Raw genomic sequence first — 56,228 nt, forward strand, 5'->3', positions numbered from 1 at the left:
CTTCGTTCATCCAACTCGCTGGTGTCTTCTGCGGCTTGACGCCCCGTCCGACGTTTCAAACTCTAGCCGATCCCCGCTCCGAAAAGCGAATCGACTGCAATCCAATAAAACGAACACACCGAATAAGAACCAAGCCGCGACAAGACGCGACCCAGCCCGAACCAGGAAATGGTGTTTCAAAAGGATTGGCCGCCCCGGGACCGTCCGCGCCGATGCGTGTCCGGTGCTCCCTGCCGAGCGACTAGAGAACACTACCCCTGGTCGGCGTCGCGGGCAAGCCGCTGCCGGCGACGGTCCGGGTGCAGAGTGCGCGGCCGGCTTTCACGTACTCGCCGTTGGGGTGGTCGTTGCCGGTCACCCAGTGGCGGGCGGTGGCCTCGTCGCGGCCGCCGTCGCGGTGGCGGCGGAGCAGGCGCTCCTCGCGGAGGGCGTCGTCGGTGTCCACGTACCAGAGTTCACGCAGCAGGCGGCGGGCCTCCGGCCACGGGGCGTCGGTGGAGGCGAGGTAGTTGCCCTCGGTGATGACGAGGCGGGTGTGCGGGCGGACGACGTGGCGGGCGGCGACCGGTTCGTCGAGGGTACGGTCGAAGTCGGGGGCGTAGATGTCCTGGAAGCGGTCGGCGGCGATGCGGCGCAGCAGGGCGACGTAGCCGTGGGCGTCGAAGGTGGCGGGGGCGCCCTTGCGGTGGGTCAGGGCGAGGCGGTCCAGTTGGGCGGCGGACAGGTGGAAGCCGTCGAGCGGGACGTACGCGGCGCTGCCGGGGCCCTCGGCGCGTTCGATCTCGGCGACCAGGTGCCGGGCCAGGGTGGACTTGCCGGCGGCGGGCGGGCCGGCAAGTCCGAGGATCGTGCGGGCGTTGCTGCCCGGGCCCCGGAGGAAGCCGAGGGCGAGGGCGGTGAGGCGGTCCTCGTTCATGGCCGCACCCTACTCACCTCCGGCACGGGCCTCACCGCTCGGCGAGGGCGGGCACCTCCAGGGTGAGGGTGCCGGCGTCGGCGTCGAGGACGGCGGGGACGCCGAGCGGGACGGTCAGGGTGGAGGGGCAGTGGCCGAAGCCGAGTTCCCAGATGACGGGTATGCCGAGCGGGCCGAGGCGGTCGAGCATGACGTCCCGGACGCGGTCGAGCCGTCCGCAGCCGTCCCAGGAGCCGAGCGCGATGCCGGCGACCCCGTCGAACGCACCGGAGCGCAGGAACTGGGTGAGGAGCCGATCGAGCTGGTACGGCTGCTCGTGGACGTCCTCCAGGATCAGGATGCCGCCGGCGTAGGAGGGCCGGGCGGCGGGCGTGCCGCGCTCGGCCGCGAGGACGTGGAGGCAGCCGCCCGCGGTGACGCCCCGGGCGCGGCCGGGGACGAGGGTGGTGGCGGTCAGTGAGGTGAGCACGGTGGTGGCCGTGGGCTCGAAGAGGGTGCGGCGCAGGTGCTCGGCGGTCGGTCCGTCGGTGATGAAGGAGCCGGCCGCGCTCATCGGCCCGTAGAGGGTGGCGATGCCGAGCCGCTGGGCGAAGGCCTCCTGGAGGGAGGAGACGTCGCTGAAGCCGATGAACGGCTTGGGCGGGACGGCGCGCATGGCGTCCCAGTCGAGCAGGTCGACCATGCGGTGGACGCCGTAGCCGCCACGGGCGCAGATGACGGCGTCGACGGTGGGGTCGAGCCAGGCGGACTGGAGGTCGGCGGCGCGGTCGGCGTCGGTGCCGGCGAGGTAGCCGAGGGTGGGGTGGGCGTCGAGGACGTGCGGGGCGACGGTGACCCGCAGGCCCCAGGAGCGGAGGACCGCGCAGCCGTCGGTGAGCCGCTGGGAGTCGATCGGGCCGCTGGGGGCGACGACGGCGATGTGGTCGCCGGGGCGCAGGTGTGGCGGGCGGGTCAGACCCTGGCCGGGCGTGGTCGGGTGCTGGTCCATGGGCCGGGACGCCTTTCGGGGGAGGCCGGGTACGGGCGGCCTCGGCGTGGTCGAGGCCGCCCGGTGACGATATGCCCCCGTGTCGACGGGCCGATGTCCGCGAGCCGACGTCTTCGGGCCGAAGGTGCCCCGAAGGTGCGCCGGAGGTGCGGGGCGGTTCTTCAGATCGCCCCCATCACCTTCCTGACCTCGTCGAGGGTGGCGTCGGCGACGGCGTTGGCGCGTTCGGCCCCGTCGCGCAGGACCTGGCGCAGGTGGCCTCGGTCGGCGGCGAGTTCGGCGCGGCGGGCGCGCAGGGGGCGGAGGTACTCGTTGACGGAGTCGGTGACGGTGCGCTTGAGCGCGGCGGCCCCGCCGTCACCGATTTCCTCGGCGATCTCCTCGGGTGCGCGGTCCTGGCAGAGCGCGGCGAGCAGGATGAGGCCGGAGACCTCGGGCCGGTTGGCCGGGTCGTAGTCGATCCGACGGTCGGCATCGGTCCTGGCGCCGCGGATGATCCGGGCGGTCTCGTCCTCGGTCGCGCCGAGGGGGACGGAGTTGCCCCGGCTCTTGCTCATCTTGCCGCCGTCGGTGCCGAGCAGCAGCGGGGCGTCGGAGAGCAGTGCGCGGGGAGTGGGGAAGACGGCGCCGCCGTCGGCGTGCGGGTAGCGCTCGTTGAAGCGGCGGGCGATGGTGCGGGCGACTTCGAGGTGGGGCAGCTGGTCCTGGCCGACCGGCACGAGGTTCGCCTTGCAGAAGAGGATGTCGGCGGCCTGGTGGGCGGGGTAGGTGAACATCAGCCCGTTGACGGCGGACTGGCGGGAGTGCGCGATCTCGTCCTTGACGGTGGGGTTGCGGTTCAGTTCGGCGACGCTGACCAGGCTGAGGAAGGGCAGCAGCAGTTGGTTGAGGGCGGGGACGGCGCTGTGCGCGAAGATCGTGGCGCGGTCGGGGTCGAGGCCGGCCGCGAGGTAGTCGAGAACGAGGTTCTCGGTGTGCTCGGCGAGCCGGTCGGCGATGTCCCGGTCGGTGATGACCTGGTAGTCGGCGATCACGACGAACATCTCGACGCCCTGGTTCTGGAGCTGGACGCGGTTGTACAGGGTGCCGAAGTAGTGGCCGAGGTGCAGCGGTCCGGTGGGGCGGTCCCCGGTGAGGACGCGGTGGCCGGCCGGATCGGCGGTGAAGGTGGCGGTGGTCGCCACGGACGGGGTCGTCGCGGTCGTCTCGGTGGTCATCGGGTTTCTCCTCGGTACGGCGGTGGTGGCGGCCGTCCGGGGCGGGGGCCCGTTCCGTGGGAAACGCGAAAGGGCCGTCCATTCCGGACGGCCCTGGTCAAGCGGGTGGGGTGGCCGTCCCTCAGGACGGCCACCAGCACTGGCCCGCGTAGAGCTTCATGCGGTCGAGGATAGCGTCGGTGCCCGGCGGCGTGGTCGGCTTTCGGCGCTCCGGTCCTCCCGGTCCTCCCGGTCCTCTCAGTCCTCGACGACCAGCGCGGGGGTGTCCTTGCGCAACGTCTCGCCGCGGAAGAACTCCGGCCGGGCCAGCCCGTAGCAGGTCATCAGGACGGCGCCGAGCAGCAGGATGCCGACGCCGATGACGAACACCGAGCCGATGCCGAAGACGGCGCCGCTGCCGTAGTCCGGGTTCCAGGCGTCGGTGAGGGTCTGCAGGAAGACCCCGCTCAGCAGCACGCCGCCGAGCAGCGGGGCGATGCCCTTGAGGAACAGGTCGCGGGGGCCGGTGCGCAGCGAGCGGCGGAAGTACCAGACGCAGGCGAACGCGGTCAGCGCGTAGTAGAAGCAGATCATCAGGCCGAGCGCCAGGATGGTGTCCTGGACGACGTTCTCGCTGATCAGGCTCATGCCGACGTAGAAGACGGCGGTGGCGATGCCGGCCGCGACGGTGGCGTACCCGGGGGTGCGGAAGCGCGGGTGGACGGCGCCGAAGCGCGGCGGCACGGCACGGTAGGCGCTCATCGCGAGCAGGGTGCGGGCCACCGGGATAAAGGTGGTCTGGAGGCTGGCGGCGGCGCTGGCGACGACGGCCAGGAAGAGCAGGACGCTCCACGGCGAGCCGAGGACCGGGCGGGCGAGCGCGGCGAAGACGTTGTCGGAGGTCTCCGGGTTGCTGAGGCCGAAGCCGGTGGAGCCGACGCCCGCGAACATCTGGGCGGAGATCGCGACCAGCAGGTACGAGCCGACCAGGGTGACCATGGAGACCATCGCGGCGCGGCCGGGGGTCTTGGCGCTGCCGAGGGTCTCCTCGTTCATGGTGAGACAGGTGTCCCAGCCCCAGTACATGAAGATCGACAGTGACAGGCCGGCGGTGAAGGCGCTGAAGGAGCTGACCTGGAGCGGGTTGAGCCAGGAGAACGAGAAACCGATCGAGTCGGGCAGGTCGCCGGCGGCGGCCTTGCCGACGGCGATGGCCGAGAAGAGCACCAGCACGGCGAGTTGGAGGCCGACCAGGCTGTACTGGAACCACTTGGTGGCGGTCATCCCCCGGTAGCTCATCGCGGTGGCGCCGGCGATCAGCAGGACGACGGTGAGCAGGTGGACGGCCTGGTTCTGGTCGAGTTCGGCGACCCAGCTCCTGCCGGTCATCTCGCCGAGCATCAGGTAGAGGAACTCGGTCGCGACCCCGGCCAGGTTGGACAGCACGATGATGGTCGCGACGGTCAGGCCCCAGCCGGCCATCCAGCCGACCCGGGGGCCGAAGGCCTTGACCGTCCAGGTGAAGGACGTGCCGCAGTCCGGGAAGTCCTTGTTCAGCTCCTTGTAGGCGAACGCGACGAGCAGCATCGGCAGGAAGCCGGCCAGGAACACGGCGGGCATCTGGACGCCGACCGCGGTGACGGTCGGCCCGAGTGTCGCGGTCAGGCAGTAGACCGGGGCGACCGTGGAAACGCCCAGGACCACACTGCCCAGCAGGCCCACCGAGTTGCCCCGTAGACCCTTGTCCCCCGCTCCCCCAGCTGTCCCCTGGTCGGGGACTCCACCACTGATGCCACTGACCGGGGCACCCTGCGGAGCGCCGGGCGCCATTGCCCGGCCGCTGCTTCCGTGCTCTGAGAGCTGCTGATCAAACACCAGCGCACCCTAGGCGCGAGCATGGAAGGTTGAGTAGACCAACCCTTGGTGATCTAAACCACTTGCTTCGATTCGTTCTCGGTGAAGGCCGTCAAGGTGCAGCATTAACGGCGCGTTAAGCGGTGTACCTTGGTTTCAAAGGATTAGGGTCAAGAGAATTTCTCCCTTATGTCAAGGTTTGAGATGGTTCACCCCCGGCCCGGACGGGTCGCCACGTCCCCCCTCGGACGCTTCGGATAGGTTTGCCTCACCTAACCTCGATTCGAAGGAGCGTCGCGTGGCCCCCCACCCCGACGACCTGGTTCTCGTCCCCCGCACCCCCTCCCGCCGCAGGTTCCTCTCCGCCGGGATCGCCGGCGGGGCGGTCCTCGGCCTCGGCGGACTGCTCACCGCCTGCGGCAGCTCCGGCGGCTCGGGCGGCAACGGCGGCTCCGGCGGCGCGACCCCCGGCACCGGCGGCGCATCGCCCGACCAGAAGTCGGTCAAGCAGGGCGGCGACGACTACGCCACCGTGATCGAGAAGATGAAGGGCTTCGGCACCGACGCCGCCCCCGGCGTCTACCCGCGCACCGTCAAGCACGCCATGGGCGAGACCGTCATCCCCGCCAAGCCCACCCGGGTCGTGGTCCTGGACACCGGCGAACTCGACAACGTCGTCGCACTCGGCATCCAGCCGGTCGGCATCGTCTACACCGACGGCTCCAAGTCCCTGCCGTCCTACCTCAAGGACAAGGCCGGCAACCCGGCCAACGTCGGCACCATCAACAGCCTCAACCTGGAGGCCATCGCCGCGCTCAAGCCCGACCTGATCCTCGGCAGCCAGCTGCGCGCCCAGGACCAGTACGCGCAGCTTTCCAAGATCGCGCCGACCGTCTTCTCGCTGCGCCCCGGCTACCCCTGGAAGCAGAACTTCCAGCTCAACGCCAGCCCGTTCGGCCTGGAGGCCGAGGCCAAGACCCAGCTCGACGCGTACCAGGCGGCCGCCACCGCGATCGGCGCCAAGCTCGGCGACAAGCGGCCCACCATCACGCCGCTGCGCTTCATGCCCGGCCGGACCCGGCTGTACGCCGAGCTGTCCTTCATCGGCACCATCCTCACCGACGTCCCGCTGCCGCAGCCCAAGATCGAACAGGTCAAGGAACTCGCGGTGGAGGTCAGCCCGGAGCAGATCGACAAGGCCGACGCCGACTGGATCTTCTACGGCGTGTACGGCAGCCCCAGCTCCACCAACCAGGACGCGGTGCTCGGCGGCGCGCTCTGGAAGACCCTCGGCGCGGTCAAGTCCGGTCAGGCCCGGCCGGTTTCGGATGAGACCTGGTTCCTCGGGCTCGGTGTCATGGCCGCCAACGCGGTGCTCGCCGACCTCAAGGGCTTCGTCGCGCCCGGCACTTGAGTCGACACGGGGCGTAGGGGCGGGCAGTGGTCTCGCGCACACCCCCGGAACTGACTCTTGGAGCTGGTCGCGCGGTGCGGGAGGATCATCCGGACCGTCCGCCGAAGGGCCCGTGCCGATGACCTCGCTCCACTCCGCCGCAACCGACCCGTCCCTGCCCGGCCCGCCCGGGGGCAGCGCCGGATCCGCGCCCCCGCACGCTGCGCGCTGCTCCATCGCGACGGCCGCCGAGACCGGCCCGGCCGGCGCTCCGGGCGCCGCCCCGTCCGGCACGGCCGGTGGGCCGCGCCAGGCGGGCGGCTCACGCCACGACTCGGTTCCGCAGCCGCGCGGACGGGAGGACGGCGCGGGGAACGGCGGACCCGCAGCGGGGGGCGAGGCGGCTGCGGACGATCCGACCACCTCACGGCTGCGGGCGGCGCTCGCCGACCGGCTGCGGGCCGCCCGCGCCCAAGGCCGCTCGGTCGCCGACCTGGCGGCCGCGTGCCGGCGACCGGCCACGGAGGTCCGGGCGCTGCTCGGCGAGAGCGCCGAGGACGGCGAGGACGAGGACGGGGACGGGGACAGCGGGGTCCGTGAGGGCGGCGCGGGCGTTCAGCACCGTGAAGACGTTCCGGGCGGCGAGGCCGAGGCCGTGGGCGGGCGGGCCGGGACCGGGGCAGGCCGGTTCGGTCGACCGGCCGTCGCGCCCGAGGGCGACCGGGCCGTGCCCGTGCTGCGCGCGGCGCGCGAGGAACTCCGGGCCGCCGGATCCCGGCGCCCCGCGCCCTCGCGCCGACTGCGCCGGATGCACCCGCAGGCCGACGCGACCGGGCAGGGGGCGGCCGCACGGGAGACGGCCGCGACCTCCGCTGCTCTCCCGGCCGAGGTCCGGGCGGCAGCCGCACCCGGTTCGGGTGCACCCATCGGAGGCACCGGGGCTGTGACAGCGCCATCGGCCGCCGGCCCCGAGGCGGCGCGGGCCGAGACACCGCTCGGCATCCTGATCGGCGGCAGCCCGAACCAGCCCGAGGCCGTCGGCCGCCCGGAGGAGCGGGCGCCGATCCGGGTGACGGCGGAACCGGTCCGGATCGGCCGCGGCACCAGCCTGATCGTGCTGCCCTCCTGGCGCCCCGCCATCGCCGTCTCGGTGCCGACCGAGCAACTGCTGTCCGCCACCGGGCTCGCCTTCGAGCAGCTGACCGACGCGCAGCTGACCGTGCTGATGAACCCCTGCGCGCTGCACGACCGGGAGCTGGACCTGCACGGCTGGGAATCCGGCCCGGGCGGGCGGGCACGACGCGGCGGGCGCCCGTAGGGGCGTGTGGTCGTAGCAGCGCGCGGGCAGGGCCCGTCGGCAACGGTCGCAGCAGCGCGCGTTCAGGGGCCGCCGGCAACGACCAGGGGACGGCAGCCGGGAGATCGCGGTCGGCCGCGCGTCGGGGAGCGGTCAGCGGGCGGCCGTCAGCGGCTGGCCGGGGCGTTCGGGATGAAGCCGAGGTCGACGGGTACCGGGGGGCGCCCGTCGACGGCCCAGCCCTCGCGGACGGCGGTCAGCAACTCCGGCAGCCGGGGCGGCCAGAGCGCGTCGGCGTTCTCGTCCGCCAGGTCGGCCGGGGTCCACCAGCGCCAGTCGAGGATCCGGTCCTCGGCATGCACCGCGCTGACATCACCGACCGGACCGCGGTGCGGTCCGCCCGTGAGGTAGATGTGCTCGTGCTGACGGACCGGGGTGCCGTGCCAGGTGAAGTCGTGTTCCCAGGTGCAGAGCAGCGGGCCCGGTTCGAGGTCGCTCCAGCCCGTCTCCTCCCAGAGTTCGCGCCGGGCGCCGGTCCACGGGGTCTCGCCGGGCTCCAGCCCGCCGCCCGGCATGGTCCAGTGGACGCCGACCTCGTCGTTGTCCGAACGGAGCAGGAAGACCGAGCCGTCCTCGTCCAGGACCACCGTGCGAGCCGCCTGCCGGGGGACACGCCTACGGAGTCTCAGCAGATTTCGCATCGGATCACTCTCCCAGCACCCGGCCGGGCCGTCGAGCGGGTTTGACGCGCCGAAAGCCGCCGACGCCGCCCCGCCCGGGCCTTACCCTGACGGCCATGCCCGTACCCGCGATCCTCTTCCCCGCCGACCCGCTCAACCCGCGCCGGCCCGACCCGCACTTCGCCTGGGAGGCCAGGCTGCTGCGGGAGTTGGGCGGCGAGCACCACCTGGTCGACCACGACGCGCTGCTCACCGGGCACGCCGAGCAGGCGGTCCGACGGGTGCCGCAGGACCGGGGTCCGCTCTGGTACCGGGGCTGGATGCTTCCGTCCGCCCGCTACGCCGGCTTCGCCGCCGCGCTCGCCGCGCGCGGCTGCGCCCTGCTGACCAGCCCGGCCGGCTACGCGACGGCACACGAACTGCCGGGCTGGTACGGCGTGTTCGAGGGGGCGACCCCGCCCAGCACGTGGATCCCCGCCGCCGCTGCCGCGGTGCCCGGGCCGGAAGAGCTGGCGGCCGCCGCGGCCCGGCTCGGCGGGAGCGGGCCGGCGATCGTCAAGGACTACGTGAAGTCGCGCAAGCACGAGTGGCACGAGGCCTGCTACGTACCCGAGTTGGCCGATCTGGCGAGCGTCGGACGCGTGGTGGCGCGGTTCGTCGAGCTCCAGGGCGAGTTCCTGACCGGCGGGGTGGTGCTGCGGCGGTACGAGGAGTTCGAGCCGCTGGCCGACGGGCCGGGCGGCAGCTCGGGTGACGACTCGGGCGAAGGATCGGGCAGAGGGCCGGATGGAGGGTCGGGCCGTGGGAGCGGGCGGGCCGTGGAGGCGCGGGTGTGGTGGCTGGACGGCGAACCCGTCCTGGTAGGACCGCACCCCGACGCGCCTCACCACGATGTCGAACCCGACCTCACCGGCGTCCACCCCCTGGTCCGGATGCTCGGCTGCCGCTTCGTCACCACCGACCTCGCCAGCCGGGCCGACGGCTCCGGCTGGCGCGTGGTCGAGGTCGGCGACGGACAGGTCAGCGACCTGCCGCGCGGGATCGACGCCACCGGCCTGCTGGCCTCGCTGATCGCCGCCTGACGATCAGCCTGACAGGCCGCCGGCGACGGTCCGCCAGACTGATCGCGGGCAGTCGGCTACCCGGCGGCGACGGCCTCGACCGCCGGGTGGCCGTCCGCGATGAACGCCTGCCAGAGCCGGGCGTACGTGCCGCCCCGGGCGAGCAGCTCGGTGTGCGTGCCGTCCTCGACCACCCGGCCGTGGTCCAGCACGACGACCCGGTCTGCGCGCTCGGCGGTGGTCAGCCGGTGGGCGATGACCAGCGTGGTGCGGCCGCCGCTGAGGCGGTCCGCGGCCTGGTTGACCGCCGCCTCGGTGGCCAGGTCGAGCGCCGCGGTCGCCTCGTCGAGCAGCAGGACGTCCGGATCGACCAGCTCGGCCCGGGCCAGCGCGATCAACTGCCGCTGGCCGGCCGAGAGGTTGCGGCCGCGACCCGCGACCTCGTGGTCGTAGCCGCCGGACAGCCGGACGATCATGTCGTGCGCGCCGACCGCCCGGGCCGCCGCCTCCACCTCGGCCGGCGAGGCGTCGGGCCGGCCGTACGCGATCGCCTCGCGCACCGTGCCCGCGAACAGGTACGCCTCCTGCGGCACCACGCCCAGCCGGTGGCGGTACTGCGCCAGGTCGAAGCGGGTGAGGTCGACCCCGTCCACCCGCACGGTGCCCTCCGTCGCGTCGTAGAACCGGGCGACCAGCTTCACCAGCGTCGACTTGCCGGCGCCGGTCTCGCCCACCAGCGCCACCGTCTGCCCGGCCGGAATGTGCAGGTCCACACCGGTCAGCACCCTCGGGGCGCCGTCCGCACCACCGTTGTAGGCGAAGCCGACGCCCTCGAAGGAGATCTCGCCGCGCAGCCCCTCGGGCACCGGCACGGGGTCGGCCGCCTCGGCCGTGGCGGTCGGGGTGCGCAGCAGCTCCCGGATCCGGCCGAGACCCACCGAAGCCTGCTGGTAGCCGTCGAACACCTGGGACAGCTGATTGACCGGTGCGAAGAACAGATCGATGTACAGCAGGTACGCGACCAGCGCGCCGACCGTCAGCGTCCCGGCGTCGACCCGGGCCGCGCCCACGATCAGCACCAGCGCGGCGGCCACGCTGGAGAGGAACTGGACGAACGGGAAGTACAGCGAGATGTACAGCTGCGCGCGCACCCGGGCCTCGCGATAGGCGACGCCCCGGGCGACGAAGCGGTCCGTGTTGGTGTCCAAGCGGCGGAAGGCCTGGACGATCCGCATGCCCGCCACGTTCTCCTGGAGGTCGGCGTTGACGGTGCTGATGAGGTCCCGGGACAACTCGTACTGATCCCTGGACTTCCGACGGAACACCAGCGTCGCGATCACCAGCAGGGGCAGCACCGCGAAGACCACCAGGGCCAGGCCGGCGTCGATGATCAGCAGCGCGGCGAAGATCCCGCCGAAGGTCAGCAGGCTGACCACGGCGGTGACCACGCCGGTCTGCAGGAAGGACGTCAGCGAGTCCAGGTCGGTGGTCATCCGGGTCATGATCCGACCGGACAGCTCGCGCTCGTAGTAGTCCAGGCCGAGCCGGTTGAGGTGGGCGAAGATCTTGAGGCGGAGCAGGTAGAGCACCCGCTCACCGGTCCGGCCGCTGACCCGGTTCTCGGCGCTCTGCACCAACCAGTCCAGCAGCACCACCACCAGCGCGGCGAGCGCGGCCACGGCGACCCCGGACATCAGGGCCTTGCTGACTCCCTGGTCGATGCCGTGCCGGATCAGCACCGGCAGCACCAGGCCGGAGGCCGCGTCGAGCGCGACGAGCAGCAGGGCCAAGGCGAGCGGGACGCGGAAGGGGCGCAGCAGGCGGCGGAGGGTGAAGTCCGGGTCACCGGCCTCGGCCTCGGCGCGCGGGACCGCCGGGGAGTCGGCGGCCGGCGGGAGGGCCGCGACCTTGGCCAGCAGGTCAGGGTCGGCGGTGCGGGCCGCCTTGACCAGGGCGGGGGTGGGGAGGTCGGGGGTGGCCGGGGCGGGGGTCTGCGTGGCGACGGGTTCCGGGGTGGGGGGCGAGGCCGGCGTGGGGGTCGGTTCGTGGACAGGCTCGGGGGTGGACCACGCCTCGGTCTGCTCAGCGGCCGGCTGCTCGGGGGCCTGCTGCTCGGGGGCCTGCTGCCCAGCAGGCTGCTCGGGGGTCTGCGGAGAGGCCTGCTCGACGGTCCGCGCGGAGGTCTGCTCGACGGTCTGCGGGGCCTCGGACGACCGGGGTGTGCGGCCGGCCTCGGGGTCGGTGATCAGAGCCCGGTACTGGGGACATCGGGCGTCGAGTTCCTCGTGCGTGCCGATGTCCAGCAGCCGGCCGTGATCCAGGACGGCTATCCGGTCGGCGAGCTGCAGGGTCGAACGGCGGTGGGCGATCAGCAGCGTGGTGCGGCCGGTCATCACCGAGCGCAGCGCGTCGTGGATCTCCGCCTCGACCTGCGGGTCCACTGCCGAGGTGGCATCGTCCAGCAGCAGGATCCGGGGGTCGGTGAGGATCGCCCGGGCCAGCGCGATCCGCTGGCGCTGGCCTCCGGAGAGGGTCAGGCCCTGCTCGCCGACCTTGGTCTCGTAGCCGTCGGGCAGCGCGCGGACGAACTCGTCGGCCTGGGCGGCCCGCGCGGCCGCCACCACCTGCTCGTCCGTGGCGTCCGGACGGCCGTAGGCGATGTTGGTGCGGACCGACTCGGAGAACAGGAAGCTCTCCTCGGGGACGATGCCGACCGCCGACCGGACCGAGTCGAGGGTGAGGTCGCGCAGGTCGTGGCCGTAGAGGCGGACGGCGCCGGCCGCCGGGTCGTAGAAGCGCGGCACCAGCTGCGCCACCGTCGACTTGCCGGAGCCGGAAGCCCCGACCAGGGCGAGGGTCTCGCCGGGGGCCAGCTTCAGGCTGAGGCCGTGCAGGACGGGGGCGGGGTGCTCGGGGTCGTAGCGGAACTCGACCTGGTCGAACTCCAGGGCGACATCAGAGGTTCGGGGGCCTGTGGTGGCGCGGGTGTCTGCGGTGGCGCGGGGGCCTGCGGCGCTGCCTTCGCGGACGCCGGTGGCGGCGCCTTCGCGGGTGCCGTCCCCGGTGAGGTCCAGGGTGAGCGCGTCCGGGCGCTCCTGGACCAGCGGGCGCTCGTCGATCAGCTGGAGGACGCGCTCCACACCGGCCCGGGCCTGCTGGCCGACCGTGATGACCATGGTGAGCATCCGCACCGGCCCGGTCATCTGCGCGACGTAGGTGGAGAAGGCGACGAAGGTCCCGAGCGACACCTGGCCGTCGACGGCCAGCCAGCCGCCGAAGGCCAGCACCGCGACCTGCGCGAGCGCCGGGATGGCCTGCATCGCCGGGTTGTAGCGGGCGTTGAGCCGGATCGACCGGAGCCGGGCGGCGAACAGGTGACGGGAGGCCCGCTCCAGCTTGTCCAGCTCCTGCGCCTCCTGACCGAAGCCCTTGACCACCCGGACGCCGCCGATCGCGCCGTCCACCACGCCCGCGACCGCGGCCGCCTCCTGCTGGGCGGCCCAGGTGGCGGGGAAGAGGCGCTTGCGGCTGAGGACGGTGATCCACCACAGCGCGGGGGCCATCACCAGGGCTATCAAGGTGAGCGGCGGGGAGAGCCAGACCATCACGGCCAGCGACATGACGAACATCACCAGGTAACCGGTCATCATCGGCAGCATCGAGAGCAGGCCGTTGATCAGCTGGAGGTCGGAGGTCGCGCGCCCGACCACCTGGCCGGTGTCCAGCCGGTCCTGGCGGTGGCCGTCGAGCCGGCCGAGCGAGCGGAACAGGTCGCTGCGCATGTCGTGCTGGACGTCCAGGGCGAGCTGACCGCCGTAGTAGCGGCGGACCTGGGTGCAACCGAAGACGACGACGGCGGCGAGCAGCAGCACCACCGCCCAGGGGACCAGCGAGCGGGTGTGCGCGGTGATGACGTCGTCGATGATCACCTTGGTGACCAGCGGCACCAGCGAGGTGACGGCCATGCCGACGAGCGAGGCGCCGAAGGCGAGCAGCACGCTGCGGCGGGACCGCCAGCAGTAGCCGACCAGGCGGCGCAGCCAGCCGACGGCCTGCGGGTGGTCGCCGTCCGGCTGCGGGTGGTCGCCGTCCAGCTGCGGGCTCGCGCCGGGGTCCGGTGAGCCGCTCGGGGATTGCTCCACCGTGGATCCGTGAGTCTCAGGCATATTTAGGGATGCTAACCATTTCGTCGGGTGGCCGCCATGGCGTTTCCGGCCCGGATGGGGCCGGAGCGGACCGGGCGGCCCACATCGTCCGGTCCGGCGGACTGGCCAACAGCCTGCGGCCTGCGGTGATTCCCGGCCGAACGCGTCCCGGCCGAACGCACACACGGCCCGCCGACCCCGCCCGCCTCCAGGGTCGCCTGACTCCAGGGTCGCGGACGACCCGCCGAAGGCCCAGCGGCCAGGGGCGGGCGGGCGCCATCCTTTGGTCCTAGACCTCCGGTGGCCGTACGCCTCCGGCCCCGGAGCCGGACCGCCGACCCTTGGGCCCGGACCGCCGGGCAGGCCCTCCGGGGGCGCAGGGCTCAGGCCTGCGCGGACACCGACTCCGCCGCCGCCGCGAAGGCGCCGTGGGCGAGGGCGTGCAGCAGGACGGCCATGCCGTCGCGCTGGAGGCCGGAGCGCTCGTCCTGGGCGGGGCCCGGGCCGAGGCTGTGCGGGGTCGAGTTGATCAGGCCGAAGACGGCGTGGACGGCGGCCCTGGCCACCGGTTCGGCGGCGGGGCCCGTCAGCTGCGGATAGGCCTGCCGGACCACGTCCACCCACAGCTCGACGTAGCCGCGCTGGAGCCGGCGGACGGTGCGGCGGTCCTCCTCCTTGAGGTTCAGCAGCTCGCGGTCGTGGAGGGTGATCAGGTCGCGGTCGTCGAGGGCGAAGTCGACGTGGCCGCCGATCAGCGCGTCCAGCGCGGCGGCCGGACCGTCACCGCCGCCCGCCCGGCGCCGCCCCTCCTCCAGCAGGCGCTCGCTGATGCCGATCAGCAGATCGGCGAGCATCGCGTCCTTTCCGGCGAAGTGGCGGTAGAGCCCGGGGCCGCTGATGCCGACGGCCTTGCCGATCTCGTCCACACCCACCCCGAGGAAACCCCGGGCCGCGAAGAGTCGCGCGGCCTCCCGACGGATCTGGTCGCGGCGTGGGAGCGCGGAGGCTGCGGGGACGTTCGGCATGCTGCCCATCGTAGACAGTGGGGTTATCGGCCGTTAACCTGGGCGCGTAAGTTAACGTTAATTAACGTGGGGTCCACGGGCGCACCGCATTCGGCCGCCCACCTGGTGCCGAGGGCAAGGGAGCTCTTGGGAATGGTCATCTCAACCGCCGGTGTACCCACCGGCGTCCATGGCAGCGCAGCGGCCGGCACCACGGCGGCGCCGGGTGCCGTACCGCCGGGAGCCGCTGCTCCCGCGCCCCGGCTCGGCACCGCGGTCGACCCGGGCTCCACCACCTACCGGGCCAACACCGAGGCACACCGGGCCCTCGTCGCCGAGCTGCGCGAGAAGCTCGACGCGGCGGCCCTCGGCGGCGGCGCCAGGGCCCGCGCCCGGCACACGGCGCGCGGCAAGCTGCTCCCCCGCGACCGGGTGGACACCCTGCTCGACCCGGCCTCGCCCTTCCTGGAACTGGCCCCGCTGGCCGCCGACGGGATGTACGACGGGGCGGCGCCCGCGGCCGGGGTGATCGCGGGCATCGGCCGGGTCGCCGGACGCGAGGTGGTGGTGGTCGCCAACGACGCCACCGTCAAGGGCGGCACCTACTACCCGATGACCGTGAAGAAGCACCTGCGCGCCCAGGAGGTCGCGCTGGAGAACCGGCTGCCCTGTGTCTACCTGGTGGACTCCGGCGGCGCCTTCCTCCCCATGCAGGACGAGGTCTTCCCGGACCGCGACCACTTCGGCCGGATCTTCTACAACCAGGCCAGGCTCTCCGCCGCGGGCATCCCGCAGATCGCCGCCGTGCTCGGCTCCTGCACCGCCGGCGGGGCGTACGTCCCGGCGATGAGCGACCAGGCCGTGATCGTCCGCAACCAGGGCACTATCTTCCTGGGCGGGCCGCCGCTGGTGAAGGCCGCCACCGGAGAGGTGGTCACCGCCGAGGAACTGGGCGGTGGTGACCTGCACTCCCGCACCTCGGGGGTGACGGACCACCTGGCCGAGGACGACGCCCACGCCCTCTCCATCGTCCGCACGATCGTGGCCGGGCTCGGCCCGCGCTCGGCCAGGCCGTGGCCGCTCACCCCGGTCGAGCCGCCGGCCGTGGACCCGGTCGGCCTGTACGGGGCCGTCCCGGTCGACCCGCGCACGCCCTACGACGTGCGCGAGGTGATCGCCCGGCTGGTCGACGGCAGCCGGTTCGCCGAGTTCAAGGCCGAGTACGGCGCGACCCTGGTCACCGGATTCGCCCGGATCCACGGCCACCCCGTCGGCATCGTCGCCAACAACGGCGTGCTGTTCTCCGAGTCGGCCCTCAAGGGCGCCCACTTCATCGAGTTGTGCGACCAGCGCGGCATCCCCCTCCTCTTCCTACAGAACATCACCGGGTTCATGGTCGGCCGGCAGTACGAGGCGGGCGGCATCGCCAAGCACGGCGCCAAGATGGTCAACGCCGTCGCCAGCACCCGCGTCCCGAAGCTGACCGTGGTGATCGGCGGCTCGTACGGAGCCGGCAACTACTCGATGTGCGGCCGGGCCTATTCACCTCGCTTCCTGTGGATGTGGCCGGGCTCGAAGATCTCCGTGATGGGCGGCGAGCAGGCGGCGTCCGTCCTCGCCACCGTCCGCCGCGACCAACTGGAGGCCCACGGCGAGCAGTGGCCGGCCGAGGCGGAGGAGGAGTTCAAGCGCCCCGTCCGCGAGCAGTACGAGCGCCAGGGCAACGCCTACTACGCCACCGCCCGCCTCTGGGATGACGGCGTGATCGACCCGATGGACACCCGCACCGTCGTCGGCCTCGCCCTCACCGCCTGCGCCAACGCCCCGCTTCCGCCGCCCGGCCCGTACGGGGTCTTCCGGATGTGACCCCGCCCCGGCGGGTGTGACCCGCCCCTCCCACGCGACCTCTCCTCTCCTGTCGGTGTGACCCCGCTCCTGCGGGCGTGACTCCCGCGGCGCCGGCGCACCGCCCGGGCCGGCGCCCTCCCCTCCCCGCCGCCACTCCGCCGCCACCTCCTTCGTACGGCTCCCCTCGACCCGGAGGAACGCCTCCCATGTTCGACACAGTTCTGGTCGCCAACCGCGGCGAGATCGCCCTCCGGGTGATCCGCACCCTGCGGCGGCTCGGCGTGCGCTCGGTCGCCGTGTTCAGCGACGCCGACGCCGACGCGCCGCACGTCCGCGAGGCCGACATCGCCGTCCGGCTCGGCCCCGCCGACCGCAGCGACAGCTCGGCGGCCGAGACCTACCTGCGCACCGACCAGATCCTCGCCGCCGCCCGCCGCACCGGGGCCCAGGCCGTGCACCCCGGTTACGGCTTCCTCGCCGAGAACGCCGGCTTCGCCCGCGCCTGCGCCGACGCCGGCCTCGTCTTCATCGGACCTCCTCCCGGTGCGGTCGAGCTGATGGGTGACAAGATCAACGCCAAGGAAGCCGTCCGAACCGCCGGCGTTCCGGTGGTCCCCGGCAGCCAGGCCACCGCGCCCACCGACGGGGAACTCCTCGCCGCCGCCGAGGAGATCGGCTACCCCGTCCTGCTCAAGCCGTCCGCCGGAGGCGGCGGCAAGGGTATGCGCCTCGTGCGGGACCGCGCCGACCTGCCCACCGAGATCGCCGCCGCCCGCCGCGTCGCCCGGACCGCCTTCGGCGACGACACCCTGCTGCTGGAACGCTGGGTCGACCGGCCGCGCCACATCGAGGTGCAGGTGCTCGCCGACGCCCACGGCACCACCGTCCACCTCGGCGAGCGCGAATGCAGCCTCCAGCGCCGCCATCAGAAACTGATCGAAGAAGCCCCCTCCGTTCTGCTCAATGCCGAGACCCGCGCCGCGATGGGCGCCGCGGCCGTCCGCGCCGCGGAGTCCTGCGGCTACACCGGGGCCGGCACCGTGGAATTCATCGTTCCCGGCATCGACCCGGACTCCTCCGCCACCGCCTCCACCGAGGGGGTACGGGACTTCTTCTTCATGGAGATGAACACCCGCCTCCAGGTCGAACACCCCGTCACCGAACTCGCCGTCGCCGTCGGCGACGATTCAGCCCGACTCGACCTGGTCGAGTGGCAGCTGCGGATCGCCTCGGGCGAACGGCTCTCCTTCGATCAGTCCGACATCTCCTTCCTGGGCCACGCCATCGAGGCCCGGATCTGCGCCGAGGACCCGGAACGGGACTTCCTGCCCACCGGCGGCCGCATCCTCGTCCTGGACGAGCCCCAGGGCGAGGGCGTGCGCGTCGACTCCGGAGTCGCCCCCGGATCCGTCGTCACCAGCGCCTACGACCCGATGCTCGCCAAGGTCATCGCGTACGGGCCCGACCGCCCGACCGCGCTGCGCCGGCTCCGCGCCGCACTGGCCGACACCCGCATCCTCGGCGTCACCACCAACACCGGCTTCCTGCGACGGCTGCTCGCACACCCCGAGGTCGTAGCCGGCCGACTGGACACCGGCCTGGTGGAACAGACGGCCCAACAGCAGCCCGCCCTGCTCGCCTCGCCGTACTCCCCGGCGAACGCGCCGAGCGACGCGAACGAGACTGGCGAGGCCGACAAGGCCAACGAGGCCGATGGCACGCACGAGGCCGATGCCACAACTGCCGACCCGCTGACGGCCGAGACGCCACCACCTGCCCACCTCCTCTACTACGCGGCCGCGCTGGCGCGGCACCTGGACCTCACCCCGGCCGCCGACCCCGGCGGCTGGACCGACCCCTTCTCCCTTCCCTCCGGCTGGCGCCTGAGCGGCACCCCCGCCTGGACCACCCACCGACTCCGTACCCCCGGCCAGGATCCGGTTTCGGTGCGCATCCGTTCGATCACTGCGGGCAACGTAGCCGATGCCACTGACAATCCCGCCGAGCTCACCCGCGAGGTCGAGCTCCGGCTCGGCGCCGGGCCCGTCCACCGTGCCCGCGCGACCCGGACCGCCGACCGGCTGCACCTGACCGTCGACGGTCTGCAGACCACGTTCGCGCTGGCCACCGACGCCGCTCCCGGCCTCGCCGCCGGCCCGGTGACCTGGCTCGGCGTCGAGGGCGACGCCTGGTCGCTGCACGCCCACGACCCGGTGGGCGAGCGCGCCGCCGGAACCGCCGCCCACCACGGCGCCCTGACCGCCCCGATGCCCGGGACCGTCACCGTCGTCAAGACCACGACGGGCGAGACGGTCCGCAAGGGCCAGCCCCTGCTCGTGCTGGAGGCCATGAAGATGGAACACGTGATCGCCGCCCCGCACGACGGTGTCGTGGCCGAGCTGCGGGCCACCGCCGGCGCCACCGTCGCGATGGAGGAACTGCTGGTCGTGGTCGCCCCGGCCGGGGACGGCGCCGACGAGCAGGGCGCCCCCGCGACCGCCGGGGTGCGGTCATGACCGCACCCGCCCGCGAGCCCGACGCGCTGGACCTGGGCCTGCCCGACCCCGTCCGCGCCCCCGGCCTGCCCGAGGAGGTCCGGATCCACGAGGTCGGACCGCGCGACGGGCTGCAGAACGAGGGCTCCCTGGTGCCCGTGGAGGTCAAGGCGGAGTTCATCGCCCGGCTCGCGGCCGCCGGGCTGCGCACCGTCGAGGCCACCAGCTTCGTCCACCCGAAATGGGTCCCTCAGCTGGCCGACGCCGAGGAGCTGATGCCCCGGCTCACCGACCTGCCGGAGCGCCACCCCGGCCTTCGGCTGCCGGTACTGGTGCCCAACGAACGCGGCCTCGACCGGGCGCTCGCCCACCACGCCACCGACGTCGCGGTGTTCGCCAGCGCCACCGAGACCTTCGCCCGCCGCAACCTCAACCGCTCGGCGGACGAGGCGATGGCCATGTTCCGCCCGGTCGTGGCGCGGGCGACCGAGGCCGGGCTGGCGGTCCGCGGCTACCTCTCGATGTGCTTCGGAGACCCCTGGGAGGGTCCGGTCCCGGTCTCCCAGGTGGTCGCGTACGGCGTGCGGCTGCTGGAGATGGGCTGCTCGGAGCTGAGCCTCGGCGACACCATCGGCGTGGCCACCCCCGGGCAGGTCGGCGCCCTGCTGGCCGGCTTCGCGCGGGCCGGGGTGCCGGCCGACCGGCTCGCCGTGCACTTCCACGACACCTACGGCCAGGCACTCAGCAACACCCTGGCGGCCCTGCGCGAGGGGGTCACCACGGTGGACGCGTCGGCGGGCGGCCTCGGCGGCTGCCCGTACGCGAAGAGCGCCACCGGCAACCTGGCCACCGAGGACCTGGTGTGGATGCTGCACGGGCTCGGCATCCGGACCGGGGTCGACCTGCGCGCGCTGGTCGCCACCAGCGGGTGGATGGCCGAGCGGCTCGGCCGTCCGAGCCCGTCCCGCACCGTCCAGGCGCTGCTCGGCGCCGCCCGGGGCTGACCCCGCCCCACCACCGCTCCCCGGTGCCGGCCGCGCGGAATCCCGGCCGCGGCCGGCACCGGGCACCACGTTCATCGCCCAACCACACCGTGCGACCGTCACACCGTCAGACGGGCGCCGGTCGTCCCGCTCACGCCCGCGGCCACCCCGGCCGGGCTCCAGGAGGATCACCGTGTTCGACCACCGGCTCAGCAGCGAGTACGAGGAACTGCGACGCACCGTCGCCGAGTTCGCCCAGGACGTGGTGGCGCCGAAGATCGGCGGGTTCTACGAGCGGGAGGAGTTCCCCTACGAGATCGTCCGCGAGATGGGGCGCATGGGCCTGTTCGGCCTGCCCTTCCCGGAGGAGTACGGCGGCATGGGCGGCGACTACTTCGCGCTGGGCATCGCCCTGGAGGAACTCGCCCGGGTCGACTCCTCGGTGGCGATCACCCTGGAGGCGGCCGTCTCGCTCGGCGCGATGCCGATCCACCGGTTCGGGACGGAGGAGCAGAAGCGCGAGTGGCTGCCCCGGCTGACCTCCGGCGAACTCCTCGGCGCCTTCGGTCTGACCGAGCCCGAGGGCGGCTCGGACGCCGGCGCGACCCGCACGACCGCGCGGTACGACGAGACCACCGACGAGTGGGTCATCAACGGCACCAAGTGCTTCATCACCAACTCCGGCACGGACATCACCGGTCTGGTCACCGTCACCGCACTCACGGAACCGATCGCTCGTTCGAGTGAAGAAGGCGAATTCCGCTCGCCAACGCGCGAAATCTCTTCCATTATCGTGCCCACCGGGACCCCGGGGTTCCAGGTATCGAAGAAGTACTCGAAGGTCGGGTGGAACGCATCCGACACCCGCGAACTGTCCTTTACCGACTGCCGCGTTCCCGCGGCCAACCTGCTGGGCGAGCGTGGCCGAGGCTACGCCCAGTTCCTGCGGATCCTCGACGAGGGCCGCATCGCGATCGCGGCCCTGGCCACCGGCCTGGCCCAGGGATGCGTCGACGAGTCCGTCAAGTACGCCGGCACACGCCGGGCCTTCGGTCGGCCGATCGGCGCCAACCAGGCCATCCAGTTCAAGCTCGCCGACATGGAGCTGCGCGCCCACACCTCTCGCCTGGCCTGGCGGGACGCCGCCTCCCGGCTGCTGCACGGCGAACCGTTCAAGAAGGAGGCCGCGATCGCGAAGCTGTACTCGTCCGAGGCCGCCGTCGACAACGCCCGCGAGGCGACCCAGATCCACGGCGGGTACGGCTTCATGAACGAGTTCCCGGTCGCCCGCTTCTGGCGCGACTGCAAGATCCTGGAAATCGGGGAGGGCACATCGGAGGTTCAGCGCATGCTCATCGCCCGGGAGATCGGCGCCGGGTTCTGATCCGGCCCCACCGGAGCAACTACCCGCTCCTCAGGCGACATTGAGGAGCCCCCGACGCAGAGGAGCGGGCCTACGTCGGCGGGGCGGTCGACGCCAGTAGCGGCCGACACCATCGGCCGACAACGGAGAGACGCCTCCGGGGGCGCGGACACGCCACGCCCGACGGAGCGTCAGGGGATCACGATCACGGGGCGGTTGGCCCGCCGCGCCAGCCGCCCGGAGACCGAGCCGAAGATCTTGCCGAGCAGGCCGTGCGTCGTGCCGACGACGATCGCGTCGGCGGCGTACTCGCGGCCGACCTCCTCGATCTCGTGGCAGATGTCGCCGCCCCGCTCGATCAGGATCCACGGCACCCCGGTGAGGAAGTCCGCGCAGGCGAGCTCCAAGCCCAGGACCTCGGTCCGGTGGTCGGGGAGGTCGACGAAGACGGGAGGTTCACAGCCTGCCCAGACAGTGGCGGGCAGGCGGTTGGCGACGTGCACGATCACCAGGCCGCACTGCGAACGGCGTGCCATGCCCACCGCGTACGCGAGGGCGCGCTCGCTCGACAGGGAGCCGTCGAAGCCGACGACCACGCCGTGCTGGAAGACCGGGTCGAGGGAGCGTGCGGACGCGTCCCGGGCCGTCGACTCGGTGTGCGCGCCGGGCAGGCCGGACGCCTCCGGGCGCTCGGCGCCCGGGCCCAGGCGGCCCGTCACCGGAGAACCTGCGGGGTCGGCCGGGTGCCCGCCACGCCGCTGGCGAGGCCCTGGACGGTCGTGCCGGGCGAGGCCGCCCCGTCGGACCAGGCCGCACAGAGCGCGCACGAGGCCCCGGGGAGCGCCCGGCTCCAGGCCTGCTTCCTCGGCGCCCGGGATGAGATCGGCGGTACCAGCGACGCCCGAGGTGCCAGCCGGTTCGTCAGCTTCGTCGGCTCGCTGGGCGGCGGCGTCGCCAACCCGCTCACCGACAACCCGCTCGCCGACGTGCTCGTCGACACGATCATCAGCCCGCCCGCCCCCACGCTCACCCCCGTGCTCGTCGGCCGGTACGCAGCACGGCTCGTCGGCCTGGGCGTCGACCTGGCCATCGGCCTGCCTGCTGGCGGGCAGACGACCCGATGCATCGGCGTGGCCGTCGGCTGGAGCGAGGTCCGCGCGGCCGCCGTCGTCCCCGGTGTCCGCGCCCGCGTTGCGGGGCGCGTCCGGCTCCACCGGTCGGAAGGACTCAAAACCAGCCATGGCTCACGGCTCTTCATGGGAGAGGGGCCGACAGGAGAGGACAACGCCGCCCGGGCAGCAGGCCCGCCCACGGGATGACGTCGGTCTGCGCCGCGCAGCACCGTATGTGACCTGTTCCTTTCAGAGTACGACGGGTGTGAGGCCCAGCCCAGCGGTGAGGCCTCGGAGCGGCATTGTTCCCGCGAAAGGAGGATGCGCCCGCCGTCGGCAGTGCGCCCTGCCCGCAGGCCACGCGCCCCCTCCAGAAAGGAGGTTCCCTGGAGCTTGACTGAGCGGACCGGGCGACGCAACAGGCCTGCCGGACACCGTGACCGGACTGTCATGGATCGGCGACGATCCGTTGCGACACGTCGCGAACCGTCACGTCCCGCCAGCCTCAGCCGGCCCGCCCGGACCCACCCGTACGCCAGGTTCTGGAACCCGTTTCAGCCACTACGTACGGCTTCGCGACGCGGTCTGGCATTTGCCAGGTGCATAGGCGCGGCCGCTGGCACCATGCTCGGCATGCCCCTGCTCCTGTTCGACCTCGACAACACGCTGCTCCCCAGGGACGCCGCTTTCCGGGCCTGGGCTCAGGATTTCCTGTCCGAGCGCGACCTGCCGCCCGGAGACCTCGACTGGTTCGTCACCCTCGACGGCGGCGGCTACGTGCCGCGCAGCACCGTACTGTCCGCCGTCCGGCGCCGCTACGGGTTGGACGTCTCCGTCGAGTTCCTGCTCGCCCACTACCGACGCGGCATCAACTCCCATATCCACTGCCCGCCCGGACACGTCGACGCGCTGCGGGCGGCACGGGCGGCCGGGTGGACGCTCGGCATCGTCAGCAACGGCGGCACCCGGCCGCAGTTGGAGAAGATCCGGCTGACCGGGCTGGGGCCGTTGGTCGACGGCTGGGTCATCTCCGAGGAGGCCGACTGCGTCAAACCGGATCCGCTGATCTTCGAGATAGCCGCCCAGCGGTGCGGCGTCGCACCCACCGGGACGTGGGCCGCGCACACCTGGATGGTCGGGGACCACGCGCCCGCGGACATCGCCGGCGCCGAACTGGCCGGCCTGCGCAGCGTCTGGCTGCACCACGGCCGGCCCTGGGCCGAGAGCGGCTACCGGCCGACGCTGAAGGCGGCCGGCCTGCCGGAGGCCGTCGGCCAGGTGCTCGCCGCACGCGGCGCGCCGTCGGCCAGGCCGGGCCTGCGCGCGGGTGGGCCGGTCCAGCGGCGGTCCGCCGGGGTGCCGGTGCGCGCGGGGGCGCTCACCGGCGCGCGGACCAGCGCACAGCTGACGGAATCCGCCCCTGACGGCCCGTTCACGCCTGCCGCCGTGAACGCCGGAGCGGCGAGTGCCCCCGATGGTTCGACGGCGGGGTCGGATGTCCGAAACCGCACCGGCGAGTTTGCCGTGGTCGCCGACAGCCGTCCTGGCCTGATCCCCGGCGCGGGCCAGGCGACGGACCGCGGGTCGAGCGTGCTGCGCCCCGTCGCGGTGGCGCGCCCAACGGCCGTCCGCACGGCGGCGGATGGGGTCGGGCCCGCGCGGACCACGTTCGCCGTGGCACCGGCGGCGGCCGCCCCGTAGCGCCCTGCTTGAAGGCGCCACCTCGCGCACCCCTCCCCACACGCCTTCACGCACCCCACCGCACCGCACTCCACCCAACCGCACCGCACCGCACCGCAACCAGCGACCCGCCCCGCACCTGGCGACGACCCGCCGCGGGGCGGCCCGGCCATCAGCCGTGCGCGGAGGTCCGGGTCCACCAGCAGGTGCGGGCCTGCTCGGTGAACCCGAGCTTGCGGTAGAGCGGTTCGCCGAGCGAGGTGGCGACCAGGGTGGCCGGGCGATCGGGGTGCGCATGGGCCAGGGCGGTCTGGAGCACGGCGCGGGCCACGCCCTGGCCGCGCCGGCTGGGCAGGGTGGCGACCCAGTACACCCCGGTGGCCTGGCCGTCGTCGTAGGTGAGGCAGGTGCCGGCGGTGGCGCCGTCGACGCGGCCCAGCCAGGCCCGGAGCCCGGGTTCGCGCAGGAGCCGTTCCGGCAGCGCGTCGCCACGGGTCCAGGGCTGCCGGGCGGGCAGCGGGAAGCCGTCCACGATCGCACGCTCGACCTGCGCGAACGCATCGCCGTCCAGCACCTCATCGACCGTCAGGGATCCTCCGCCGTACGCCTCCGAGCGGAAGGGGAGGACGGCCGGGACGCCGTCGACCGGGCCGGGTTCACGGGTCATCACCGGCATGACCGGCATCCGGGTGGCGCCGAACCGGGTCAGGTCGAGTGCGCCGTACGGGTCCTCCAGGGTGAAGCAGATGGTTTCCCACTCCTTCAGGAGGTCCGCCAATTCACCTTTCACCAGCGCTGGTTCGATATACGGACCGGTGACCACGAAGCGGTGCGAGTCCTCCGGGGTGCGGGCGCAGCGGACCGCCGTCAAGCCCGGGCGGGTGCGGAACCGCCAGCCGTGCACGCGGGCTTGGGCGAGCCAGAAGGCGGCGGCGTTGTCGTTGGCCTGTTCGAGCCGGCTGTTGGTGTTCACGGCAGGACGGTAACCCGGACGTCACGCCCAGGTTTCGCCGCCCCGGCCCTGGCCGGATGAAGCCTGGGAGGCGCACGAGCTCATTTCGTGCGCCCTCTCGTGCACCGCCGATTTTCGGTCAATTTCGCGCCAATCCCTCCCGCTTGGGCAAATCCGCAGCCCAGACCCGCCGACCGGGCGCGCGCGGGCCGGACGCCCCAGGAGCGGCCCCGCGACAACCAGCCACCGTTACACCGGCCCTCTTCCCAGAAGGGTCGACGGGTGCCACGCTTCGTGATCGAATGCATCACGCCAAATTGCCATGTCGACATAGCGTCGGATGGTGAACTTGTCACAACGGCAATGGTCAACCCGATAGATTTCGATCTTGGCGAGCAGTGCCGCACCACCCACACCACACCACCGAGGGGGCTTGAGCGCCTTGAGCAGGGTGAGCAGGAGCGACGCGGGTCCTGACAGCGGCCAGGCGGCGGCCGGTATCGCGGCTCGGTCCGCGAGAAGCACCGGCACCTCCGCGACCGCCGCCACCACCCGCAACTCCGGCACCCCGGGCGCCGCCTCGCACTCCTCGTACCCCACAGTGCCCTCCACCGGCACGGCCGCCACCGGCACCCCGGCGGCGGCCGCAGAGCACGGCGGAGCGGCACACGGCGGGCAGGCGTACGGCGGTCCCGCGTACGGCGGGCAGGCATACGGCGGAGCAGCGCACGGCGGCCAGCAGTCGCACTCCGGACAGACCGTCAGCCGAGGCACCGTCAGCCCGGCGCAGGCCTACGGCGCCGACTTCCCGGCCTACCCCGGCTACCCGGGGACGGGCGCGACGAACGGCGCGATCGGGGCGAACGGCACTCCTGGCCTGAACGGCGCCCCCACCGGCTCCCTGGGCGGCCCGCTCGCCGGCCTCCCCCTGGGCTCCCCCGGCCACGGCCCGCTGGGCCACGGCGGTGGCCCGGGCGCGAACGGCTCGTCGACCCCGATGACGGTCTCCGCCCCGCGCAAGCTCTCCGGCCGCCGCCGCCGGGAGACCGTCGCGGTGCTGATCTTCGGCGGCGCCCCGATCTTCGAGAGCTCGATCCCGCTGTCCGTCTTCGGCGTCGACCGCCAGGACGCCGGGGTGCCGCGCTACCGGCTGCTGGTCTGCGCCGGCGAGGACGGCCCGCTCGCCACCACCGGCGGCCTCACCCTCTCCGCTCCGTACGGTCTGGAGGCCCTCGCCCGGGCCGGCACGATCGTCGTACCGGCCTGGCGCTCGATCTCGCAGCCCCCGCCGGTCGAGGCGATCACCGCCCTGCGCAAGGCCCACCACGAGGGCGCGCGGATCATCGGGCTCTGCACCGGCGCCTTCGTCCTGGCCGCCGCCGGCCTGCTCGACGGCCGTCCGGCGACCACCCACTGGATGTACGCACCGACGCTGGCCAAGCGCTACCCCCGGGTGCACGTGGACCCGCGCGAGCTCTTCGTCGACGACGGCGACGTGCTCACCTCCGCCGGCACCGCCGCCGGCATCGACCTGTGCCTGCACGTGGTGCGCAGCGACCACGGCGCCGAGGCGGCCAACGCGCTGGCCCGCCGCCTGGTGGTCCCGAGCCGTCGCAGCGGCGGCGGACAGGCCCAGTACATCGATCAGTCTTTACCGGAGGAGATCGGCAACGACCCGCTGGCCGAGGTGGTCACCTGGGCGTTGGAGAACCTCAACCAGCAGTTCGACGTCGAGGTGCTGGCGGCCCGCGCGTACATGAGCCGACGCACCTTCGACCGGCGGTTCCGCACGCTCACCGGCAGCGCGCCGCTGCAGTGGCTGATCACCCAGCGGGTGCTCCAGGCGCAGCGGCTGCTGGAGACCTCGGAGCTGTCGGTGGACGACGTCGCCCGCCGGTGCGGGTTCCGTTCGCCGGTGGCGCTGCGCGGGCACTTCCGCCGTCAGCTCGGGGTCTCGCCGGCCGCGTACCGGACCAGCTACCGGGCGCGCCGGCCCGGGCCGCAGTCGGCGGTGCCGACCGGTCCGCACGGCGGCGACCTGCGGCTGCCCGGCGCGCTGCCGCACGCGGCGGCCGCGGCCGGGTCGGCGGCGGGCGCGGCGCTGTTCGGCGGGGCACACGGCACGCAGCACGGCATGCAGCACGGCGCGCAGCCCGCGTACCCGTTCCCGGCCGGGAACGGCGCACCGGCACAGGCCGGACCGCACGGCCAGCCGCTGCCGCACGGCGCGTCACCGGCCTCGGCGGGGCAGCCGGGCCCGCACGGCCAGCCCGGCCCGTTCGCTCCGGGGCAGGCCGGGACGCCGGCCGACCGGGCCTTCCACGCCCGTGCCGGGCAGCCGTACCCGCACCAGCAGGCCGCGCAGCAGCCGCACCCCGGGCAGCAGGGTGCGGGGCGCGGTCCGGTGCGGTCGCCGCTGGTGCCGCCGCAGGCCGGGTCGGGGGCGGGGCGCCCGCCGCGCACCGCGGAGCACGCGGCGGCGGAGGACGGCCACCCCCAGCCGGGGGCGCGCGGCCAGGGGCAGGGACACCGCAGTGCGGTCGAACGGCCCGCGGACGAACCGGGTGCCGCGGCGGGCTCCGCCCGCGGTCACGGCTCGGCGAGCGGCCGGGTGCCGGCCCCCGCCCCCACCGGGCAGCCGACGACCGGGGCGGGCGAGCTCCGGGGCCGGCAGGCACGGGTGCCGCAGGCCCGTCCGCAGGGCGGCCGGACGGCGGCGACCGACGGTGCCCGGGCGGCGCGCGAGGCCCGTCCGGCCCGGGACGGTCACGCGGTCCGGACCGGGCGGGAGGGCGAGCGGCCGGACGGCCACGGCCCGCACGGCGGCGCGGAGGAGCACCAGGCCGAGGGCTGTGCCCCGGAGCCCCGCTCGGCTCCGCCGGTCCCCGCGGCGCGTGATCGCGCCGTAGGGTGAGTTGTGTGAATGACCGTTTGGTATGGATCGACTGTGAAATGACCGGCCTCGACCTCGACCAGGACGCCCTGGTCGAGGTCGCGGCACTGGTGACGGACTCCGAGCTCAACATCCTCGGTGAGGGTGTGGACGTCATCATCCGCCCGCCGGCGGAGGCGCTGGCGGGCATGCCCGAGGTGGTGCGCGCGATGCACACCTCCTCCGGCCTGCTGGAGGAGCTGGAGCAGGGCGTGACGCTCGCCGAGGCCGAGGCGCGGGTGCTCGCGTACATCCGCGAGCACGTGCCGGAGGCCGGCCGGACGCCGCTGTGCGGGAACTCGGTGGCCACCGACCGCGGCTTCCTCGCCCGGGACATGCCGGCCCTGGAGAAGCACCTGCACTACCGGATCGTGGACGTCTCCTCGATCAAGGAGCTGGCCCGCCGCTGGTACCCGAAGGCGTACTACAACAGCCCGCAGAAGGGCGGCAACCACCGGGCGCTCGCCGACATCCGCGAGAGCATCGACGAACTGCGGTACTACCGCGAGGCGGTGTTCGTCCCGCAGCCCGGACCGGACACCGACACCGCGCGCGCCATCGCCGAGAAGTACCAGGCCCCGGAGGGCTGACCGGAGGAGCCCGGGAGAGGTGCCCGCGTTCGCCTGGACGAAAGCCTGGCGCGAGCACCCTCCCGGATCCTGTAGAGTTCTTCCTGTCGGAACGGGAACGCGGAAGCGGGAACGAGCCGGACAGATGGTGGGTGTAGCTCAGTTGGTAGAGCACCTGGTTGTGGTCCAGGTGGCCGCGGGTTCAAGTCCCGTCACTCACCCCAGAGCCTGAGGGCCGATCTCTTCGAGAGATCGGCCCTCAGGCGTTTTCGCGTTTCCTCAACTGCCCACCACGGTTCGGGTTTTCCTGCCACAGGCCTGCCGCCAGAAGCTACCGGCTAGTAACATTCCTGCCATGACCACACCTTCGATCGGCCAGCTGCTCGACTCCACCGTGCCGATGGCGCACACCCTCAAGCTGGAGTACCTGGAGACCGCCCCGGACCGCGCCGTACTGCGACTGCCCGACCAGCCCGCGTACCACAACCACGTCGGCGGACCGCACGCCGGCGCGATGTTCACCCTCGCCGAGTCCGCCAGCGGCTGCATCGTGCTCGCCGCCTTCGGCGACCAGCTCTCCCGGGCCGTGCCGCTCGCGGTGAACGCCGAGATCGCCTACAAGAAGCTCGCCATGGGCGAGGTCACCGCCACCGCCGTCCTCGGTCGCCCCGCCGCCGAGGTCGTCGCCGAGCTGGACGCCGGCGGCCGCCCCGAGTTCCCGGTCACCGTCGAGATCACCCGCGCCGACGGCGCCGTCACCGGTGTGATGACCGTCACCTGGACGCTGCGCCCCAACTCCTGACCGCGCCACGGCCGGTGGCCCCGGGCAACCCGGCCCCGGGGCCACCCGTGCGATGACTGTCCGTGACGGCGGGCGTGACCTCACGACCCGTCCGCTCGTTCTCAACTCACATGCGAGCCAATCACGCGACCAAGCCCCAGGAACCCGCCCCCCGCGGCGTCGGCGCACGGCGCGCGATCGGCCGGTGGCTGCCCCGCGTCCTCGCCGCCGGCGGCGCCCTCCTCGCCCAACTCGGGGGCTTCGGCGCACAGGGCGCCTCCGCCGACCCGCTGCCGGACCAGACCCGACCAGCCGTCCGCCGCACCCTGGCCGGCGGGCCGGCGCCCGGCCGGCTCGTCCAGGCCGGTCGGCCCGCGTACGACGGGCCGTCGGCCGAGCGGTCCGACGCCCCCGGGCGCCCGGCGGCCGAGGAGACCGATCGCCCCTCCCCCGGGCTCGCCGGGGAACTGACCGGCGCCGTCCCCGACGCCGGGATCGACGGCGCCACCGACACGGTCGGCAGCGTCTTCCAGGACCGGATCCGGGCCGGCGGCCTCCCCCTGCCCGGCCAACGGGCCGCCGTCCCCGACGCCTTCGCGATCGCCTCCGGCCTGCTCGACACCGTCCCCGCCCAGGGCCGCCCCGCCGAGACCCGCGCCTCCCGGGAGGGCGGGCCCGCCGAACTGCCCGCCACCGCACGGTCCGGCGCCGCCGGAGGCCGCTCCGCCGCACCGGCCGCCACCACCCGCCCGTCCGGGGCGGCCGACGCGCCCCCGGTCCAGGAGGCCACCGCCCCGGACGGGCGGAGCGCGGCCGGACCCGCCACGAGTCGTGACCGGACGGGCACCACCACCGCCCCGCCGGTCGGGCCCGGCGCACCCGCCCAGCCGCCCGAAACCCTCGTGCTCGCCGACACCGCCACGGTGACGGCCGTGGGCGACGGCTCCGCCACCGCGACCGCCGTCCTCGCGCCGATCGCCGCCGGGCTGCTGCTGACCGGCGCGGCCATGTGCAAGCACCGCGGCCTGCCGCGCGGGCACTGACCGGGCTCACGCTCCTGGCGACGGCTCCAGCGCCGGCCGCGGACGTGCACGCCCGGGGGCGAACCGGGCGGCGTGCCGCCGATCCGGGTCGCACTCCTCGCCGGACGGGACGGCTCCGCGTCCGGACCGGAGTCGGGATGCCGAGTCGGCGCAGGCCGGACGGCGACCGCCGCTGTCAGCCGCGACCCGGACCGCCGTCAAAGGATTTCAGGCGGCGGTGGGCAACCCCGCCGGGCGGTCAGCCAGGAGGTCAGCCGGGCGCCCCGCCGAGCGGTGAGCCGGACGCGGCCCCGCCGGGCGGTCAATCGGGCGGTCAACCGGGCAGTCAGCCGGGGGGTCAGCGGAAGACGCCCGGGGGCGGGGCCGGGGAGGGGGCGGCGGTGGCGTCCGTGGCGGGGACGGCCCCGGCGGCGAACGCGGTGAGGGCGGGGCCGTGTTCGACCCGGCCGAGGGCGGCGTCGGAGGCGACGCGGCGGGTGAGGTCGGCGATCGGGAGGGGGGCGTGCGCGCCGGCGAGGACGAGGTTGCCGAAGCGCTTGCCGCGCAGGACGGCGGGGTCGGCGACCAGGCACAGTTCGGGGAAGACCGCACCGAGGGTGGCGATCTGGGAGCGGGCGAACGGCAGCGCCGAGCCGTCGGCGATGTTCGCCGCGTACCAGCCGCCGGGGGCGAGGGCGCGGGCGGCGAGGGCGGTGAACTCGACGGTGGTGCAGTGGGCCGGGGTGCGGGCGCCGGAGAAGACGTCGGTGATGACCAGGTCGGCGCTGCCCTCGGGGGTGCGTTCGAGCACGCTGCGGGCGTCGGCGCCGCGCACCTTGATCTGCCAGCTGCGTTCCAACGGCAGCTCGGTGCGGACGAGTTCGGTGAGCGCGGTGTCGATCTCGGCGACCTGCTGGCGGGAGCGGGGCCGGGTGGCCGCGACGTAACGGGCCAGGGTGAGGGCGCCGCCGCCGAGGTGCAGCACGGTGAGCGGGCGGCCGGACGGGGCGACCAGGTCGATCAGGTGGCCGAGCCGGCGCTGGTACTCGAAACCGAGGTGGGTGGGGTCGGCGAGGTCGACCATGGACTGCGGGGCGCCGTCGATCAGCAGCGACCAGGCGGCGGGGCGGTCCCGGTCGGGGCGCAGTTCGGCGAGGCCGGAGCCGACCGGGCGGGTGAGCGGGCCCTGAGCATGGGTGCGGCCGCCGGGGCCGGTGACGTCCGGCCCGGTGTCGCGCTCGGTGCCGCGCTCGGTGCCGCGGCCCGTGCCCCGGGCTGCTCTGCTGCTTCGTCCCATGACCGCCATTATCGCCGCCGGGCGGGGCGGCCTCGCCGGTCAGGGAGGTCCGGGGGCGTGCCAGGTGGATCCGGCCGGAGGGGCGGGCCAGGCTCGCGGGCCCGGCGGGATCCGCACGGCACGCCCGCTAGAACGGGCCGAGGCCGCCTGCGGTGAGCGTGCAGGCGGCCTCGCAGAGGGCGGATCGGAGCACCCAGGCGTCGGTGGGGCGGGCGGCGCAGGCGGCGCCGGAGGGGGGCATCACCCACCGTGGGTCGGTGGCTGTCGGCAGCAGGGCGCCGGCGGTACAGGAACTGCCGGGCAGGTGCCAGGTCTCGCTGGTGCCGGCGGGGACGAGGAAGGTGACGGTGCTGCCGTTGCGGCTCTGCAGGACGGCCCCGCAGGCCCTGCGCAACCGCAGGATGTCCACCGCCTCCAGGCCGTGCCGCAGGGCGACCGTCACGGTGTCGCAGGCGGTGACGAGGGTGTCCTGGTCCGGTCCGGGGCCGAGGCGGTGGCCGGGGTGCCGGCCACCGCCTCGGGGGGCGCGTCCGCCTTCGACCGGGCCCCGGCCGGGGATCCGGTCGTCGGCCGGGTCGGGGAGCAGGGCGGGGGCGGCGCCGGCGAGCACGCCGCCGGCGGCCGGTCGGTACTGCGGCAGTCCGGTGGCCATCATGGGCCCTCCTGTACCTCGTCGGGTCGGAAGCGCCGCCGCCCGGGAGGTGGGGGCCGCGGGGACGGACGGCAGGCCGGGGCGACGGCCTGGGCTTCCACGTATCAGGACAACGCGGCGGACACCGCGCAGGCCACGGGGCGCCTTACAGCAAGGCATGGCATTTCATGGCGGATAACCCGCAACCACGCCCGCTTTATACCGAATTGGGGGCATATCTCCCAGGAACCGGCTGTGGTCGACCGGTCACGCCCGGTACTGTCGGTGGCGGTCGCGACGACCCCACCGGCCACACCGGGCCGTTCCCGCACCGTCGCGCACCACCGTGCCGACACCCGGACCGTACCCGCACTTCGCCCCCGCACCCGACACCCGCGCACCTCCGGCGCCGCCGGCCGCGCGCCCGCACCACCACCCTCCGCACGACCACGGAGCGCACCATGGCAGCCACCCCACCGGCCGAGCCGAACCGCCCGTCACCCAACGCCGTGATGCGCGCACTGCGCGGCGACCGCTCACCCGGCGAGTTCGCCATGGCCGTGCGCCGGGCGGCCCGGGAGATCGGGGAGCACGTCTCCTGCGACGCCCGCTACGTCGGACGGGTCGAATCCGGTGAGATCCGCTGCCCCAACTACGCCTACGAGCGGGTCTTCCGGCACATGTGGCCGGATCGCACGCTCACCGAACTCGGCTTCTCCCCCCGGACCGCCGTACGCCGCCGCCCGGCGGACGGTGCCGGCGGGAGGGCCGAAGCCCCCCCGCTCCACCCACCGTTCCCGCCCCCGCCCGCCCCGCGCTCACCACTCTCCACTCAACTCCCGTACGCTGCCTCGCCGTACGCGGATCCAGCCGCTCCGACCAGGCCCCCGTGGCCGAAGGCCGTCGCGGTGCCCCGGGGGCCTGATGGATCGCCCTATCTCGACGAGGAGAACGACGACGTGCGTCGCCGTACGTTCCTGGCCGGCGGCCCGACCGCGCTGGCCACCGTGATCGGCATCGACCGGCCGACCGTGGCCGCCGCGGCCACCGGCAGTGCCCCCGCCGACCCCGCCGCACCGGTGCTGTTCGAGCCCGGCCCCGGCGCCTTCGTGCCCGGCCGCCCCGGGCCGGTACCGCCACCCCGCAAGGTCGGCGCCGCCGAGGTGCTCGGCGTCGAGGAGGCCGTCCGGGAGATCCGGCTGGCCGACGACGCGCACGGCGGCGACACCCTGTTCGAACGCGCCGGGCAGTCGCTGCGCACCGCCTACCTGCTGCTCAACGAGGGCGAGTACAGCGCGGAGACCGAACGCCGGCTTCAGGCCGGAGCCGGCGAACTCGCCATCTCGGTGGGCTGGTTGGCGCACGACTCGAACCGGCTGGCAGACGCCCGCTCGCTCTACGCCGAGGCGCTCGCCACCGCCCGCATGGCCGGCGACGCCGCACTGGAGGCGCACGTGTTCTGCAACAGCGCCTTCCTCGCCCGGGACGCCGGCCGCCCCCGCGAGGCGCTGCGCGCCGCCCAGGCCGGGCAGGTCGCCGCCCGCCAACTGGACTCCGCCCGGCTGCTCGCACTGCTGGCCATGCGGGAGGCCGGCGGCTGGGCGCTGCTGCAGGACCGCGCCGCCTGCGAACGCGCGATCGCCCGGGCGTACACGCTGTTCGGCCGCGGCCGCTCCGAGGACGATCCGGAGTGGATGTCCTTCTTCGGCGAGGCGGAGATCGCCGGCCTGCAGTCGCAGTGCTGGTCCGCGCTCGGCGACTGGGACCGCGCCAGCGAGCAGGCCGGGCTGGCCATAGCACTGCAGAAGCCGCACTTCGTCCGCAACCGGGTGCTGTACACCGCCGAGCTGGCCCACGACCGGCTCGGCCGGGGCGACTTGGCGGGTGCGGCGCACCACGGTTCGGCCGCCGTGGCGCTGTTCGGCGAGGTCCGCTCGGCCCGGATCCGGAGCATGCTGGCGGACACCGCCGAACGGCTGCGCCCGCACGCCGCCGTGACCGAGGTGCGCCACTTCCTGGCCGGGTACGACCAGGCGGCAGCCGCCTGAGGGGCGGATCCTGACGATCCGTCAGTGACCGGCGGCCAGGCCCTCCAGGTGGGAGAGGTCGTTCCAGACCTCCACGGCCGGCGCGCCGTACTCCCAGGAGAGCACGCAGAGCGCGGCGGTGCCGAGCTTGAAGCGCTGGGCGAACTCGGGCGGCAGGCCCAGCCAGCGCGCGGTCAGGATGCGCAGCAGGTGGCCGTGCGCGAACAGGACGACGTCCCGGTCCGCGCAGTGCATGACGGTGGTGTCCGGCTCGGGGACGCCGTGCTCCTCGTTGAGGCCGGCGAGGAAGGCGTCCACCCGGGCGGCCACCTCGGAGAGCTTCTCGCCGCCGGGCACGCCGTCGCGCCAGATCAGCCAGCCGGGGTGGTCGGTGGCGCGGATGTCCGCGCCGGTGCGGCCCTCGTACTGGCCGTAGTCCCACTCCAGGAGCTCCGGGCGCTCCACCGCCCGGTCGCCGAAGCCGGCCAGGGCGCAGGTCTCCTCGGCGCGGCCGAGCGGACTGGTGTAGACGAGCGCGTCCGGCAGCCCGTTCCAGGGGGCCTTGGCGAGGCGGGCACCGAGCGCCCGGGCCATCGCCCTGCCCTCCTCGGTCAGCGGGATGTCGGTGCGGCCGGTGTGGCGGCCGGTGGCCGACCATTCGGTCTCGCCGTGGCGGACCAGCACGATTCGGGCGGGCATGGCAGGCTCCTCGCAGCGGGGCGGTGGCAACGGTCGGTCTCACCCTTGAGCACCGGGTTCCATGATCCCTCACCCGGACGGCGGGCACGATCGCGGGCCGGGCCGAAACGGCCCGGAAGGCGACGGCGGGCCGAAACGGCCCGGAGGGGGCGGCGGACCGAAACGGCCTCGGTGTCCGGGCCGGCCAGGTCCCGGGGTGTCCCCACCTGGCACGCACGCGCGGTTCAGGCCGGAACAGGCCGGTCCGCACCGCATTGTCGGACCCAGGTGCGACACTGGGCCGCACCATGAACGTCTCGACGAACGTCCCGTCCACCGGGCACGCTGAGCCGCTCGCCCAGCGGCTCGCCGAACTGCGCGGTCCCGCGCCGCAGCGCAGCCTGAACGCCCGTTCCCTCGCCGCGCTCGCCGCCAATCCGGGCTGCCACCGCCGCGCCGTGCTCGACGCGGCGGGGGTGGACAAGTCGACGCTGGCCGCCCGGCTCGGCCGCCCCGCGCCCTTCGGGCAGTCCCCGTTCGCGATCGCCCGCGGCGTGATCTTCGAGTCCCGGCTGAAGGCGGACGACTACGCCGCGCTGCTGGAGCCGCTGCGCGGCCACCTCGGCGTCCCGGCGGACGGCGGCACCCCCTTGCAGGTGCCGGATCTGCTGCACCGTTCCGGGCCCGCCGTCCGGGCCGACCGGACGGTCGAGGCGCTGGCCCGGGCCGCCTCCGACCCGGACGCCTGGACGCTGCTGGACCACCCGATGCTGCGCCTGGACGTGGCCGGCGGCACCGCCTACCTGGAGCCGGACGCGGTCGTGGTGCACGGCGGCCGGTGCACGGTGGTCGAGATCAAGTCCTTCCCGGTGCTGGACGGCGGCGCGGACCCGGCCAAGGTCGGCGCCGCCGCCCGCCAGGCCGCCGTGTACGTGCTGGCGCTCCAGCGGACCGCCGCCGCGCTGGCCGGCCACCCGCTCGACGCCGACCCGTACACCGAGCAGCGGCTGCCCGGCAGCCCCCGGTCGAGCGTGCTGCTGGTCTGCCCGAAGGACTTCGGCAACCGGCCGACGGCCGTCGCCGTCGACGTCCGCCGCGAGCTGGCCACCACCCGCCGTCAGCTGAGCCGGATGACCGGCATCGACCGGCTGCTGGCGGAGCTGCCGGCGGGCGCCGACTTCGACCTGGCGGCCGACGAGGAGGGCGTGCCGGCCCGCTCCGCCGAGGAGCTGACCGCCTCGGTCGAGGCGGTGCCCGCCGCGTACGGCCCGGACTGCCTCTCCACCTGCGAGCTCGGCTTCCACTGCCGCGCCCAGGCCCGCTGCGGCGACCGGGTCGAGCAGCTCGGCCGGGGCGTGCGCGGCGAACTGGGCAGCATCCGGACGGTGACGCGGGCCCTGGCCGCCGCCGAAGCCGGCACCGCCGCCGTGGACGAGAACGCCGACCTGGACGAGAACGCCGACACCGACGTGGACGAGGCGGCCGACCGGCTGGCCTACGCGGCCGCGCTGCGCGCCGAGGCGCTGGGCAAGGCCCCGACGGCGGGCCACGCATGAGCGGGCGCAGCACGGCCGTACGCGAACGCGGCGGGCCCGAGGCGGGGGCGGGCGCATGAGCCTGCTGACCACCCTCGCCCGGCTGGAGGCCGTCCGCAGCGGGCGGGCCGAGCCGCTGGCCACCGTCCGGCACCGGCACCTGTCCGACCGCCCGATGGTGGTCGTGCCGCTGACGGCCGCCGGTGAGGCCGGCGCGCCGCTGGCGGTGCTGCTGGGCACCGACCGGGACGCACCCCGGCTGCACCTGGTACCGCAGCCGCTCAACCGCACCCTGCGGTTCGACTTCCTGGCCGAGCTGGCCGCCGACCTGCTGCCCTACCTGGAGTCCTTCGCCGAGGACGTGGAGCAGATCGAGGGCTCCGAGAAGGACCCGGAGACCGGCGAGAAGACCCAGGTGTTCCGCGAGCTGTGCGCCGACGCGCCGCAGCTGATCGTGCCGAACGGCGCGGGCGTGCGGCACCTGGCCCTGCTCGGCCGCTCCACCCGGTTCCGCCGCACGGTCGAGGACGACGAACCGGGGCCGTACCCCGCGCCGGTGCGGGTGCCGCTGCTCGGCCGCTGGCTGACCCACCTCACCGACCGCGCCCAGGTGCCCGGCACCAGCCTGCTGCTGCCGATGACCGGCCTGCTGGCCCGGCACTGGGCCACCGGCCAGAGCCACCTGGAGGACCAGCACCTGGCCGCCCACCTGGCCTGGCACGCCCCGCCGGACGGCCTGACCGGTGCCGAGGCGGCCGAGCGCGCCGAGTCCGCCCGGGACGACCGGGGGCAGCTGCTGCACCCGCCGGCCGGCCCGGCCACCGATCCGCGCTTCGACGAGTTCGTGCTCGCCCCGGCGATCGCCCGCTACGACACCGCCACGGCCGCCCTTCAGCACAGCACCGAGCAGCGCGACGAGGCCGCCGCCGAGCGTGCCCGGGCGGCCGTCCGGGCCGCGGTCGAGCAGTTGCGCGAGGTGCTGGCGGCCGTGCTGCTGCCCACCTGGCGGGACGTCTGGCGCGGCCTGGACCTGTTGCGCGGGCTGCCGCCCGCCGGGCACCTGGCGGAACGCTGGACCGGCGACCGCTGGTCCTACACCGGCCACCGGGACCGGCTGGCGGCCGGCGAGCCGCCGCAGCCGCGGCAGGACGACGCCGTCACGGCCGCCCGCAAGCTCGCCCAGCGCGAGCGCGAGCAGACCCGGCTGGACGTCCAGGAGGCGCTGGACGATCCGCTGGCGATGGCCGAACACCGGCTGTCCGGCGAGGCGTTCAGCGGCGTGGTGACCGAGGTGGTGCCGGACTACGACACCACCGGCCGCTCCCCCAAGCCGCGCCCGCTGATCACCCTGCGCACCGCCGACCGCCCGCACGCGGACCTCGGACGGGAGGCGCACCGGGTGTGGGGGTCCCCCCAGCCGGAGGCCGGCGGCGGCCGGTCCCCGCAGAAGGCGGAGATCGCGGCGGTCGACCCGGCCGGGGGCACCATCACCCTGCGCCTGCTGTCCGGCATGGGGCGCAGGAAGGAGCCCGAGCCGGGCAGCCTGCCCGAGCCCGGCGATCCGGTCACCTTCACCCTGTTCGAGCTGACGGTCCGCCAGTCCGCGCCGCTGCCCGAGCCGGACGACACCCCGTGGACGCACGGCGGCCCGCCCGGCGCCGCGCCCGCACCCGCGCCCGCCCCGTCCGTCTCCGAGGAGTGGGAATGATGGCCGAGTTGAGCGCCGAGCAGGCCCCGGGCGCTGCCGCCGACGCCGCCGTGGCCCGGATCCTGGCCGCGACCGTCCACCCGGCGGCCGGCGCCCCGCGCGGCGTGGTGGTCGATTCCCCGCCCGGCGCCGGGAAGTCGACGCTGGTGGTGCGGGCGGCCCGGGAGCTGGTCGAGGCCGGCGAGCGGCTGATGATCGTCGCCCAGACCAACGGCCAGGTGGACGACCTGGTCGGCCGACTCGCCGAGAAGGCGCCGGACCTGACGATCGGTCGGTTGCACGCCGCCGACGCCCGGCCCGGCCCGGAGGTGCTGAAGCACGCCAACGTCACGCCCTCCGACAAGGTCGCCGAGCTGGTCGAACACGACGTGGTGGTCTCCACCTCGGCGAAGTGGCAGTGGGTGCGGGCCGAGGCGCCGTGGCGGCACGCGATCGTCGACGAGGCGTACCAGATGCGTTCGGACGCCCTGCTCGCGGTGGCCCGGCTGTTCGAGCGGGCACTGTTCGTCGGCGACCCGGGCCAGCTGGACCCGTTCACCGTGGTCGGCACCGAGCAGTGGGCGGGCCTGTCGTACGACCCGTCGAGCAGCGCCGTGGTCACCATGCTGGCGCACAACCCGCAGATCGAGCCGCACCGGCTGCCGGTCTCCTGGCGGCTGCCGGCCAGCGCGGCGCCGCTGATCTCGCGGGCGTTCTACCCGTACACGCCGTTCCGCTCCGGCACCGGCCCGGACGACCGCCGGCTGAGCGCCGCCGTCCGGCCGGACGGCGGCGCGCTGGACGCCGCGATCGACCGGGCCGCCGAGCACGGCTGGGCGCTGCTGGAGCTGCCCGCCCGGCACACCGTGCGGACCGATCCGCAGGCGGTGGCGGCCGTCGCGGCCACCGTCCGGCGGTTGCTGGAGCGCGGGCTGACCGCCCGCTCCGAACAGGGCGAGGCACCTCTCACCGCCGACCGGATCGCGGTCGGCACCGCCCACCGGGACCAGGCCGCGGCCGTCCGCGCGGCCCTGCTCAGGGTGGGCGTCCCGGTGGACCAGGCGGCCGGCCCGGCCGTCACGGTGGACACCGCCAACCGGTTGCAGGGCCGCGAGTACGACGTCACGGTGGTGCTGCACCCGTTGTCCGGGCGGCCCGACGCGACGGCCTTCCACCTGGAGACCGGCCGGCTGTGCGTGCTCGCCTCCCGGCACCGGCACGCCTGCATCGTGGTCGCCCGGGCCGGGATCGGCGAACTGCTGGACGAGCACCCGTCCACCGAGCCGGTCCAGCTGGGCGTCCCGGTCGCTTTCCCGGACGGCTGGGAGGCCAACCACCAGGTGCTGCACCACCTGAGCGGCCACCGGGTGCGGCTGGGCTGACCGGCCGGGCGGGTCAGGTCTCGGTCTCGGTCTCGGTCTCGGTCTCGGTCTCGGTCTCGGTCTCGGTCTCGGTCTCGGTCTCGCAGGCGGCGTAGGCCCGGACGGTCCCGTGCTCGGCCCGCACCGCCCAGGTGCTCGGGTCGTCGGGGTTCGGCGCGTTGACCAGGACGGCGTCGCCGGAGGCGGCGGGCCGGAAGGCGTAGCCGCCCCCGGTGAGGTGGGAGCCCTGGGGGCAGGTCGCCATCGACCAGCCGCCCGGGCCGCTCCACGGCCCGGTCACCACGACGGTCGTCTCGGCGGCCCCGGCCGCAGGTGCCACGGCCAGTCCGAGGGCCGGGGCGATCAGCAGGAGTCCGGCCGCGAGGCCCTTGCGTAGGGGCATGGGTTCTCCCTGGGGTGGTGGATCGCTGGAACACCCGGGACAACGACGGCCCCGACGCCCCGACGCCACCGCACGCGCCCGACCACCCGAAGGAGTAGCGCGACCCCGGCGCGTGCGGGGGAATAGCGCCCGCACGCGCACCGTTCCGTTACCGGCCGCCGCCGCGCGACAATGGACGGCGGCCACGGCCGTGCGGCGCGGCCCGGAGCAGCCGCCGCCCACCCCCACCGAGACCCGGAGGTGTCCGTTCATGCCCGACTCCCACACGAAGGCGTCCGACCACGGCGGTCAGGCCGACCCCGCGCGGCGTCTGCGTCCGGTGCAGCTGCTGTTCGAGCCGCAGTCCGCCGAACCGGAGCCGGAACGATTCTTCGATCTGGAGTCGATCGACGACCCCGCGGACCTGCTGCGCCGCTCCACCGAGCTGGCCCTGGCCTTCCGGACGGCCGCCGAGCGGGCCACCGACTTCCAGGCGGTCGCCGCCGCACAGCTGGCGGACCCGCGCCGCTTCGACGCGCTGTCCGACGCCGAGATCGCGCAGCGGGCGGACTGGACCCCCGACTACGCGGCCAAGATGATCGAGTACGGCCGCGGGCTGCTCCAGCCCCGCCGCCACGAGGACTGAGCGCAGCCGGGCACGAGGCGCCGGAGCGCCGGGCCCCGGTGCTCCGGCATCAGCCGCTGGCATATGCGCGAGCGGGGAAGGGTACGCCGTTCCCCGTCGTCCTGTACGGCAAACCGTGCTTTCCCTCCCGTCCGGCCCGCGGACGGCACAGGCTGCTGTCCGTGGACATCTGGACGTATCAGTCGGTGGAGTACGTCACCGTGGCCGGCGAGGCCTGGCTCGCCTCCGCCAGCGAGTACCCGCGCAGCATGCGCGCCCTCTGGGAGGCCCGGCCGTGGGCACCCTCGGTGCTGCCCTGCGGGCGCGCCTTCGACGTGATCAGCATGCCGTCACTGTTCGGCCGCCGGGTGCTGGACGAGCTGTGGGCCTCCGGGCCGGGCTGCGGGCCGGTCGCCTCCTACCGGGGGCGGACGCTGCTGTTCGTCCAGCCCGGCGCGGGGCCCCGGCTGCGCAGGCTGCTGGCCTGGGAGGAGTGGGCCCGGGACGTGCCGCCCCTGCTGTGCCACGGCAAGGGCGACGCGGTGACCGTGCCGCCGGTGCAGCGGATGGTGAACGGCCCGGACTCCCCCGGGCTGGGCTCCGGCCGGTGGATCGTCGCCCCGGAGGACCGGGAGCCGTGGCTGCCGGGCGCCTCGGTGGTGCTGTGGGCGTGCGTGCGGGCGGCCCGGGAGCCGGCTGCGGCCGTGCCCGCCGGCGCGGCGGCCGTGACCGGGGGGTGAACGGAGGACGGCCGGTATTCGATTTTGGCGCGGACCCCGGGCGCTGCTAAAGTCTTCTCTGTCAGCAGGCGCCGCTAGCTCAGTTGGTTAGAGCAGCTGACTCTTAATCAGCGGGTCCGGGGTTCGAGTCCCTGGCGGCGCACAGACAGCCGAGAGGCCCCTTGCGAAAGCAAGGGGCCTCTCGGCGTTTCCCGCTCGAATCAGCGAATCAGGGAACAAGGGAACAGGACCGGGCCGCCCGCCGGAGCGGACGGCCCGACCGGGGCTCAGCGGCCGCGCAGCGCGCGGTAGCGGGCGACCAGCTCGGCGGTGGAGCTGTCCAGCTGCTCGGCGCCCTCGCCGGTCAGCAGCACCGGCTCGATCCGCTTGGCGAGCACCTTGCCCAGCTCGACGCCCCACTGGTCGAAGGAGTCGATGTTCCAGATCGCGCCCTGGACGAAGACCTTGTGCTCGTAGAGCGCGACCAGCTGGCCGAGCACCGAGGGGGTCAGCTCGGCGGCCAGGATGGTGCTGGTCGGGTGGTTGCCCTGGAAGGTCTTGTGCGGAACGAGTTCGGCGGGCACGCCCTCGGCCGCCACCTCCTCCGGGGTCTTGCCGAAGGCCAGCGCCTGGGTCTGGGCGAAGAAGTTGGCCAGCAGCAGGTCGTGCTGGGCGACCAGGCCCGGGAGCAGGTCGGCGACCGGCTTGGCGAAGCCGATGAAGTCGGCCGGGATCAGCTTGGTGCCCTGGTGCAGCAGCTGGTAGTAGGCGTGCTGGCCGTTGGTGCCGGGGGTGCCCCAGACCACCGGGCCGGTCTGCCAGGTCACCGGCGAACCGTCGCGGGTCACCGACTTGCCGTTGGACTCCATGTCCAGCTGCTGGAGGTAGGCGGTGAACTTCGACAGGTAGTGCGAGTAGGGCAGCACGGCGTGCGCCTGGGCGTCGAAGAACGCGCCGTACCAGACGCCGAGCAGGCCGAGCAGCAGCGGGACGTTCTGCTCCGGCGGCGCGGTGCGGAAGTGCTCGTCGACCAGGTGGAAGCCGTCCAGCATCTCGCGGAAGGCGTCGGGGCCGATGGCGATCATCAGCGAGAGGCCGATCGCCGAGTCGTAGGAGTAGCGACCGCCGACCCAGTCCCAGAACTCGAACATGTTGTCGGTGTCGATGCCGAAGTCCCGCACGCCCTCGGCGTTGGTGGACAGCGCGACGAAGTGCTTGGCCACCGCCTCGGTGCCGGCGCCCAGCCCGGTGAGCAGCCAGTCGCGGGCCGAGACCGCGTTGGTGATGGTCTCGATGGTGGTGAAGGTCTTCGAGGCGACGATGAACAGCGTCTCGGCCGGGTCGAGGTCGCGGACCGCCTCGTGCAGGTCGGCGCCGTCCACGTTGGAGACGAAGCGGACGTCGAGGTCGCGCTTGGCGAACGAGCGGAGCACCTCGTAGGCCATCGCGGGGCCGAGGTCGGAGCCGCCGATGCCGATGTTGACGACGGTGCGGATCGGCTTGCCGGTGTGGCCGCGCCACTCGCCGCCGCGGACCCGCTCGGCGAAGCCGGCCATCTTGTCGAGGACGGCGTGCACGGCGGGCACCACGTTCTCGCCGTCGACCTCGATCACGGCACCGCGCGGGGCGCGCAGCGCGGTGTGCAGGACGGCGCGGTGCTCGGTGTTGTTGATCTTCTCGCCGCGGAACATCGCGTCCCGCAGCTCGGCGACGCCGGTGGCCGCGGCGAGTTCGCGCAGCAGCTCCAGCGTCTCGTCGGTGACCAGGTGCTTGGCGTAGTCCACGTGCAGGTCGCCGACCTGGAGGGTGTAGCGGCGGCCGCGCTCCGGGTCGGCGGCGAACAGCTCGCGCAGGTGCGTCTCGCCCAGCGCGGCCCGGTGCTTGCCGAGGGCGGCCCACTGCGGGGTGCGGTCGAGCGGGGTGCGGGCGTCGGCACGGGTCTCCGACATCGGTGGTTCCTCGATTCATCTGGGTGCGGAAACCGGCAGGGCCAGGCGGTGAGGGTCTCGCGAGGTCGTGCGGGTACTGGTGGTGCGCCGACTCCGTTGACGGCCTGCCCGGGCTCAGCCTATGCAACCGCGGAGCCGGTCGCGCACATTCCGCCCGGCGGGGCCGGACAGGCCGTCACTTGCGTTCCGAGCGCAGGTCCAGCCCCCGCAGCACCTGGTCGACCAGCTCCGGGTCGGCGCCGAGTTCGCTGCGGGCGGCGAGCATCTCGCGCCGGGAGGCGGCGATCATCTCCTGCTCGACCTCCCGGGCGGCCCGCCACTGGCTGAGCCGCAGCTTGGCCTCGGCGGCCTCCTCCTCGGCGTAGTTCTCCGGGCAGAGCCGGGCCAGCCGGTCGTGCTGACGGTCCCGCAGGCGGTCGGCGACCTCGGCGGGCAGCCGGTCCTGCTCCTCCAGTTCGCCCAGCCGCCTGAGCCCGGCCTTGGCGGCCCGCCACCAGAGCTGGCGGACGGCCTGCTCGTGCTTGTCCTGGTCGATGTCCAGTTCGAACCGCTTGGCCAGCCAGGGCAGGGTGAGACCCTGCACCAGCAGGGTGAACAGCACCACGCTGAAGGCGATGAAGACCAGGCGGCCGCGCTCGGGGAACTCCTCGCCGGAGTGGAGGGTGAGCGGGATGGCGAGGGCCAGGGCGACGGTGGCCACGCCGCGCATGCCGGACCACCAGAGGATCACGCTCTCCTTCCAGCTGAACGGGGTGTCCTCGTCGTCGCCGCTGCGCAGCTTCTTCGACAGCCAGCCGGCCGGCAGCAGCCAGAGCAGTCGGACCACCACGACCACGCCGATGACCACGGCGGCGTCGCCGATGAAGCCGGTCCAGCCGCGGCCGGCCTCCTTGAGCACGGTGGCCAGCTCCAGGCCGATCAGGCCGAAGGCGACGCCGGTGATCAGGATCTCGACGACCTCCCAGAAGGCGTTGCCGACCAGCCGGAAGGAGACGGCGTCGGCGTCGGAGGCCCGCTCGGCGAGGTAGAGCGCGCAGACCACGACCGCGAGCACGCCGGAGCCGTGGATCTCCTCGGCGATGGCGTAGGCGGCGAAGGGCACCAGCAGGTTGAGCGCGACCTGTTGGGTCGGGTCGTCCAGGCGCTCGGCGAGCTTGGTGTTGACCCAGCCGAGGGCGATGCCGACGACCACGGCGAGCACCGCGGACAGGATGAAGCGCAGCACCGCGTGGCCGATCGAGAAGTCGCCGCTGACCACGGCCTCGATGGCCAGCGAGTAGACGACGATCGCCGTGACGTCGTTGAACAGGCCCTCGCTCTCCAGGATCGACACCAGGCGCCGGGGCAGGCCGACGCTGCCGGCCACCGCGACGGCGGCCACCGGGTCGGGCGGGGAGACCAGCGCGCCGACCGCGATCGCGGCGGCGACCGGCAGGGCGGGCAGCAGCCAGTGCACCGCCCCGGCCACCGCGGCCGTGGTGACCACCACCAGGGCGACGGCCAGCAGCAGGATCGAGCGGACGTTGGCCTTGAAGTAGCGCACCGAGGAGCGCCGGGCGACCGCGAAGATCAGCGGCGGCAGGACCAGCGGGAGGATCAGCTCGGGCTCGATGGTGACGTCCGGGATCTGCGGGACGAGCGCCATGACGATGCCGAGCAGGGTCATCAGGACCGGTTGCGGCACTCCGGTCTTGCGTGCGAGCGGCATGGTCACCACGGAGGCGAGCAGCACCAGGAAGAACAGGGGCAGCTGGCCCACGGAAACGTTCCTCTCCACAACGGACGGCTGAGCGCCGCCCAGGATAAATCTGACAATGCGCCCATCAGTGAAGACACGCCGAACAATCGCTTGACCTCAAGCGGACTTCAGGTCCGAGGATCGGGGGTGTTCGAACAGTCAAGCAGTCGAATGTCGAACATTCGAGAGGGCGGGAGCAGACATGAAGGCGGTCACCGTCACGCGGTCCGGCGGTCCGGAGGTCCTGCGGGTCACCGAGGTGCCCGACCCGGAACCCGGACCGGGCGAGGTGCGGGTGCGGGTCCTCGCGGCCGGGGTGCAGCCGGTCGACCTCGCGATCCGGGAGGGCTTCCGCCCGCCGGGGGCCGTCGTCGAGCCGCCGTTCGTCCTCGGCAACGAGTTCGCCGGAGTGGTGGACCGACTCGGACCGGGCGGCTCCGGCCGGCAGGTCGGCGACGAGGTACTGGGCTTCCGCTTCCTGGACAGCCAGGCCGAGCTCGTCACGGTGGACGCCTCCCAGCTGGTGGCCAAGCCCGCCGGCATGCCCTGGGAGCAGGCCGGCTCGCTCTCCGCCTCCGGCCAGACCGCGCACCTGGCGCTCACCCTGCTCGCGGTGGGCCCCGGCGACACCGTCCTGGTGCACGGCGCCTCCGGCGGGGTCGGCACCGTCGCCGTCCAGCTCGCCCGGGCCTGGGGCGCCACCGTGATCGGCACCGCGAGCGAGCGCAACCACGACTACCTGCGCGACCTGGGCGCGATCCCGGTCGCGTACGGCGAGGGGCTGGTCGAGCGGGTCCGGGCGGTGGCGCCGCAGGGCGTGGACGCCGCCTTCGACGCCGCCGGGCGGGGCGCGCTGGCGGCCTCGGTCGAGCTGGTCGCCGACCGGAGCCGGATCGGCACCGTGGTCGACTACCCGGAGGCCGAGCGGCTGGGCGTACGGGGGCTGCGGGGGCCGCGCACGGCCGCACGGCTGACCGAGCTGGTGCGGCTGTGGGAGGCGGGCGGGCTGCGGCTGGAGATCGCCGAGGCGCTGCCGCTGGAGCGGGCCGCCGAGGCCCACCGGCTGGTCGGCGCCGGGCACGTCCGGGGCAAGGTGGTCCTGGTGCCGTGACGCTGCGTGCGCAGCCACCCGGGCCGATTGTGTGTTTCGGCTGCTGACCAGGTAATGTTCTCCGCGTCAGCAGGCGCCGCTAGCTCAGTTGGTTAGAGCAGCTGACTCTTAATCAGCGGGTCCGGGGTTCGAGTCCCTGGCGGCGCACAGACAGCCGGAAGGCCCTTCGCGAGAGCGAGGGGCCTTCCGGCGTTTCCGCGCTCCCCGCCGGCAATCCCACCGGCATCCCCGCCGACTGTGGCAGGAAAGGTGGGAAACGGGTCATTGCTGCCACTGCGGCCCGGTGACAGGCTGGTCGCATGAGAGCGCGCAGCGTGGTCGTCGTCCTCTACGAGGGCGTGCAGAGCCTCGACGTGACCGGTCCCGTGGAGGTGTTCGCGGGGGCGGGCGCGGCCGCCGGGCAGCCGGGGGCGTACCGGGTGACCACCGCCTCCCCGGGCGGCGGGCCGGTGCGCAGCCACAGCGGGCTGCGGCTGCTGCCGGACACGGACCTGGCCGGGGTCGGGCCGGTGCACACCCTGCTGGTCCCCGGCGGGCTGGGCAGCGACCTCCCGGACGGTGCGCTGGTGGCACGGATCCGGGAGCTGGCCGGCCGGGCCGAGCGGGTGGTGTCGGTGTGCACCGGGGCCTTCCTGCTCGCCGAGGCCGGGCTGCTGGCCGGGCGCCGGGCGACCACGCACTGGGCGTACTGCGAGGCGCTGGCCCGGCGGTTCCCGGACGTCGAGGTGGACCCGGACCCGATCCACGTCCGGGACGGGAACGTCGCCACCTCGGCCGGGGTCACCGCCGGGATCGACCTGGCGCTGGCCCTGGTCGAGGAGGACCTGGGACGCGACGCCGCCCTGCTGATCGCCCGCCACCTGGTGGTCTTCCTGCGCAGGCCGGGCAACCAGGCCCAGTTCAGCACCCAGCTGGCCGCCCAGGTGGCGGCCCGGCAGCCGCTGCGCGAGGTGCAGCGGTGGATCGCCGAGCACCCGGAGGCCGACCTGTCGGTCGAGGCGCTGGCCCGCAGGTCGGCGCTGTCACCGCGGCACTTCGCCCGGGCCTTCGCCACCGAGGTGGGGGTGACCCCGGGCCGGTACGTGGACGGGGTCCGGCTGGAGGCCGCCCGGCGGCTGCTGGAGGACACCGCCGACGGCATCGAGGAGATCGCGCGCTCCTGCGGCTACGGCACCCCGGAGGCGATGCGGCGCGCCTTCGTCCGGTCCCTGGCCGCCCCGCCCGCCGAGTACCGACGCCGCTTCCGACCCGATCCTGTTGGAGGACACTGATGCGCATCGCCGTTCTGCTCTACGACCGGTTCACCGCCCTGGACGCCGTCGGCCCCTGCGAGGTGCTGTCCCGCATCCCCGGCGCCGAGGTGGTGTTCACCGCCGCGAAGCGCGGCCCGGTCCGCACCGACATGAAGACCCTGTCGCTGACCGCGGAGGCCGCCCTGGACGAGGTGGACTCGGCCGACGTGCTGCTCGTCCCGGGCGGTCCCGGGACGGAGGCCCGGCTGGCCGACCAGGCCGTGCTGGAGTGGGTGCGCGCGGTGGACGCCACCACCACCTGGACCACCTCGGTCTGCTCGGGCTCCCTGCTGCTGGGCGCCGCCGGACTGCTGGCGGGGCGCCGGGCCACCTCGCACTGGTGCTGCCTCGACGCGCTGAAGAAGTTCGGGGCGGAGCCGACCGGGACGGAGCGGGTCGTGGTCGACGGCAAGTACGCGACCGCGGCCGGGGTCTCGGCCGGGATCGACCTCGCGCTGACGCTGACCGGCCTGATGGCCGGGGACGCGACCGCGGAGGCGATCCAGCTGGTCATCGAGTACGACCCGCAGCCGCCGTACTCGGCGGGCTCGGTCGCGACGGCCCGGCCCGAGCTGGTCGCCGAGCTGCTGGCCAACGGGCTCCAGCTGCGCTAACGGCGCCCGGTCGGGAAGCCGTGGCGGCGGGCGCCGGTGACCACCGCCAGGACGGGCAGCATCAGGGCGAGCACCGTCCAGGGCAGGGCGCCGGTGCCCAGGCGGCCCAGCACCAGGCCGCCGACCACGCCGCCGCCCGCCATCGCGGCGTTCCACAGAGTGACCAGTACCGCCTGGGCGGCGTCCGCCCGCTCGCCGCCCGCGTCGCCGACGGCGGTCTGCAGCAGGGTCGGGGCGCCGCCCCAGCCCAGGCCCCAGAGCGCGGCGGCGGCGTACACCAGCGGTGTGCTGTGCGACCAGAGGCCGAGCAGGCCCGCGGACAGGGCGACCAGCAGCGCACCGCCGATCGTCAACTGCCGTAGCCGGCGGTGGATGTGGGAACCGGTGAACCAGATGCTCGCCAGCGAGGCCAGGCCGAAGACCAGCAGCACGGTGTCGGTCGCGTCGCCGAGGCCGGTCCGGTCGAGGAAGGGCGCGATGTAGGTGAACAGGATGGTGTGGGCGAGCACGAAGAGCACCGTCACGGTGAGCACCGGCGCCACCCCGGGCACGGTGAGCGCGCTCCGCACCGGGGCGCGCTCACCGGCGGGTCGTCCGGGCTGGTCCGGCAGCAGGGCCGCGATCCAGCCGATCACGCCGAGCGCCAGTGCCGTCATGGCCAGGAAGGGCACCCACCAGGCGAGCGCCTGGCCGAGGAAGGTGCCGACCGGCACTCCCAGCGACAGCGCCACCGGCACGCCCGCCATCGCCACCGCCATGGCCCGGCCCTGCTGCTCGACCGGCACCAGCCGGCGCGCGTACCCGGCCAGCAGCGCCCAGGCGAGGCCGGCCGCGACGCCCGCGAGGAAGCGGGCGGCCAGGGTGAGCGGGTAGTTCGCGGAGGCCGCGGTGACGGTGTTGGCGGCGGCGAAGCCGGCCATCGCGGTGAGCAGCAGCCGCTTGCGGCCCCAGCCGGCGGTGGCTGCGGTGAGCGGTATCGCGGTGGCGGCGGTCCCGAGCGCGTAGACGGTGACGGTCTGCCCGGCGGCCGACTCGCTGACGCCGAGGGCCCCGCCCATCCCGGGCAGCACGCCGGCGGGCAGGGTCTCGGTGAGCGCGGTGACGAAGACGGCGGTGGCCAGGGCGAGCAGGGCGGGCAGGGGAAAAGGGCTGCGGGCTACGGGAGTCGGGAGCTGTGTGGTCGCCATGGGAACCATGCTCGATCCTCACACCGGTGTCAGGTTCAAGCACGGTTCCCACCGACGTCACCTCAGCGGCGGAAGTAGCCGTCGAAGTTCTTGGAGAACTCCCGGACCCCGAACTGGTCCCAGTTGACGGACCAGGTCATCAGCCCGCGCAGGTTCGGCTGGGCGCCCGAACGCGGCACGTACGAACCGCAGTTGGCCAGTTTGGTGAGGCAGTCCAGGGCCTTGTTCACCTCGGCCGGGGCGACGTAGCCGTTGCCGGCGTTGGTGGTGGCCGGCATGCCGATGGCCACCTTGGAGGCGGGCAGCGGCGGGAACTTGTTGTTCGTGTTGCCCGCCACCGGGAAGCCGTTGAGCAGCAGGTCGGTCATCGCGACGTGGAAGTCGGCGCCGCCCATCGAGTGGTACTGGTTGTCCAGGCCCATGATGGAGCCGGAGTTGTAGTCCTGGACGTGCAGCAGGGTGAGGTCGTCGCGCAGCGCGTAGATGACCGGCAGGTACGCCCCGGCGCGCGGGTCCTGGCCGCCCCAGGGACCGGAACCGTAGTACTGGTAGCCGAGTTGGACGAAGAAGGTCTCCGGCGCCATGGTCAGCACGAAGCCCGGGCCGTACTTGGCCTTGAGGGTCTTCAGTGCGGAGATCAGGTTGACGATGACCGGGCTGGTCGGGTTCTTGAAGTCGGTGTCGCCGGTGTTGAGGGAGAGCGAGTGCCCCTCGAAGTCGATGTCCAGGCCGTCCAGGCCCCACTTGTCGATGATCGCCGAGACCGAGCTGACGAAGGTGTCGCGGGCGGCGGTGGTGGTCAGCTGGACCTGGCCGTTCTGGCCGCCGATCGAGATCAGCACCTTCTTGCCCTGGGCCCGCTTGGCGGCGATGGCGGCCTTGAAGTCGGCGTCGGACTCCACGGTCGGGCAGTCGGTGACGGAGCAGCGGTTGAACCGGATGTCGCCGGAGGTGACGGAGGTGGGCTCGCCGAAGGAGAGGTCGATGAAGTCCCAGGAGTTCGGGACGTCGGCCATCCGGGTGTAGCCGGCGCCGTTGGCGAAGCTGGCGTGCAGGTAGCCGACCAGGGCGTGGCTGCCGGGCGGCGGCGGGGTGGTCGGGGTGCCGGTGGGGGTGCCGGTGGGCGTTCCCGTCGGTGTCCCGGTCGGGGTACCGGTGGGGGTGCCGGTGGGCGTTCCCGTCGGTGTCCCGGTGGGCGTCGCGGTCGGCGTGGGCGTCGGGGACCCGGTGGGCGTCGGCGTCGGGCTGGGGGCGCCCGGCCCGTCCAGCGAGACGTCGTCCGCGTAGTAGGTCCCCTGGCCGTACCAGCCGTGGGTGTAGACGGTGGCGCTGGTCTGGGTGGCGCCGGTGGTGAAGCTGAGGCTGAGCTTCTGGTAGCCGCCGCCGGTGCCGGGGGTCCAGGTGCTGGGGCCGCCGCCGTCGACGCCCAGGTAGACGTACGAGCCGTTGACGTACGCGCTGAGCGTGTACGTGGTGCTGGGGGCGACGGTGACGGTCTGGCCGCACTGGGCGGTGTCGCCCGCGGTGGCCGCGGCGGCGAGGGCGTAGCCGCCGCCGTGCACCGGGCTGGTGACGACGCTGCCGGAGTTGGCGGTGCAGCTCCAGGGGCCGAGCGAGCCGGACTCGAAGCCGCCGTTGACCAGGAACTCGCCGGCCGAGGCGGCGGGCGCCAGGCCCAGGGTGACACCGACCAGGGTGGCCGCGGCGACGGCGGAGGCGGTGCCGGCGGCGAGCAGGGTGCGGGACTGCTTCCGGCGGGCGGGGGCGGGTGCGGGTGTGGTTCTGCGCATGCGGGGGCTCCTGCGATGGCGCGGTCGTGGGGGACGTCCGAGGGCACGCCGGAGCACGCGCCAGTGGGGGGGAGCGGCCCGGCCTGGCACCCAAGTTGGACTAGACCACTGAAGTGGATTCGACACTGCGGTGTCAATGGTCCAGACCGGTCCGCGGCCTACGCACCGTCCGCCAGGCAGCCCCGACGGGCCGCCCCGGTTGCCGGAGGTGACACTCCGTCGAAGGATGGAGGGGTGACCCCGCCCGGCTACCTCCGCTACCCCCACCTGCACGGCGGGCTGCTCGCCTTCACCGCCGAGGACGACATCTGGATCGCCCCGCTCGACGCCGACGGCGCCGCCGGCCGGGCCTGGCGGGTCAGCTGCGACCGCACCCGGGTCAGCCACCCCCGCTTCTCCCCCGACGGCCGCACCCTCGCCTGGACCAGCTGGCTGAACCTGACCCCCGAGGTGTGGACCGCCCCCGTCGAGGGCGGCGAGGCCGAACGGCTCAGCCACTGGGGCAGCCAGGACACCCGGGTGCGCGGCTGGCTGCCGGACGGCGAGGTGCTCGCCGTCACCTCCTACCACGAGCCGTTCGGCCACTACACCTGGGCACACGCCCTGCCGCCCGACGGCTCCCCCGGCCACCGGATGCCCTGGGGCCCCGTCGGCGACGCCCAGATGAGCCGCGAACGCACCGTGCTGCTCACCGGCGCCGCCCCGCACGAGCCCGCCGCCTGGAAGCGCTACCGGGGCGGCGCCACCGGCCGGCTCTGGGCGGACGGCGAACAGATCCTGGCCGGCCACCCCGGCCACCTCGCCTCCCCCATGCCCGTCGCCGGGCGGATCGCCTTCCTCTCCGACCACGAGGGCATCGGCAACGTCTACTCCTGCCGCCCCGACGGCACCGACCTGCGCCGGCACACCGACCACGCCTCCTACTACGCCCGCGAGGCCGCCACCGACGGCACCCGGATCGTCTACCAGCACGCCGGCGACCTCTGGCTGCTGGACGGCCTGGACGCCCCCGCCCCGCGCCGGCTCGCCGTCCCGCTCGGCGGCGCCCGGGCCGGCCGCCGCCCGTACCAGGTCAGCGCCGCCTCCCAGGTCAAGGACCTGGCCTGCGACCAGAGCGGCCGGGCCGGGGTGATCACCGTGCGCGGCAGCCAGTACTGGCTCACCCACAAGGACGGCCCGGCCCGCGCGCTCGCCGACACCCCCGGGGTGCGGACCCGGCTGCCGGTGATCCTCGGACACACCGGCGAGGCCGCCTGGATCACCGACGCCGAGGGCGCCGACGCGATCGAGGTGATGCCGCTGCCGGGGCACGAGGAAACGGAGAAGCACCGCCACCGGGTGCTCGCCGCCGACCGGATCGGCCGCGTCCTGGAACTCACCGCCTCCCCCGACGGCGCCCACCTCGCCGTCGCCGCCTCCGACGGGCGGCTGCTGCTGGTCGCCGCCGCCGACGGCGCCGTCCGCGAACTCGCCGCCTCCGGCTACGGGCCGGTCTCCAGCGCCCGCTTCTCCCCCGACTCGCACTGGATCGCCTGGTCCCAGCCGGTGGCCGGGCGCTCGCTGCGCCGGATCCGGCTCACCCGCACCGAAGCACCCGGGCCGGTCACCGAAGTCACCGACGGCCGCTTCGAGGACGAGCAGCCGGTGTTCACCCGGGACGGCCGCTACCTGGCCTTCCTGTCCTGGCGCGGCTTCGACCCCGTCCACGACGTGCACACCGGCGACCTCTCCTTCCCGCTCGGCTGCCGCCCCTACCTCGTCCCGCTCACCGCCGACACGCCGTCCCCGTTCGCCGCGCCCGCCGAGGACGGCGCCCCGCGCGGCAACGGCGGCGGCGACGGCACCGTCCGCGTCGACCCGCAGGGCATCGGCGAGCGGCTGCTGCAGTTCCCGGTGATCGCCTCCAAGTACTCGGCCACCGACGCGGTGCGCGGCGGCCTGGTCTGGCTGCGCTGGCCGATCTCCGGCACCCTCGGGCAGACCTTCGCCAGCCCCGACGACACCTCCGGCCGCCCCTCGCTGGAGTACTTCGACCTCGCCCGGGGCACCCGCACCACCCTGGTCGACAAGCTGGACGGCTACGCCGTCTCCGGGGACGGCGGCTCGATCGCGGTCTACTCGGCCGGGACCCTGCGGATCGTCCCGGTCACCGGTGGCGCCGGCAGCACCGTCGACCTGCGGCGGATCACCCACACCGTGCACCCCGCCGCCGAGTGGCGCCAGGCCTACCACGAGGCCGCCCTGATCGTCCGGGACCAGTTCTGGGACGAGCGGATGTCCGGCCTGGACTGGCCCGCCCTGACCGCCCAGTACGAGCCGCTGCTGGACCGGGTCTGCTCACCCGACGACTTCGCCGACCTGCTGCGCGAACTCCTCGGCGAACTCGGCACCTCGCACGCCTACGTCACCCCGTCCCGGCGCGCCGAAGGGCCCTCGCTCGGCCAGCAGCCGCTCGGCCTGCTCGGCGCCAACGCGCACCGCTCCCCCGACGGACGCTGGCTGGTCGAGCGGGTGCTGCCCGGCGAGACCTCCGACCCGCGCGCCCGCGCCCCGCTCGCCGCCCAGGGCGTCCGGGACGGCGACGAACTGCTCGCCGTCGGCGGCCGCCCGGTGGACCCGGTGCGCGGCCCGCTGCCGCTGCTGGCCGGCACCGGCGGCACCACCGTCGAACTGGCCCTGCGTAGCAGCCCGGACGGCCCGGTACGGCGGATCACCGTCACCCCGCTGACCGACGAACGGGCCGTCCGCTACCAGGACTGGGTGACCAAACGCCGCCTCCTGGTCCGGGAGTTCAGCGACGGCCGGTGCGGCTACCTACACATCCCGGACCTCGGCGGCTCCGGCTGGGCGCAGTTCAACCGCGACCTGCGGCGCGAGCTGGACAAGCCCGCACTCGTCCTGGACGTGCGCGGCAACGCCGGCGGCAACGTCTCCGAACTGGTCCTGGAGAAACTCACCCGGCACGTCCTCGCCTGGGACTTCGGCCGGGACCGCCAGCCGGTCCGCTGGCCCCGACACGCACTGCGCGGCCCGCTCGTGGCGCTCGCCGACGAGGCGACCAGCTCGGACGGCGACGTGGTCATCGCGGCGATCAAGCTGCTCGGCCTCGGCCCCGTCGTCGGCAACCGGACCTGGGGCGGGGTCGTCGGGATGACCGGGCGGCACACCCTCGGCGACGGCACCCGGATCTCGGTGCCCAAGAACGCCTCCTGGTTCGAAGGCGGACTCGGCTGGTCGGTGGAGAACCGCGGCGTCGAACCGGACGTGCACGTGCTGCGCACCCCGCGCGACTGGGCCCGCGGGCGCCACCCCGAGCTGGTCGCCGCCGTCCAGCTGGCGCTGGACCTGCTGGAGGACGCGCCCGCCGCGGCTCCCCCGCCGGAGGACACCCCCCGGCCGGATCTGCGACGCCCGCCGCTGCCGCCGCGGGCGCGGTGACCTGGGGGCTTGGGGCTTGGGGCTTGGGGGTCTTCTGGGGTTTCAGCCCCAGGGGTCGCCCTCGGCCGTCATGTTCTCGGCCGCGCGCCGGTCGGCCTCGTCCTGGGCGGCACGCCGCTCCGACTCGCGGGCCTCCTGGGTCTCGCGGGCCCGCTCGATCTCGGGACTGTACGCGTCCACGGCCTCGTCGTGGGCGATGGCGGCACGCTCGGCGGCGTCCTGCCCGGTCGCCTCGTGCGCCTTGTGGCGGAACCTGTCGAAGATGCCCATGACTCCTCCTCCGAACGGATACCGGGCTTCCCCCACTCTCACACCGGGCACCCGGAGTCGCACGTTGAGCCTTTGGTCCCTGGTGAACGCGCCCAACGGCCGTGGCGCGGAGGCGGGCACCCGGCGCAGATTGGAGCCGTCGGCCGAACTGACGCCACCGTCTGGAGCCCACCGTGACCGTCGCACCTTCCGCCCGCCAAGCCCGTCGCACCGCCGAGGACCCCCACGACGGGCCGCGCCGGCGGGTCGGGCCGCTGGCCGCGCTGGACGGGCGGCTGCCCGGCACCCACGACCTGCTGCTGATGCAGTGCCCCAGTTCGCTGCGCCCGCTGGCGGGCGGCGAGCTGCCGGACTGGACGCGGGCCGTGCTGCGGGTGCACCCCTGGGTGACGGTCGGCCGGGCCCCCTCCCTGGTCGGCACCCCGGCGGACGTGCCGCACCCGCAGCGCTGCACCCGGGACCCGGAGGCCGCCCCCGAGCAGTGGATCCCGGTGATCGTGCGCGGGCCACGCCCCGGACAGCGGCTGGACGCGCTGGCGCCCTGGGCCGCGGTGGCCCGGACGCTGCGGCCCGAGCAGCTGGCCGGGCGGTGCGGGCGGCTGGACCCCGAGCGGGTCGCCGGGATTCCGGCGCTGGCCCTGCTGCCGGCGGTCGGCCGGCTGGTCGCGGACCACCGGCTGTCCTGGGGCCCGATCGGCGCGGTCGGCTACGAGCTGGGCACCGGCGTGCCGGTCGCCGGACCGCTGAGCCCGCTGCGACTGGTCCTGCGCACCCCGCACCCGATCAGCCGCCGGGACGCGCTGCAACTGCGGCGGGCGCTGAGCAGGCTGTCGGTCCCGGTGCAGGCCGAACTGGAGACCCGCTACGGCTCGGTGCAGCTCGCCGAGTACGCGGCCTCGCCGTACACCCTCACCCTGCTGACTCCGGACGGGCCCCGGGAGGTCCGCGACCCGTGGTTCCCGCGCGGCCCGTTCGTCTGAGCCGTCGTAATTAGTTGGGACGGTTGGGCGGTCGGGGCGCCGCCCGAGGTCGGCGGCGGGGCGCCGGGGCGAGGTGGAGTCCGGCCACTGCCTCGGACAGCTCGGCGTGCAGGGCGTCCCGGGCGGCCTCGTCGCAGGTCTGCCGGATGTGCCATTCCTCGGCGAGTGTCCGTTCCACCGCCGCGACCGCTCGGCGCCGTTCAGGGCTGAGCCACAGGACCGGCGGCGCGAACTGGAGGTGTGTACCCCAGAGCCACAAGCAGGTGACCCGAGCCTTACGCATCAGGCCGAGGAACGCGCGCCCGAACATCGGCATCGCGGTTCACCACCTTCCGGACTTTCCGGCGGCCGAGGACGACGAGGGGTTCCTCGAACGGCTGGTTCGCCAGGTAGCCCGACGACCAGGCGACGCCCCACCGGGCGCAGTTCGGGCAGTTCCACGTCCGTCCGGCCGCGTTGGCGTCGTTGAGCAGATCGACCGGGGCGCAGCAGTCCGGTGCGGGGCAGGTCGGAGGGCCGGTCATCGGCGGCGGTCCCGGCCGAGTCGCCGCCGGGTGGCCCGCCGGATGATCGGTTCGGACGCGACGACACCGGCCATGAGGATGGCGGCCAACACGTCGACGCCGAGCGCCGGTTGGCGCTTCAC

At 74.2% G+C, this 56,228-nt stretch carries 45 protein-coding genes, 3 tRNA genes and 1 pseudogene (1 of these 49 running past the window's edge); 27 read left to right on the forward strand and 22 right to left on the reverse strand.

Features of this window, described 5'->3' with window-relative positions:
* Positions 1-241: 241 nt before the first annotated feature.
* From ACIOGZ_RS19795 to ACIOGZ_RS19810, 4 genes are all read right to left on the reverse strand, one after another.
* Entirely contained in the window at positions 242-916 is a 675-nt protein-coding gene (locus ACIOGZ_RS19795) for a nucleoside/nucleotide kinase family protein (RefSeq protein ID WP_363628191.1), read from the reverse strand.
* Positions 917-947: 31 nt separating this feature from the next.
* A complete protein-coding gene (locus ACIOGZ_RS19800; protein WP_363628189.1) occupies positions 948-1,904 on the reverse strand; it encodes an LD-carboxypeptidase in 957 nt (318 codons plus the stop codon).
* Positions 1,905-2,065: 161 nt separating this feature from the next.
* Entirely contained in the window at positions 2,066-3,121 is a 1,056-nt protein-coding gene (trpS, locus tag ACIOGZ_RS19805) for a tryptophan--tRNA ligase (RefSeq protein WP_400811818.1), read from the reverse strand.
* Positions 3,122-3,358: 237 nt separating this feature from the next.
* Entirely contained in the window at positions 3,359-4,930 is a 1,572-nt protein-coding gene (locus tag ACIOGZ_RS19810; protein WP_363583536.1) for an APC family permease, read from the reverse strand.
* Between the two features lie 322 nt (positions 4,931-5,252).
* Between ACIOGZ_RS19810 and ACIOGZ_RS19815 the strand changes: the two genes are divergently transcribed.
* A complete protein-coding gene (locus ACIOGZ_RS19815; protein WP_363628187.1) occupies positions 5,253-6,368 on the forward strand; it encodes an iron-siderophore ABC transporter substrate-binding protein in 1,116 nt (371 codons plus the stop codon).
* A gap of 118 nt (positions 6,369-6,486) precedes the next feature.
* A complete protein-coding gene (locus ACIOGZ_RS19820) occupies positions 6,487-7,665 on the forward strand; it encodes a hypothetical protein (protein WP_400811814.1) in 1,179 nt (392 codons plus the stop codon).
* Between the two features lie 146 nt (positions 7,666-7,811).
* Here ACIOGZ_RS19820 and ACIOGZ_RS19825 read toward each other — a convergent pair whose 3' ends face one another.
* Positions 7,812-8,345, reverse strand: coding sequence for an NUDIX domain-containing protein (locus ACIOGZ_RS19825; protein WP_363583542.1), 534 nt, complete (start codon positions 8,343-8,345; stop codon positions 7,812-7,814).
* A 95-nt stretch (positions 8,346-8,440) separates the two neighbouring features.
* Between ACIOGZ_RS19825 and ACIOGZ_RS19830 the strand changes: the two genes are divergently transcribed.
* Complete coding sequence (locus ACIOGZ_RS19830; RefSeq protein ID WP_400986592.1) at positions 8,441-9,406, forward strand: ATP-grasp domain-containing protein; 966 nt, start codon at positions 8,441-8,443, stop codon at positions 9,404-9,406.
* A gap of 56 nt (positions 9,407-9,462) precedes the next feature.
* On the opposite strand, the gene ACIOGZ_RS19835 is transcribed toward ACIOGZ_RS19830, so the two are convergent.
* Positions 9,463-13,551: an ABC transporter transmembrane domain-containing protein gene (locus tag ACIOGZ_RS19835; RefSeq protein ID WP_400811809.1), complete on the reverse strand. Its 4,089-nt coding sequence runs from the start codon at positions 13,549-13,551 to the stop codon at positions 9,463-9,465.
* Positions 13,552-13,913: 362 nt separating this feature from the next.
* The gene (locus ACIOGZ_RS19840; protein WP_363583548.1) at positions 13,914-14,555 is read right to left on the reverse strand and encodes a TetR/AcrR family transcriptional regulator; all 642 of its coding nucleotides are present in this window, start codon (positions 14,553-14,555) and stop codon (positions 13,914-13,916) included.
* Between the two features lie 132 nt (positions 14,556-14,687).
* Here ACIOGZ_RS19840 and ACIOGZ_RS19845 point away from each other — a divergent pair, with 132 nt between their 5' ends.
* From ACIOGZ_RS19845 to ACIOGZ_RS19860, 4 genes are all read left to right on the forward strand, one after another.
* On the forward strand, positions 14,688-16,400 hold the full coding sequence (locus ACIOGZ_RS19845; protein ID WP_363583550.1) for a carboxyl transferase domain-containing protein: 1,713 nt from the start codon (positions 14,688-14,690) through the stop codon (positions 16,398-16,400).
* Positions 16,401-16,588: 188 nt separating this feature from the next.
* Complete coding sequence (locus ACIOGZ_RS19850) at positions 16,589-18,898, forward strand: acetyl/propionyl/methylcrotonyl-CoA carboxylase subunit alpha (protein WP_400986594.1); 2,310 nt, start codon at positions 16,589-16,591, stop codon at positions 18,896-18,898.
* Positions 18,895-19,881 carry a hydroxymethylglutaryl-CoA lyase gene (locus ACIOGZ_RS19855; protein ID WP_400986596.1) on the forward strand — a complete coding sequence of 329 codons (987 nt, stop codon included), beginning with the start codon at positions 18,895-18,897 and terminating at the stop codon, positions 19,879-19,881. Before ACIOGZ_RS19850 ends, ACIOGZ_RS19855 begins: the two co-directional genes overlap by 4 nt.
* 172 nt (positions 19,882-20,053) lie before the next feature.
* Positions 20,054-21,244, forward strand: coding sequence for an acyl-CoA dehydrogenase family protein (locus ACIOGZ_RS19860; RefSeq protein WP_063349303.1), 1,191 nt, complete (start codon positions 20,054-20,056; stop codon positions 21,242-21,244).
* Positions 21,245-21,414: 170 nt separating this feature from the next.
* On the opposite strand, the gene ACIOGZ_RS19865 is transcribed toward ACIOGZ_RS19860, so the two are convergent.
* Entirely contained in the window at positions 21,415-21,894 is a 480-nt protein-coding gene (locus ACIOGZ_RS19865; protein ID WP_063351389.1) for a universal stress protein, read from the reverse strand.
* A gap of 72 nt (positions 21,895-21,966) precedes the next feature.
* On the opposite strand from ACIOGZ_RS19865, the gene ACIOGZ_RS19870 reads away from it, so the two are divergent.
* Both ACIOGZ_RS19870 and ACIOGZ_RS19875 read left to right on the forward strand, forming a co-directional pair.
* The gene (locus tag ACIOGZ_RS19870; protein WP_400986598.1) at positions 21,967-22,542 is read left to right on the forward strand and encodes a hypothetical protein; all 576 of its coding nucleotides are present in this window, start codon (positions 21,967-21,969) and stop codon (positions 22,540-22,542) included.
* A 426-nt stretch (positions 22,543-22,968) separates the two neighbouring features.
* Entirely contained in the window at positions 22,969-24,036 is a 1,068-nt protein-coding gene (locus tag ACIOGZ_RS19875) for an HAD family hydrolase (RefSeq protein ID WP_400811796.1), read from the forward strand.
* A gap of 151 nt (positions 24,037-24,187) precedes the next feature.
* Here ACIOGZ_RS19875 and ACIOGZ_RS19880 read toward each other — a convergent pair whose 3' ends face one another.
* Positions 24,188-24,988 carry a GNAT family N-acetyltransferase gene (locus ACIOGZ_RS19880; protein WP_400986599.1) on the reverse strand — a complete coding sequence of 267 codons (801 nt, stop codon included), beginning with the start codon at positions 24,986-24,988 and terminating at the stop codon, positions 24,188-24,190.
* Between the two features lie 228 nt (positions 24,989-25,216).
* Positions 25,217-25,567 carry a hypothetical protein gene (locus ACIOGZ_RS19885; RefSeq protein ID WP_363583562.1) on the reverse strand — a complete coding sequence of 117 codons (351 nt, stop codon included), beginning with the start codon at positions 25,565-25,567 and terminating at the stop codon, positions 25,217-25,219.
* A gap of 397 nt (positions 25,568-25,964) precedes the next feature.
* On the opposite strand from ACIOGZ_RS19885, the pseudogene ACIOGZ_RS19890 reads away from it, so the two are divergent.
* From ACIOGZ_RS19890 to ACIOGZ_RS19910, 5 genes and pseudogenes are all read left to right on the forward strand, one after another.
* Positions 25,965-26,967 (forward strand): annotated as a pseudogene (locus ACIOGZ_RS19890) (helix-turn-helix domain-containing protein); the annotation flags it as partial.
* Positions 26,968-27,886: 919 nt separating this feature from the next.
* A complete protein-coding gene (gene orn / locus ACIOGZ_RS19895) occupies positions 27,887-28,489 on the forward strand; it encodes an oligoribonuclease (RefSeq protein WP_063349299.1) in 603 nt (200 codons plus the stop codon).
* Positions 28,490-28,616: 127 nt separating this feature from the next.
* Positions 28,617-28,692 (forward strand) — tRNA-His (locus tag ACIOGZ_RS19900).
* Between the two features lie 131 nt (positions 28,693-28,823).
* The gene (locus ACIOGZ_RS19905; protein ID WP_363583564.1) at positions 28,824-29,270 is read left to right on the forward strand and encodes a DUF4442 domain-containing protein; all 447 of its coding nucleotides are present in this window, start codon (positions 28,824-28,826) and stop codon (positions 29,268-29,270) included.
* Positions 29,271-29,380: 110 nt separating this feature from the next.
* Entirely contained in the window at positions 29,381-30,292 is a 912-nt protein-coding gene (locus tag ACIOGZ_RS19910) for a hypothetical protein (RefSeq protein ID WP_400986601.1), read from the forward strand.
* A gap of 337 nt (positions 30,293-30,629) precedes the next feature.
* Here ACIOGZ_RS19910 and ACIOGZ_RS19915 read toward each other — a convergent pair whose 3' ends face one another.
* Positions 30,630-31,577: a fused MFS/spermidine synthase gene (locus ACIOGZ_RS19915; RefSeq protein WP_363583568.1), complete on the reverse strand. Its 948-nt coding sequence runs from the start codon at positions 31,575-31,577 to the stop codon at positions 30,630-30,632.
* 118 nt (positions 31,578-31,695) lie between these two features.
* Positions 31,696-32,223, reverse strand: a complete 528-nt coding sequence (locus ACIOGZ_RS19920) for a hypothetical protein (RefSeq protein ID WP_400986603.1) — start codon at positions 32,221-32,223, stop codon at positions 31,696-31,698.
* Positions 32,224-32,660: 437 nt separating this feature from the next.
* Between ACIOGZ_RS19920 and ACIOGZ_RS19925 the strand changes: the two genes are divergently transcribed.
* Positions 32,661-34,247 carry a tetratricopeptide repeat protein gene (locus ACIOGZ_RS19925; protein ID WP_400986604.1) on the forward strand — a complete coding sequence of 529 codons (1,587 nt, stop codon included), beginning with the start codon at positions 32,661-32,663 and terminating at the stop codon, positions 34,245-34,247.
* Positions 34,248-34,268: 21 nt separating this feature from the next.
* On the opposite strand, the gene ACIOGZ_RS19930 is transcribed toward ACIOGZ_RS19925, so the two are convergent.
* Positions 34,269-34,925, reverse strand: coding sequence for a histidine phosphatase family protein (locus tag ACIOGZ_RS19930; RefSeq protein ID WP_363583574.1), 657 nt, complete (start codon positions 34,923-34,925; stop codon positions 34,269-34,271).
* A 287-nt stretch (positions 34,926-35,212) separates the two neighbouring features.
* Between ACIOGZ_RS19930 and ACIOGZ_RS19935 the strand changes: the two genes are divergently transcribed.
* From ACIOGZ_RS19935 to ACIOGZ_RS19945, 3 genes are read left to right on the forward strand one after another with little or no spacing between them, the layout of a single operon-like run.
* Positions 35,213-36,460: a hypothetical protein gene (locus tag ACIOGZ_RS19935; RefSeq protein ID WP_400986606.1), complete on the forward strand. Its 1,248-nt coding sequence runs from the start codon at positions 35,213-35,215 to the stop codon at positions 36,458-36,460.
* A gap of 55 nt (positions 36,461-36,515) precedes the next feature.
* Entirely contained in the window at positions 36,516-38,147 is a 1,632-nt protein-coding gene (locus ACIOGZ_RS19940) for a hypothetical protein (protein WP_363628165.1), read from the forward strand.
* Positions 38,147-39,508: an AAA family ATPase gene (locus tag ACIOGZ_RS19945; protein WP_400811785.1), complete on the forward strand. Its 1,362-nt coding sequence runs from the start codon at positions 38,147-38,149 to the stop codon at positions 39,506-39,508. The genes ACIOGZ_RS19940 and ACIOGZ_RS19945 overlap by 1 nt, the downstream gene beginning before the upstream one ends.
* 13 nt (positions 39,509-39,521) lie before the next feature.
* On the opposite strand, the gene ACIOGZ_RS19950 is transcribed toward ACIOGZ_RS19945, so the two are convergent.
* The gene (locus tag ACIOGZ_RS19950) at positions 39,522-39,890 is read right to left on the reverse strand and encodes a hypothetical protein (RefSeq protein WP_400986608.1); all 369 of its coding nucleotides are present in this window, start codon (positions 39,888-39,890) and stop codon (positions 39,522-39,524) included.
* 250 nt (positions 39,891-40,140) lie between these two features.
* On the opposite strand from ACIOGZ_RS19950, the gene ACIOGZ_RS19955 reads away from it, so the two are divergent.
* The 3 genes from ACIOGZ_RS19955 (at position 40,141) to ACIOGZ_RS19965 (ending at position 41,376) form a co-directional block, all read left to right on the forward strand.
* On the forward strand, positions 40,141-40,515 hold the full coding sequence (locus ACIOGZ_RS19955) for a hypothetical protein (RefSeq protein WP_363583584.1): 375 nt from the start codon (positions 40,141-40,143) through the stop codon (positions 40,513-40,515).
* 161 nt (positions 40,516-40,676) lie between these two features.
* Positions 40,677-41,234 carry a bifunctional DNA primase/polymerase gene (locus ACIOGZ_RS19960; protein WP_063349288.1) on the forward strand — a complete coding sequence of 186 codons (558 nt, stop codon included), beginning with the start codon at positions 40,677-40,679 and terminating at the stop codon, positions 41,232-41,234.
* Positions 41,235-41,302: 68 nt separating this feature from the next.
* Positions 41,303-41,376 (forward strand) — tRNA-Lys (locus tag ACIOGZ_RS19965).
* A 124-nt stretch (positions 41,377-41,500) separates the two neighbouring features.
* Here the strand turns inward: ACIOGZ_RS19965 and pgi are convergent.
* Together pgi and ACIOGZ_RS19975 are read right to left on the reverse strand one after the other, a co-directional pair.
* Positions 41,501-43,162 (reverse strand): glucose-6-phosphate isomerase, encoded by a 1,662-nt coding sequence (pgi, locus tag ACIOGZ_RS19970; protein WP_350882566.1) that lies wholly within the window; start codon positions 43,160-43,162, stop codon positions 41,501-41,503.
* Between the two features lie 175 nt (positions 43,163-43,337).
* Positions 43,338-44,921, reverse strand: coding sequence for a Na+/H+ antiporter (locus ACIOGZ_RS19975; RefSeq protein WP_363583586.1), 1,584 nt, complete (start codon positions 44,919-44,921; stop codon positions 43,338-43,340).
* A gap of 181 nt (positions 44,922-45,102) precedes the next feature.
* On the opposite strand from ACIOGZ_RS19975, the gene ACIOGZ_RS19980 reads away from it, so the two are divergent.
* The 4 genes from ACIOGZ_RS19980 (at position 45,103) to ACIOGZ_RS19995 (ending at position 47,917) form a co-directional block, all read left to right on the forward strand.
* The gene (locus ACIOGZ_RS19980; RefSeq protein WP_400986610.1) at positions 45,103-46,011 is read left to right on the forward strand and encodes an NADP-dependent oxidoreductase; all 909 of its coding nucleotides are present in this window, start codon (positions 45,103-45,105) and stop codon (positions 46,009-46,011) included.
* A 73-nt stretch (positions 46,012-46,084) separates the two neighbouring features.
* Positions 46,085-46,158: transfer RNA gene (locus ACIOGZ_RS19985), tRNA-Lys, on the forward strand.
* 152 nt (positions 46,159-46,310) lie between these two features.
* The gene (locus tag ACIOGZ_RS19990) at positions 46,311-47,282 is read left to right on the forward strand and encodes a GlxA family transcriptional regulator (RefSeq protein WP_363619950.1); all 972 of its coding nucleotides are present in this window, start codon (positions 46,311-46,313) and stop codon (positions 47,280-47,282) included.
* Positions 47,282-47,917 carry a DJ-1/PfpI family protein gene (locus tag ACIOGZ_RS19995; RefSeq protein ID WP_363619951.1) on the forward strand — a complete coding sequence of 212 codons (636 nt, stop codon included), beginning with the start codon at positions 47,282-47,284 and terminating at the stop codon, positions 47,915-47,917. Before ACIOGZ_RS19990 ends, ACIOGZ_RS19995 begins: the two co-directional genes overlap by 1 nt.
* Here the strand turns inward: ACIOGZ_RS19995 and ACIOGZ_RS20000 are convergent.
* Positions 47,914-49,104 (reverse strand): MFS transporter, encoded by a 1,191-nt coding sequence (locus tag ACIOGZ_RS20000; protein ID WP_400986612.1) that lies wholly within the window; start codon positions 49,102-49,104, stop codon positions 47,914-47,916. The genes ACIOGZ_RS19995 and ACIOGZ_RS20000 overlap by 4 nt on opposite strands.
* Before the next feature lie 62 nt (positions 49,105-49,166).
* Positions 49,167-50,894, reverse strand: a complete 1,728-nt coding sequence (locus tag ACIOGZ_RS20005) for a chitinase (RefSeq protein WP_400986613.1) — start codon at positions 50,892-50,894, stop codon at positions 49,167-49,169.
* Between the two features lie 234 nt (positions 50,895-51,128).
* Between ACIOGZ_RS20005 and ACIOGZ_RS20010 the strand changes: the two genes are divergently transcribed.
* A complete protein-coding gene (locus tag ACIOGZ_RS20010; protein WP_400811767.1) occupies positions 51,129-54,332 on the forward strand; it encodes a S41 family peptidase in 3,204 nt (1,067 codons plus the stop codon).
* Positions 54,333-54,374: 42 nt separating this feature from the next.
* On the opposite strand, the gene ACIOGZ_RS20015 is transcribed toward ACIOGZ_RS20010, so the two are convergent.
* Complete coding sequence (locus ACIOGZ_RS20015) at positions 54,375-54,602, reverse strand: hypothetical protein (RefSeq protein ID WP_363583600.1); 228 nt, start codon at positions 54,600-54,602, stop codon at positions 54,375-54,377.
* A gap of 173 nt (positions 54,603-54,775) precedes the next feature.
* On the opposite strand from ACIOGZ_RS20015, the gene ACIOGZ_RS20020 reads away from it, so the two are divergent.
* Complete coding sequence (locus tag ACIOGZ_RS20020) at positions 54,776-55,582, forward strand: phosphoribosyl-dephospho-CoA transferase MdcG domain-containing protein (protein WP_363628159.1); 807 nt, start codon at positions 54,776-54,778, stop codon at positions 55,580-55,582.
* Between the two features lie 10 nt (positions 55,583-55,592).
* On the opposite strand, the gene ACIOGZ_RS20025 is transcribed toward ACIOGZ_RS20020, so the two are convergent.
* On the reverse strand, positions 55,593-55,898 hold the full coding sequence (locus ACIOGZ_RS20025) for a hypothetical protein (RefSeq protein ID WP_400986615.1): 306 nt from the start codon (positions 55,896-55,898) through the stop codon (positions 55,593-55,595).
* 204 nt (positions 55,899-56,102) lie between these two features.
* Complete coding sequence (locus ACIOGZ_RS20030; protein WP_400986616.1) at positions 56,103-56,228, reverse strand: hypothetical protein; 126 nt, start codon at positions 56,226-56,228, stop codon at positions 56,103-56,105.
* On the reverse strand, positions 56,225-56,228 hold the 3' portion of the coding sequence (locus ACIOGZ_RS20035; RefSeq protein ID WP_400811758.1) for a hypothetical protein. Its footprint extends 125 nt past the window's final position; 4 of the gene's 129 nt are visible here — the last part of the coding sequence; its start codon lies off the right edge, out of view; it ends in the stop codon at positions 56,225-56,227. The genes ACIOGZ_RS20030 and ACIOGZ_RS20035 overlap by 4 nt, the downstream gene beginning before the upstream one ends.

The organism is Kitasatospora sp. NPDC088160 (genome assembly GCF_044741445.1).
Taxonomy (GTDB): Bacteria; Actinomycetota; Actinomycetes; order Streptomycetales; family Streptomycetaceae; genus Kitasatospora.

Coding starts and splice junctions, on each gene's coding strand:
- ACIOGZ_RS19795 (WP_363628191.1), bottom strand. CDS start 916: ATGAACGAGGACCGCCTCACCGCCCTCGCCCTCGGCTTCCTCCGGGGC.
- ACIOGZ_RS19800 (WP_363628189.1), bottom strand. CDS start 1,904: ATGGACCAGCACCCGACCACGCCCGGCCAGGGTCTGACCCGCCCGCCA.
- trpS (WP_400811818.1), bottom strand. CDS start 3,121: ATGACCACCGAGACGACCGCGACGACCCCGTCCGTGGCGACCACCGCC.
- ACIOGZ_RS19810 (WP_363583536.1), bottom strand. CDS start 4,930: ATGGCGCCCGGCGCTCCGCAGGGTGCCCCGGTCAGTGGCATCAGTGGT.
- ACIOGZ_RS19820 (WP_400811814.1), top strand. CDS start 6,487: ATGACCTCGCTCCACTCCGCCGCAACCGACCCGTCCCTGCCCGGCCCG.
- ACIOGZ_RS19825 (WP_363583542.1), bottom strand. CDS start 8,345: ATGCGAAATCTGCTGAGACTCCGTAGGCGTGTCCCCCGGCAGGCGGCT.
- ACIOGZ_RS19830 (WP_400986592.1), top strand. CDS start 8,441: ATGCCCGTACCCGCGATCCTCTTCCCCGCCGACCCGCTCAACCCGCGC.
- ACIOGZ_RS19835 (WP_400811809.1), bottom strand. CDS start 13,551: ATGCCTGAGACTCACGGATCCACGGTGGAGCAATCCCCGAGCGGCTCA.
- ACIOGZ_RS19840 (WP_363583548.1), bottom strand. CDS start 14,555: ATGCCGAACGTCCCCGCAGCCTCCGCGCTCCCACGCCGCGACCAGATC.
- ACIOGZ_RS19845 (WP_363583550.1), top strand. CDS start 14,688: ATGGTCATCTCAACCGCCGGTGTACCCACCGGCGTCCATGGCAGCGCA.
- ACIOGZ_RS19850 (WP_400986594.1), top strand. CDS start 16,589: ATGTTCGACACAGTTCTGGTCGCCAACCGCGGCGAGATCGCCCTCCGG.
- ACIOGZ_RS19855 (WP_400986596.1), top strand. CDS start 18,895: ATGACCGCACCCGCCCGCGAGCCCGACGCGCTGGACCTGGGCCTGCCC.
- ACIOGZ_RS19875 (WP_400811796.1), top strand. CDS start 22,969: ATGCCCCTGCTCCTGTTCGACCTCGACAACACGCTGCTCCCCAGGGAC.
- ACIOGZ_RS19905 (WP_363583564.1), top strand. CDS start 28,824: ATGACCACACCTTCGATCGGCCAGCTGCTCGACTCCACCGTGCCGATG.
- ACIOGZ_RS19910 (WP_400986601.1), top strand. CDS start 29,381: ATGCGAGCCAATCACGCGACCAAGCCCCAGGAACCCGCCCCCCGCGGC.
- ACIOGZ_RS19915 (WP_363583568.1), bottom strand. CDS start 31,577: ATGGCGGTCATGGGACGAAGCAGCAGAGCAGCCCGGGGCACGGGCCGC.
- ACIOGZ_RS19920 (WP_400986603.1), bottom strand. CDS start 32,223: ATGATGGCCACCGGACTGCCGCAGTACCGACCGGCCGCCGGCGGCGTG.
- ACIOGZ_RS19925 (WP_400986604.1), top strand. CDS start 32,661: ATGGCAGCCACCCCACCGGCCGAGCCGAACCGCCCGTCACCCAACGCC.
- ACIOGZ_RS19930 (WP_363583574.1), bottom strand. CDS start 34,925: ATGCCCGCCCGAATCGTGCTGGTCCGCCACGGCGAGACCGAATGGTCG.
- ACIOGZ_RS19935 (WP_400986606.1), top strand. CDS start 35,213: ATGAACGTCTCGACGAACGTCCCGTCCACCGGGCACGCTGAGCCGCTC.
- ACIOGZ_RS19940 (WP_363628165.1), top strand. CDS start 36,516: ATGAGCCTGCTGACCACCCTCGCCCGGCTGGAGGCCGTCCGCAGCGGG.
- ACIOGZ_RS19945 (WP_400811785.1), top strand. CDS start 38,147: ATGGCCGAGTTGAGCGCCGAGCAGGCCCCGGGCGCTGCCGCCGACGCC.
- ACIOGZ_RS19950 (WP_400986608.1), bottom strand. CDS start 39,890: ATGCCCCTACGCAAGGGCCTCGCGGCCGGACTCCTGCTGATCGCCCCG.
- ACIOGZ_RS19955 (WP_363583584.1), top strand. CDS start 40,141: ATGCCCGACTCCCACACGAAGGCGTCCGACCACGGCGGTCAGGCCGAC.
- pgi (WP_350882566.1), bottom strand. CDS start 43,162: ATGTCGGAGACCCGTGCCGACGCCCGCACCCCGCTCGACCGCACCCCG.
- ACIOGZ_RS19980 (WP_400986610.1), top strand. CDS start 45,103: ATGAAGGCGGTCACCGTCACGCGGTCCGGCGGTCCGGAGGTCCTGCGG.
- ACIOGZ_RS19990 (WP_363619950.1), top strand. CDS start 46,311: ATGAGAGCGCGCAGCGTGGTCGTCGTCCTCTACGAGGGCGTGCAGAGC.
- ACIOGZ_RS19995 (WP_363619951.1), top strand. CDS start 47,282: ATGCGCATCGCCGTTCTGCTCTACGACCGGTTCACCGCCCTGGACGCC.
- ACIOGZ_RS20000 (WP_400986612.1), bottom strand. CDS start 49,104: ATGGCGACCACACAGCTCCCGACTCCCGTAGCCCGCAGCCCTTTTCCC.
- ACIOGZ_RS20005 (WP_400986613.1), bottom strand. CDS start 50,894: ATGCGCAGAACCACACCCGCACCCGCCCCCGCCCGCCGGAAGCAGTCC.
- ACIOGZ_RS20015 (WP_363583600.1), bottom strand. CDS start 54,602: ATGGGCATCTTCGACAGGTTCCGCCACAAGGCGCACGAGGCGACCGGG.
- ACIOGZ_RS20025 (WP_400986615.1), bottom strand. CDS start 55,898: ATGCCGATGTTCGGGCGCGCGTTCCTCGGCCTGATGCGTAAGGCTCGG.